General features: G+C 40.0%; 37 protein-coding genes, 2 pseudogenes and 1 other annotated feature. Of the genes and pseudogenes, 17 read left to right on the top strand and 22 right to left on the bottom strand.

Going from position 1 to position 43,655, the window contains the following annotated elements; all coding sequences use genetic code 11:
• Positions 1-624: 624 nt before the first annotated feature.
• Positions 625-2,025, top strand: a complete 1,401-nt coding sequence (locus EKM78_RS06525; RefSeq protein WP_125770576.1) for an APC family permease — start codon at positions 625-627, stop codon at positions 2,023-2,025.
• Positions 2,026-2,713: 688 nt separating this feature from the next.
• Here the strand turns inward: EKM78_RS06525 and icd are convergent.
• From icd to acnA, 3 genes are read right to left on the bottom strand one after another with little or no spacing between them, the layout of a single operon-like run.
• Positions 2,714-3,985 (bottom strand): NADP-dependent isocitrate dehydrogenase, encoded by a 1,272-nt coding sequence (icd, locus tag EKM78_RS06530; RefSeq protein WP_125770578.1) that lies wholly within the window; start codon positions 3,983-3,985, stop codon positions 2,714-2,716.
• Positions 3,985-5,094 carry a citrate/2-methylcitrate synthase gene (locus EKM78_RS06535; protein WP_125770580.1) on the bottom strand — a complete coding sequence of 370 codons (1,110 nt, stop codon included), beginning with the start codon at positions 5,092-5,094 and terminating at the stop codon, positions 3,985-3,987. Before EKM78_RS06535 ends, icd begins: the two co-directional genes overlap by 1 nt.
• Before the next feature lie 21 nt (positions 5,095-5,115).
• Positions 5,116-7,728 (bottom strand): aconitate hydratase AcnA, encoded by a 2,613-nt coding sequence (gene acnA / locus EKM78_RS06540; RefSeq protein WP_125770582.1) that lies wholly within the window; start codon positions 7,726-7,728, stop codon positions 5,116-5,118.
• A gap of 367 nt (positions 7,729-8,095) precedes the next feature.
• Here acnA and EKM78_RS06545 point away from each other — a divergent pair, with 367 nt between their 5' ends.
• Positions 8,096-8,905 carry an HAD family hydrolase gene (locus EKM78_RS06545; protein WP_164507226.1) on the top strand — a complete coding sequence of 270 codons (810 nt, stop codon included), beginning with the start codon at positions 8,096-8,098 and terminating at the stop codon, positions 8,903-8,905.
• A 153-nt stretch (positions 8,906-9,058) separates the two neighbouring features.
• Positions 9,059-9,823, top strand: a complete 765-nt coding sequence (locus EKM78_RS06550; RefSeq protein ID WP_125770586.1) for a hypothetical protein — start codon at positions 9,059-9,061, stop codon at positions 9,821-9,823.
• Between the two features lie 457 nt (positions 9,824-10,280).
• Here the strand turns inward: EKM78_RS06550 and EKM78_RS06555 are convergent, their stop codons facing one another.
• Both EKM78_RS06555 and EKM78_RS06560 read right to left on the bottom strand, forming a co-directional pair.
• A complete protein-coding gene (locus EKM78_RS06555) occupies positions 10,281-10,634 on the bottom strand; it encodes a YisL family protein (protein WP_245994833.1) in 354 nt (117 codons plus the stop codon).
• 87 nt (positions 10,635-10,721) lie between these two features.
• A pseudogene (locus EKM78_RS06560) lies at positions 10,722-11,582 on the bottom strand (GRP family sugar transporter).
• Between the two features lie 154 nt (positions 11,583-11,736).
• Here EKM78_RS06560 and EKM78_RS06565 point away from each other — a divergent pair.
• Together EKM78_RS06565 and EKM78_RS12595 are read left to right on the top strand one after the other, a co-directional pair.
• Complete coding sequence (locus EKM78_RS06565; RefSeq protein WP_125770591.1) at positions 11,737-12,087, top strand: DUF2200 domain-containing protein; 351 nt, start codon at positions 11,737-11,739, stop codon at positions 12,085-12,087.
• A gap of 17 nt (positions 12,088-12,104) precedes the next feature.
• Entirely contained in the window at positions 12,105-12,365 is a 261-nt protein-coding gene (locus EKM78_RS12595; protein WP_164507227.1) for a hypothetical protein, read from the top strand.
• A 182-nt stretch (positions 12,366-12,547) separates the two neighbouring features.
• Here EKM78_RS12595 and EKM78_RS06570 read toward each other — a convergent pair whose 3' ends face one another.
• Positions 12,548-13,132 carry a peptidylprolyl isomerase gene (locus EKM78_RS06570; RefSeq protein ID WP_125770593.1) on the bottom strand — a complete coding sequence of 195 codons (585 nt, stop codon included), beginning with the start codon at positions 13,130-13,132 and terminating at the stop codon, positions 12,548-12,550.
• A 398-nt stretch (positions 13,133-13,530) separates the two neighbouring features.
• Here EKM78_RS06570 and EKM78_RS06575 point away from each other — a divergent pair, with 398 nt between their 5' ends.
• Positions 13,531-14,658 (top strand): NAD(P)-dependent alcohol dehydrogenase, encoded by a 1,128-nt coding sequence (locus EKM78_RS06575; RefSeq protein ID WP_125770595.1) that lies wholly within the window; start codon positions 13,531-13,533, stop codon positions 14,656-14,658.
• Between the two features lie 172 nt (positions 14,659-14,830).
• On the opposite strand, the gene EKM78_RS06580 is transcribed toward EKM78_RS06575, so the two are convergent.
• A complete protein-coding gene (locus EKM78_RS06580) occupies positions 14,831-15,856 on the bottom strand; it encodes a YeiH family protein (protein ID WP_125770597.1) in 1,026 nt (341 codons plus the stop codon).
• Positions 15,857-15,960: 104 nt separating this feature from the next.
• Here EKM78_RS06580 and EKM78_RS06585 point away from each other — a divergent pair, with 104 nt between their 5' ends.
• Positions 15,961-16,767, top strand: a complete 807-nt coding sequence (locus EKM78_RS06585; RefSeq protein WP_245994844.1) for a LysR family transcriptional regulator — start codon at positions 15,961-15,963, stop codon at positions 16,765-16,767.
• A 45-nt stretch (positions 16,768-16,812) separates the two neighbouring features.
• On the opposite strand, the gene EKM78_RS06590 is transcribed toward EKM78_RS06585, so the two are convergent.
• From EKM78_RS06590 to EKM78_RS06605, 4 genes are all read right to left on the bottom strand, one after another.
• The gene (locus EKM78_RS06590; RefSeq protein ID WP_125770599.1) at positions 16,813-18,072 is read right to left on the bottom strand and encodes an MFS transporter; all 1,260 of its coding nucleotides are present in this window, start codon (positions 18,070-18,072) and stop codon (positions 16,813-16,815) included.
• Between the two features lie 118 nt (positions 18,073-18,190).
• Entirely contained in the window at positions 18,191-18,757 is a 567-nt protein-coding gene (locus EKM78_RS06595; protein ID WP_125770601.1) for a GNAT family N-acetyltransferase, read from the bottom strand.
• Positions 18,742-19,608, bottom strand: coding sequence for a helix-turn-helix transcriptional regulator (locus EKM78_RS06600; RefSeq protein WP_125770603.1), 867 nt, complete (start codon positions 19,606-19,608; stop codon positions 18,742-18,744). The genes EKM78_RS06595 and EKM78_RS06600 overlap by 16 nt, the downstream gene beginning before the upstream one ends.
• A gap of 147 nt (positions 19,609-19,755) precedes the next feature.
• Complete coding sequence (locus EKM78_RS06605; protein ID WP_125770605.1) at positions 19,756-20,130, bottom strand: hypothetical protein; 375 nt, start codon at positions 20,128-20,130, stop codon at positions 19,756-19,758.
• A 264-nt stretch (positions 20,131-20,394) separates the two neighbouring features.
• On the opposite strand from EKM78_RS06605, the gene EKM78_RS06610 reads away from it, so the two are divergent.
• Positions 20,395-21,987: an Nramp family divalent metal transporter gene (locus tag EKM78_RS06610; protein ID WP_125770607.1), complete on the top strand. Its 1,593-nt coding sequence runs from the start codon at positions 20,395-20,397 to the stop codon at positions 21,985-21,987.
• Between the two features lie 17 nt (positions 21,988-22,004).
• The gene (locus EKM78_RS06615; protein ID WP_125770609.1) at positions 22,005-22,439 is read left to right on the top strand and encodes a universal stress protein; all 435 of its coding nucleotides are present in this window, start codon (positions 22,005-22,007) and stop codon (positions 22,437-22,439) included.
• A gap of 52 nt (positions 22,440-22,491) precedes the next feature.
• Here the strand turns inward: EKM78_RS06615 and EKM78_RS06620 are convergent, their stop codons facing one another.
• From EKM78_RS06620 to EKM78_RS06640, 5 genes and pseudogenes are all read right to left on the bottom strand, one after another.
• Positions 22,492-23,034: a hypothetical protein gene (locus EKM78_RS06620; protein ID WP_125770611.1), complete on the bottom strand. Its 543-nt coding sequence runs from the start codon at positions 23,032-23,034 to the stop codon at positions 22,492-22,494.
• Between the two features lie 145 nt (positions 23,035-23,179).
• Positions 23,180-23,875, bottom strand: a complete 696-nt coding sequence (locus EKM78_RS06625) for a hypothetical protein (RefSeq protein ID WP_125770613.1) — start codon at positions 23,873-23,875, stop codon at positions 23,180-23,182.
• Positions 23,876-23,929: 54 nt separating this feature from the next.
• Positions 23,930-24,223, bottom strand: a pseudogene (locus EKM78_RS06630) (Ltp family lipoprotein); the annotation flags it as partial.
• Between the two features lie 147 nt (positions 24,224-24,370).
• Entirely contained in the window at positions 24,371-24,667 is a 297-nt protein-coding gene (locus EKM78_RS06635) for a hypothetical protein (RefSeq protein ID WP_164507228.1), read from the bottom strand.
• Positions 24,668-24,793: 126 nt separating this feature from the next.
• A complete protein-coding gene (locus EKM78_RS06640; protein WP_125770619.1) occupies positions 24,794-25,714 on the bottom strand; it encodes a TerB N-terminal domain-containing protein in 921 nt (306 codons plus the stop codon).
• Positions 25,715-25,976: 262 nt separating this feature from the next.
• Between EKM78_RS06640 and EKM78_RS06645 the strand changes: the two genes are divergently transcribed.
• The 3 genes from EKM78_RS06645 to EKM78_RS06655 all read left to right on the top strand — a co-directional run bounded on the left by EKM78_RS06645 (position 25,977) and on the right by EKM78_RS06655 (position 32,407).
• Positions 25,977-27,389: a C69 family dipeptidase gene (locus EKM78_RS06645; RefSeq protein ID WP_125770621.1), complete on the top strand. Its 1,413-nt coding sequence runs from the start codon at positions 25,977-25,979 to the stop codon at positions 27,387-27,389.
• A 669-nt stretch (positions 27,390-28,058) separates the two neighbouring features.
• Positions 28,059-29,240 (top strand): exonuclease SbcCD subunit D, encoded by a 1,182-nt coding sequence (locus tag EKM78_RS06650; protein ID WP_125770623.1) that lies wholly within the window; start codon positions 28,059-28,061, stop codon positions 29,238-29,240.
• Positions 29,241-29,242: 2 nt separating this feature from the next.
• On the top strand, positions 29,243-32,407 hold the full coding sequence (locus EKM78_RS06655) for an AAA family ATPase (protein WP_125770625.1): 3,165 nt from the start codon (positions 29,243-29,245) through the stop codon (positions 32,405-32,407).
• 61 nt (positions 32,408-32,468) lie between these two features.
• Here the strand turns inward: EKM78_RS06655 and EKM78_RS06660 are convergent, their stop codons facing one another.
• Positions 32,469-32,840 (bottom strand): hypothetical protein, encoded by a 372-nt coding sequence (locus EKM78_RS06660; RefSeq protein ID WP_125770627.1) that lies wholly within the window; start codon positions 32,838-32,840, stop codon positions 32,469-32,471.
• A gap of 118 nt (positions 32,841-32,958) precedes the next feature.
• Entirely contained in the window at positions 32,959-33,489 is a 531-nt protein-coding gene (locus tag EKM78_RS06665; protein WP_125770629.1) for an amino acid biosynthesis protein, read from the bottom strand.
• A gap of 454 nt (positions 33,490-33,943) precedes the next feature.
• On the opposite strand from EKM78_RS06665, the gene EKM78_RS06670 reads away from it, so the two are divergent.
• Positions 33,944-34,627 carry a YjjG family noncanonical pyrimidine nucleotidase gene (locus EKM78_RS06670; RefSeq protein ID WP_125770631.1) on the top strand — a complete coding sequence of 228 codons (684 nt, stop codon included), beginning with the start codon at positions 33,944-33,946 and terminating at the stop codon, positions 34,625-34,627.
• Positions 34,628-34,675: 48 nt separating this feature from the next.
• On the opposite strand, the gene EKM78_RS06675 is transcribed toward EKM78_RS06670, so the two are convergent.
• Positions 34,676-35,020 carry a hypothetical protein gene (locus EKM78_RS06675; RefSeq protein WP_125770633.1) on the bottom strand — a complete coding sequence of 115 codons (345 nt, stop codon included), beginning with the start codon at positions 35,018-35,020 and terminating at the stop codon, positions 34,676-34,678.
• A 470-nt stretch (positions 35,021-35,490) separates the two neighbouring features.
• On the opposite strand from EKM78_RS06675, the gene EKM78_RS12600 reads away from it, so the two are divergent.
• Positions 35,491-35,655, top strand: a complete 165-nt coding sequence (locus EKM78_RS12600; RefSeq protein ID WP_164507229.1) for a hypothetical protein — start codon at positions 35,491-35,493, stop codon at positions 35,653-35,655.
• Between the two features lie 56 nt (positions 35,656-35,711).
• On the opposite strand, the gene EKM78_RS06680 is transcribed toward EKM78_RS12600, so the two are convergent.
• The 3 genes from EKM78_RS06680 to EKM78_RS06690 form a co-directional block, all read right to left on the bottom strand.
• Positions 35,712-36,974, bottom strand: coding sequence for an NADPH-dependent oxidoreductase (locus EKM78_RS06680; protein ID WP_125770635.1), 1,263 nt, complete (start codon positions 36,972-36,974; stop codon positions 35,712-35,714).
• A gap of 12 nt (positions 36,975-36,986) precedes the next feature.
• Positions 36,987-37,598, bottom strand: coding sequence for an NADPH-dependent FMN reductase (locus EKM78_RS06685; RefSeq protein WP_125770637.1), 612 nt, complete (start codon positions 37,596-37,598; stop codon positions 36,987-36,989).
• Between the two features lie 105 nt (positions 37,599-37,703).
• Positions 37,704-38,636 carry an FAD:protein FMN transferase gene (locus EKM78_RS06690; RefSeq protein ID WP_211334342.1) on the bottom strand — a complete coding sequence of 311 codons (933 nt, stop codon included), beginning with the start codon at positions 38,634-38,636 and terminating at the stop codon, positions 37,704-37,706.
• Positions 38,637-38,793: 157 nt separating this feature from the next.
• Between EKM78_RS06690 and EKM78_RS06695 the strand changes: the two genes are divergently transcribed.
• The 3 genes from EKM78_RS06695 (at position 38,794) to asnA (ending at position 43,443) form a co-directional block, all read left to right on the top strand.
• The gene (locus EKM78_RS06695) at positions 38,794-40,641 is read left to right on the top strand and encodes an FAD-binding protein (protein WP_125770639.1); all 1,848 of its coding nucleotides are present in this window, start codon (positions 38,794-38,796) and stop codon (positions 40,639-40,641) included.
• A 179-nt stretch (positions 40,642-40,820) separates the two neighbouring features.
• Positions 40,821-41,408 (top strand): TetR/AcrR family transcriptional regulator, encoded by a 588-nt coding sequence (locus EKM78_RS06700; protein ID WP_125770641.1) that lies wholly within the window; start codon positions 40,821-40,823, stop codon positions 41,406-41,408.
• Between the two features lie 700 nt (positions 41,409-42,108).
• Positions 42,109-42,356 (top strand) — a binding site (T-box leader).
• A 79-nt stretch (positions 42,357-42,435) separates the two neighbouring features.
• Complete coding sequence (gene asnA / locus EKM78_RS06705) at positions 42,436-43,443, top strand: aspartate--ammonia ligase (RefSeq protein WP_125770643.1); 1,008 nt, start codon at positions 42,436-42,438, stop codon at positions 43,441-43,443.
• Positions 43,444-43,655: the final 212 nt, after the last annotated feature.

Consider the following 43,655-nt stretch of genomic DNA (forward strand, 5'->3'; position numbering starts at 1 on the left):
TTGTATACGGAAGGACTAATTTTATCAACTTTTTTAAAAAGTGTAGACTAGTCTTTTGGGAATCAACAGGCAACCTAAATCTTGATGAATTTCTTGATGGCTAACCAAAGTACAACAAGAACCATAAAATCGCCAAGAATAATTTCACAGCTGAACCCATATAGCGCCCCGCCCCTCCACCTAAGTTACTTATCAATCCCCCCCTGTTTTTTTAGTTTTACTGACTTTTTCTGGATAAATTGGCACTTTTTGTGCTTCCTATTTCCCACATGTCTATCTCAGTTGTTTTGTTGACTACTACACTTTCAATTTCAGTTATTTTGTTTCATTGATTCAATTCTTATTTCTGATTTTCTAATTATTGGTTACTTCTTGTTGTATTCTTTTTGGATTTCTTTTGCTTTCATTACAACGTTTACCGGATTATTTATTTTGCTTGATTTCTATTTTTTATTTTTTAATTTTTTGGCTTTTCTTTTTTATTTATTAGAATTTATCTTTTTTTATTAGAAATACTCTTTTTTTTGGATTTTCATTGGAGTATTATTTTACCAATTGATAATTTTTATTTATTTAATTTTTATATCTATTCCGTATTTATGTTGTAGAGAGGGAGCCTTTGTTTTGCGTGATATTTTTAAGAAGCAATCTGTTGCTAATTTTTTGGAAGTGGATTCTCGTCTTACTAAGAGTTTGACGGCTAAGGACTTATTGGCTCTTGGTATTGGGGCTATTATTGGTACTGGTATTTTTATTTTGCCTGGTCATGAGGCTGCTATGCATGCTGGTCCTGCGGTTGCTATTGCTTTTTTGATGTCGGGGATCGTTGCTGGTACTGTTGGGATGGCTTATGCTGAATTTTCTTCAGCCATGCCTGTTGCTGGTTCGGCTTATTCTTTTGGATCGGTCATTTATGGTGAAGGCATTGGCTGGATCCTTGGTTGGTCTTTGATCTTGGAGTATTTTTTATCCGTTTCCGCTCAATCTGTCGGTTTTGCCTCTTACTTTAACAACAATATTTTGGGTGCTTTTGGGATCCATTTGCCAAAATATTTATCGGCTGGTCCGATGGAAGGCGGCGGCATTAATCTTACGGCAGTTTTGATCGTGCTAGTGATTGCCTATGTTATTGCCCACGGAACTAGTTTGTCGAAGCGTGTTGAAAATGTTGCGGTTATTATTAAAGTCTCGATTATTGTTTTATTTATTATCGTAGGTGCTTTTTACATTAATACGAAAAATTATGTTCCCTTCTATCCTCAAGAATTCCACTCTTCACCATTCGGACTCGGCGGTCTTTCAACTTCTGCCGCAACTGTCTTCTTTGCATTTATCGGATTCGATGCATTAGCTTCTAATTCTGCTGAAACGATCAATCCGAAAAAAGATGTCGCCAAAGGTATTTTAGGCACCGTCTTTATCGCCATTATTTTGTACGTGGCCTTTTCACTAGTCTTGACCGGAGTCGTTAATTATAAAGACCTAAACGTCGATGACCCCGCTGCCTATGCATTAAAAGTCATTCACCCAAATTTCTGGAACAAGCTGATCACCTTAGGAGCTCTAGTAGGTATCTTCACCGCATTACTAACTTTATTCTTCGGTGGTTCCCGCCTAGTTTACGCTTTAGGTCGCGATGGCCTACTACCTAAAAAAATGGGCGAAGTCGACACTAAATACTCCGTTCCCAAAAATGCGATCTACATGGCAACAGTAGTCCAAGCCTTCTTCGCCGGACTAGTACCGCTAACAGAACTAACCTCATTGATCAACGCAGGAACCCTATTAGCCTTCATCTTCATCTCATTCGGCATCATCCCACTAAGAAAAAGAAAAGACATCCCAAATGACGGCTACAAAATGCCCCTCTACCCAGTATTACCAGTACTAGCAGGCCTAGCCAGTCTATACTTCCTATTAATGTTACCTAAACTATCAAAAATCACAGTAATAATCTGGCTAGTAATAGGTGCAATAGTTTATCTAGTTTACGGATTAAAACATTCTAAATTGCAAAATAGCTAAAAGCTCGAAATTGGAAATTCCTTGCTGGTCCTGGAAAACCAAAAAAAGCATCCCAATAAACATCAAGAAAATCAGAATAAAAAAAAGGGTCGAAAAATCAATACGATTTTTCGACCCTTTTAATATGTAAACAATAACATTCGACACAGTTTAATTCTTGCAAAAAAAATCGTTCCTTGAAGATTTGGTTTAAAATTTGAGGTTAGTACTTCAAGGTTTGAACTTCAAGGTTTGGATTTTAAGGTTTGGATTTTAAGGTTTTGCATTTGAACTTATTTTTTTGTTTTGGCCTTTGATCTTACCAAGAAAAATAAATTTTGAGATAGACATGTGAGAAATAGGACGAGCAAACAGTGCCAACTTGAACAAAATAAATCGGTAAATCTCAAAAAAAAGGGGAACTTGATTACCTCTCTTTAGACGGAGGGGCCCGGGGATACAGCCCTCAGCCGCCAAATTCCTCTTGGCGACGAAGGAGCTTAGAGGAAGACTCGTATTTGAGATCGTCGAAGTGGTTTCCTTCGAGGAGCTCAAATCGACGTCGGCATCGTTCCAGTGGCTGTATCCCCGGGCCCCGGAGTCGGCATTGAACGTACAACCAAAATACTACCTCCACACCAAACCAACCAAACAAACCAACAGACCTCCATCAAAGTAAAACGCCACTGTCCGCCATAGCTCTATTAAATCATGAAAAATCAATAGTTTTCACAATAAAATTGCCATACTCGCTAGTACTCAACAACTCCGAACCAGGCAGTTGCTTAGCAAAATCCAAAGTAACATGCTTCCCGCGAATAGCCACGCCAATAGCGTCCTGAATCAACTGAGCAACTTCATGCCAACCAATATAGTCAAACATCATAGCTCCAGATAAAATCAGTGAAGTTGGATTAAGCTTATTCTGCCCAGCGAACTGCGGTGCGGTCCCATGAGTAGCCTCAAAAATAGCCCGACCAGATTCATAATTAATATTGCCACCAGGCGATATCCCGATACCACCAACCTGAGCAGCAAGAGCATCGGAAATATAATCACCGTTCAAATTCATCGTTACCACAACATCGAAATTCTCTGGATGCAACAGCGATTGTTGAAAGAAATTATCCGTGATCACATCATTGATCACTAAACGACCAGCATACTCGGCAGCCGTCAATGCATCATCAGCTACTTCTTGACCTTTCTTGTCTTTGATCTCGTCATAAGTCTTCATCGTAAAGACCCGGTCGCCATATTTCTCGGCTTCTTCATAGCCCCACTTTTTAAAGCTGCCCTCAGTCTTTTTCATAATATTACCTTTATGGACTAAGGTTACATGGCCTAGATTGTGTTTGAAGGCATAATCGATCGCAGCATGAACGATCCTTTTAGAACCTTCTTCCGAAATCGGTTTGATAGCATAATTCGTCGTCTCTGGAAAACGGACTTTTTCGAGCTGTCCGTTGTCTTTTAATAGTTGCTGCAATTTATTTGCTTCTGCAGTGCCTGATTCGACATCGATCCCCGCATAAATATCTTCAGTATTTTCTCGAAAAACATCAATATCGACATTTTGTGGCTCCTTGACCGGCGAAGGTGAACCTTCGTAATATTTGACCGGTCTAAAGCAGGCGTACAGGTCAAGTTTTTGACGTAAAGTAACATTGATCGAACGATGTCCTTTGCCGATCGGCGTCGTCAGTGGTCCCTTTATGGCAACTAAATTAGCTTTAAGAGTGTCGAGCGTCTCTTGTGGTAACCACTCACCAGTTTGTTTAAAAGCTGTCTCACCGGCTAAAAGTGGTTGCCAGGATACTTTACGTTTGCCCTTACAGGCTTTTTTTACAGCTTCGTCAAACACGCTCTGTGCTGCTTCCCAGATCTCTGGGCCGATTCCATCCCCCGCAATAAAGGGAATGATCGGCTCTTTTGGGGTATTTAGTTGATGATCTTGCATCGTGATTTTTTCAGCTGTCACTAGTGTACCTCCTTAGCTGCAGTGTCCTTGAGATAGCTACGATCAGTTGGTCCCACATAAACTGAATTTGGACGGATCAGAGTCTTTTCACGTCGTTGCTCCATAACGTGAGCTAGCCAACCCGATGTTCGACAAGCGGCAAAGACTAATGTAAAAGTTTTCTTATCTAGTCCTAAGCAGTGATAGATCAAGGCTGTGAAGTAGTCAACGTTGGGATGGAGCCCAGTCGTTTCCAACATGTAGTCTTCTAAAGTCATCTGGATTTGATACAAGTACATATTATCAGTTTTTTCAGCTAAATTTTCAGCAATGCCCTTTAAAATGCAGGCTCTCGGGTCACCGTGTTTATAGATCCGGTGGCCGAAGCCCATGATCTTGCGACCACGTGCAACCTCATGTTTAACAAAATCGATTGGATCTTCTTTTTGTTCGACGATCTCCGCAAGCATTTCAAAGACACGTTCATTAGCGCCGCCATGCAGGGGTCCCTTTAAGGCACAGACAGCTGCCGTTAAGCAGGAATAATAATCGGAAAAAGTCGAAGCAACGACTCTGGCAGTGAAAGTCGAGGCATTGAATTCATGATCTGCGTGCAAGATCATTACCGTATTGAACATTTGCGATAATTCGGCATCGGGCTTTTTGCCGGTCATCATGTACAAAAAATTATCAGCAACGCCAAGGGTAGGATCGACCTCAAGGAACGGCTCATCATCACGGATCCTAATGATGGCAGCGATAGCCGTTAACATTTTTGCTAAGATCTTTGGTGGTTCATCGTGGTCGACATCATTCGTAGTACCTAACAACGATGTGGTCGTCCGTAAAATACTCATCGGGTGCTGCGGTTCCTTAGCGATGTACAGCAATAGTCTGATCGTTCCGGCTGGCAAGATCATCTTGCTGACCAAATCTTTTCTAAATGCATCTAATTCTGCTTTGCTAGGAAGTCGGTCGTTCCACAATAAAAAGACGACTTCTTCAAAAGTTGCGTGGGCTTTTGCCATCTCTTCAACAGAGTAACCCGCGTATGTTAATCGTTCATTTTTAGTCGAGCTGATATGCGTTTCATCAACTACGATCCCTGCTAATCCTTTAGGGTGATCCATATTAAAACCTCCTTACGTTGCTTATTTAGTTAGTTTATTGGCGATGACCATTGGTAAAATACCGTGGGCATCGTAATATTGTTGATCGATCGGTGCATCAAATCTGACTTTGACATCAAAAGTTGTCTTGTGATCATCGTCTTGAGCTATCACGTGAGCAATTTTCCCATCAAGTTCGATGCTGAATGTTTCATCACCAGTCAGACCTAATTTTTCTGCTGTATCGCCATTTTGATATTGCAACGGCAAGACACCCATCATGACTAAATTCGACCGATGGATCCGCTCGAAGCTTTCTGCAATAACGGCTTTAACTCCCAGCAATTGAACGCCTTTTGCCGCCCAGTCACGGGAAGAACCCATGCCGTAATCTTTTCCAGCTAAGATCACCGTATCGACTTGGTGTTTTTTATAGTCCATTGCGGCATCATAGATGGTCGTTTCTTGTCCTGTTAACCAAGACTTAGTGAAGCCTCCGCGCTTATCTGGCGTCAATTCATTTTGCAAACGAACGTTGCCTAAAGTCCCACGCATCATTACTTCATGGTTGCCCCGTCGTGAGCCATACGAATTGAAATCTTGTTGGCTGACGCCATGTGCTAGCAAATACTTGCCGGCTGGTGAAGTTTTGCCAATGAAACCGGCTGGAGAAATGTGATCAGTGGTGATCGAATCCCCCAATTTCGCCAACACACGCATATTTTGCAAATCACTCTGTGCTTTATTTTCAAACAAAGGTGGATCGGCAATGTAAGTCGATTTCTCGTCCCAGGGATAAGTGGTTGACTTCGAAGCTTGCAACTCGTTCCAAGTTTTATTTTGGTCAAAAATATTCGCATAGTTAGTCGAGAACAATTGTGGACTTAAGTATTTATGGATCACGGCACTGACCTCGTTAACATCAGGCCATAAATCTTTAAAGTAAACGGGTTTTCCATTTTGATCGGTACCGAGTGGATCTTGAGTGATATCGATATCGACTGTACCCGCCAAGGCATAAGCTACTACTAGTGGTGGCGAGGCTAAAAAGGTATCCTTAGTCAACGGATTGACCCGACCTTCAAAGTTACGGTTCCCACTTTCGATAGCGGCGATCGGATAGTCTTGTTCAGCTAATTTTGACTGCAAGTTTTCCTTTAATTTTCCTGAGTTACCGATACAAGTAGTGCAGCCGTATCCGACGATATTGAAGCCTAATTGATCTAGATATTTTTGTAAATCAGAGATCTCCAAGTACTTCGTTACTACGCGTGACCCGGGAGCAAACGATGTTTTGACATATTTCGGAACTTGCAAGCCTTTTTCGACAGCTTTTTTAGCTAACAAGCCTGCTGCAATCAAGACTTCAGGATTAGAAGTGTTAGTACAACTAGTAATAGCTGCGATCCCCAGATCTCCAGGACGTAAGTCAAAATCAGTTTTTTCAACATTTACAGGAAAATCTGGCAATTGATCGTATTTTCTAAAATGACTCGGCATATCTTTTAAATAGATCAGATCTTGTGGACGCTTTGGCCCGGCCAGACTGCTTTGAACAGTGCCGAGATCAAGAGTTTCGTCTTCAGAATAGTGCCGTACTTCATCTTCAGTTTCGTCATAGAAGAAATGATTACTTTTCGCGTACTGTTTAACGAATTCAATTTGTTCGCTACTGCGATCAGTCAATTTCATATAGGCTAGCGTCTGCTCATCGATCGGGAAAAATCCACAAGTTGCACCGTATTCAGGTGCCATATTGGCAATCGTAGACCGATTTGCGAGGGGCAAATTTTTCAAGCCGGGACCATAAAATTCTACGAATTTTCCGACCACGTTGTGCTTCCTCAATAAATTGGTGATCGTTAAAGCTAGATCAGTCGCCGTCGCTGTATCTGGCAATTTACCAGTCAATTTCACGCCGACAACTTTTGGCATTGGAAAATAGGATTCTTCACCCAACATACTAGCTTCAGCTTCGATACCACCAACGCCCCAACCGAGGACGCCTAACGAATTGATCATCGTCGTATGTGAATCAGTCCCAACTAAAGTATCGGGAAAGGCCACTGTTTGACCCTCAGTTTTCTGTTGGCGAATTACTTGCGATAAATATTCCAAGTTGACTTGGTGAATGATGCCGGTGTCAGGAGGAATGATCGTCAAGTTGTCAAAACTATTTTGGGCCCACTTTAAAAAAGTGTAGCGCTCGTGATTACGTTTAAATTCCTGCTTAACGTTAAAATCAAAGGCCTCATCATTAGCTGCCATGTCGACTTGAACGGAATGGTCGATGACTAAATGAACAGGAACGTCAGGATTGATAATCTCCGGATCGCCACCACGTTTTTTGACCTCATCACGCATGGCTGCCAGGTCAACGAGTGCGGGAACACCTGTGAAATCTTGTAAGATGACTCGTTCAGGTTTATAAGCTACATCCTCATCGTGCTTATTGTCCCAATCGATAAATGAATCTAAAAATTGTTTGATGAGTGATTTTTTATCGCTGTGACGCAAAGTCAATTCCAATAACACACGGATCGAATAAGGCATTTGAGATACTTGCTGCTGATGGCTAGCCAAATACCCGGCAATATCGTAGTAAGAATAAGCTTTTCCATTAGCATGGAACGTCTTCAAAAAATTATCTTCCATATTTGCACCCCATTCACATTAAATTAAATATTTTCTAATTAGTCTAACACCGTTTTAATAAACATGATAGGGCAAATTCAAAATATAGACTAAATAAACTAAGAAAATAGCCCGCTAATTAAGCGTTATGTCAATATTAAAAAGAATTTTTAGTTAGGTTTAAGAAATATCATTTACCGTTAATCGACAAATGTCACCAAATGTGGCGTAACTCCCTGTATAAGTAACATAATCTTTAACCAACAGCCACTTGTCTGGCAACTTGAAAATGTCAGAAAACTTGATGATTATTTTCCTAATAATAACTTTTGAAATATTTGATGATTTAGCTTATCTTTTACTTATATACATAATTAGGGGGAACAACATGATCAAACATATTTTTTCCGACATGGACGGAACAATCTTAAACGATGCTGGTGACGTCAGCGACATTACTGCCCAAGCTATTAAAAAGGCCAACATTCCGGTGACTTTAGTTTCCGCACGTGCTCCCATCGAGATGGTCGATGCAATGGATAAATTGGGCATCAATACGCCGCAAATCAGCTTCAACGGTGGTTTGATCTTCAATAAAGATAATGATCATTTGAAAATATTGCATCAAGATACGATCAATAATAATGAAGGAAAAGATATCGTTGAGATCATCCTTGATAAATTCCCAGAGGTCAGTCTCAGTTGGTATACTTTGCACAGTTGGTATTCTCAACGCATCGACTCAGGCATCTTATTGGAGAAAAAATACACTAGCTTATTACCGAAAATCACGACAGCCAAAGATTTTTATAGCGAAATAGGACATGAACTATTTAAGATCATGATCATCACCTTTGAGCCCAACACGATGAAAGCCTTAAAAGAATATTTATTGGCACAAAACTTTTCCGGCGTTGCCATTCAACAGTCAAGCGATACTTATTTAGAGATCACTAGCAAAAAAGCCATCAAATCTAAAGGTGTGCAATACGTGATGGATGAAGAACAATTAGCACCTGCAGAATTAATGGCTTTTGGCGACGGTTTAAATGACTTGCCCATGATGAAAATGGTCGACTACCCTGTGGCAATGAAAAACTCATTACCAGAAGTTTTAGAAATTGCCAAATTTATAACTAAAAGTAATGAAGAAAATGGCATTGCGTATGCTTTACAAAAATATTTACCAACCATCTAAGCTCATGAAAAATATTTCAGAGCAATGGATTTTTTTGAAAAAATTGTTTCTGAATATATTGACTAAATAATTGATGTTAACTCATTTTGGCGTTGCTATACTGTTACCACCTAAACTGGGAACAGTTTTAGGGCAAAACCAAAGGAGTAAAACATGAAATTCAAGGGAATATTTTTATCAGCGTGCGTTTTAGGGAGCCTGGTCGGATCAGCTTTGTCGATCGATCAAGCAAACGCCGCTAGCACTATGGACCAAGAAGTCAATTATGACGACTTGTACATCAAACAAGACGTGACCATCCATACTAATCTCGGCCCACAAATCGTTCGTGACCAAGAAGGACCCGTTCGACAGATCTTAACGATCAAAGTACCAGAAAAAAACGGCTACACACCGGATCGAAAAACCGTCAACGCGTTAGTCACCCAGTCAGGGATAATCTGTGCCGAATTTGTGACCTACAAAAGAAACGCTGAATCGACCTTAACCAATCCGGAGCTCTCATCAGAAGGTTTCAAGGGCTTCGTCGCTACTAAAAACAGCAACGTAAACTTATACGCTTTCAATCCAGAGAGCAATCAGCCCAAGCTAGGAAACAGAATGTTAGCCCCCTTCACCGATTGGAAATCCGACGGCTTAAAGGAATACCAAAACGAATCCTATTACCGCGTCTCCACCAACGAATGGGTAAAAGCATCAGACACATACCGCTACGAAAACAAAAGTGGCGTCCTAACCGGCAGAAGAATTCAAACCCCAGTCTACACCAGCAACGACATAGCAATACCAAACACCACCCTACCAGGTGGAAGTGACTGGGTCTATGACAGAATAGCCTTCTTAAACAACCAAGACGGAGCCTACTATAGAATATCGACTAACCAATTCGTCAACGAATACCACGTCACTCTAAAGTAGAGAGCGGAAGGCGACGGTCAGCTGCTGAGGATTTAGGGACTGTCAGCACAAAAGGTGCGGCGAAGTCGTGCCTGCTGACAGTTGCTAAACCGGAGGCCGCTGTCGCCTGGAGCTCGTTTCAAAATAGAGAGCGGAGGTAGATGGGCAGCTGCTGAGGATTTAGGGACTGTCAGCACAAAAGGTGCGGCGAAGTCGTGCCTGCTGACAGTTGCTAAACCGGAGGCCGCTATCTCCCGGAGCTCGTTTCCACTATAAAGCGGGCAACGTTTGGTAACAATAATAGAGAAATTTGGTATCCAACAATAAACGTTTGGATACAAAAATAGGTCCATTTAGTATCACCAACCAACGTTAATCTTCAAAAACACCTCACACAAAAAAACCAAGATCCTACTCAAAACCAAAAAAAAAGCGTCCAGTTCGAAAAATCGAACCAGACGCTGTTTTTAATTAAATTCTATCGAGCAACAAATGGGAACCAACCAGCAAGGCCGAATCCAACAATAGCTACTACGAACAAAAAGATAACTACTGACCAAACAGCCCGTGTAGTCAATCTCCCCGTATTTTTACGAGCAAAGGCAATTTCGATAAAGGCAATTAGCAAGAATGCCAAAATCACCTTAACGATCAAAAGCGAAGGCTCAGTTTCCCAAGCACGACTGAAGAGCATGACTCCAGTAACAATGATCACAATATAACCCAAACGCGTGATCATTTCATATACTTTATTATGGGAATTAGTAAAAAGTGCCAGCAAAACAGTGATCGTCATCACGATCCAAGTAATCAAGTGTGTCCATACTGCCATAATAACCCCTCCTAGATACTTATAATGATAACATTTATTACAAAAAAATTAATTCATGATCAAGTATTTTAGGAGAACAGCTTTTTTCTACAAGAATGCCGTAGCAACACTACCAACAACTATCAACAACAATCCTGACAAAGTAAACTTCAATTCGCGCGACGTCTTAGTTTCATGCAAAATAAACAGACCACCCAAAGTTGAAACGACCACATTCATCTGAGTAATAACAAACGAAGTAGCAACCCCGGCATCCTTAGCTGCAAAAATATAAGCTAACTAAGAAATACCAAAGACCAGTCCAATAACACCATTCTTCCAACCCTTAGATTGAACAAAACCCTTGCCCCGCGTAGTAAACAAGTTATACAAAATAGCACCAGCAAAAATACCAAGCATTTCCGGAAACAGCAAATGTGTCCCAGAAACCGAAGCCAAAGCCTTAGGCAAAGCACTATAGGCCCAGTAACCAATCGTAGTTGGCAACAAAATCGCCAAACCTTGCCCAATAGCAGAAGACCCAGAACCAGTAGCCTTCTTATCTGTGACCGAAGTCAAAGCAACACCTAAAATAACCAAAGCAATCGCCACAGCACCGATCGACAAAGCCAAAGCCCCAGACCATTCGCCAAAAGCGATAATACCGATCAAAGAAGTACCGACCACTTGCAAACCAGTAGAAATAGGCATCGTCTTAGTAACGCCGATCTTAGTAAAAGCCACATACTGCCCAGCTTGAGCCATAGCCCACAAAACACCAGCGAAAAAAGCCCAAGCAAAGTCACTACCAGAAGCCGTTCCATAAATCATCCACAAAACAACCCCAACAATAGCGGCCCCAAAGCCAGTACCAAAAATCTGATTAGCCGGACTACCACCGATCTTAGAAGCCAACAGAGGTTGAACACCATAACCAACAGCCGGGATCAACGCCAACAAAATACCCAAAGCAATCACCTTATTCCTATATATTTAACGAGTAAAGTTTACAGCTATCTCCATGACATTCAAAGATAACAGCATTGATTTTTTCTAAAATAAACAATAACCAAAAAACCTCAGCAAAATTTGTTATACTCAAAGAAAAATTGGAGGGTCAATCATGGTCAACGAAAAACTATTTCAAATGAGCATTGGCAAAATCTACCCCATGTACATCCAAAAAATCGAAAGAAAAAATCACACCAAATCAGAATTAGACCAAGTAATAACCTGGTTAACTGGATATAACGCTCAACAACTAGAAGAACAAATAGACAATGAAAAAACCTTACAGCAGTTCTTCAACGAAGCACCACAAATGAATCAAAATGCCAGCAAAATCACCGGCGTAATCTGTGGCGTTAAAGTTCAAGAAATTGAAGATCCTCTAATGCAAAAAATCCGTTATATGGACAAATTAGTAGACGAAGTAGCCAAAGGCAAAAAAATGGAAAACATCTTAAGAAAATAACAAAATCCCCCATCTTTTTGGACAATAAAACATCCAAAAAAAGAAGGAGGATTTTTTATAAGAAGAAAAAAAGAAACATTGAAGTAAAAATAATCCTGACAAAAGGCAAGAGTGCGAAAAATCGAGCACGCGAGTCAGAAACAAAAGAATCAAAGTTAAAACAAAGAAACCATAAAAAAAGCGAGTGTGCAAGCGAAGCAAGCACACAAGCCAGAATTAAAAAAACGAAAAAACAAAGAAAACATCAAATATCAAAAGAGTTCAGGAAACAAAAATGAGCGGAGCAAAGTCCCGCGAACCGAGAAAAGAATAAGTAATCTAGATAGAGTTTATATCCTAACAAGAAAAGGAAGCACCTACTCCCACCAGAATAGATAAAGCCTGAGATAGACATGTGAGAAATAGGACGAGCAAAACGTGCCCAAAGAAAAACGCCTCTGTCAGCAAAACTCTATTCTATTTATTTAAAAACCGAAACACTCTCAATAATAACATCATCAACCGGCTTATCGCCACCATCACGTTTAACCCGGCTAATCTCTTGAACAACATCCATCCCAGAAACAACCTGTCCAAACACAGAATGACGATGGTCAAGCCAAGGAGTACCACCATTCTTATAAGCAGCAATAACCTCTTCAGGATAACCAGCCGAAGCCATATCCTTAATCATACGCTTAGGCATATTCTCATTCGAAACAATAAAAAACTGACTGCCATTAGTATTAGGACCAGCATTAGCCATAGACAAAGCACCAGTCAAATTAAACAACTCATCAGAAAATTCATCCTCAAATGAACCGCCGTAAATACTCTCGCCACCAGCACCAGTACCAGTAGGATCACCACCCTGAATCATAAAATCAGGAATGACCCGATGGAAAATAACACCATCGTAATAACCTTTCTCTGCCAAACCAACAAAGTTCTTAACAGTCTTAGGAGCCAGATCATCAAACAGTTGAATACTAATATCGCCATGGTTAGTCTTCAAAGTAACCTTACTACCAGTAGCATTTTCTAAATCTAATTGTGGATAAGCCATAAAATTTCCCTCACTTAATAAAAAATCTTACTAAAATCATACTAAAAAAAACCCACAATATCTAATAATGCGTCCCAAAACAACTAGACCAATCCAAAAAAATAAAAAAAATTCAAAAATTTTTTCAATAAAAGACTAATCTCACATAATCCCAGCAAATAAAGTCCAGCACACAGCAAAAACAAAAAATAAATGCCTTCGCCCATGCTTACAGACCATTTTCAAAATCACAAAGTTTAATTAAGATTTCACAATATCAGAAATATCAGTTAGATAACTTACAATTGCAACCGATTACACAATTGGTCTACTTGTGAAACTAACTAGACATTTTGTGAAACCACCTCTATACTCAAGATGTAAGCGCTGTCAAAAACTTGAATGGAGATGAATTTGTTATGTCGAACCAAATTAAAGCAGCAGTTCTAAACAAATTAAATGGTGATTTTGAACTAGAAACTTTGAATTTAGCATCAACTTTGTCACCCCATGAAGTTAAAGTCCACATCGTGGCAAGCGGTATTTGCCATACTGACGAAGCTGTCAGAAACGGTCAAGGTGGCGACTATCCATACCCTGGCGTAGTTGGTCACGAAGGTGCCGGGATCGTTGAAGAGATCGGATCAGCTGTGCGTTCTTGTAAGCAAGGCGATCACGTTATCCTTTGTTACGACTATGACGGATATTGTAAAAACTGTCTTGACGGTCGTCCTGCAGCTTGTTTCAACTGGAACAAACTCAATATGGAAGGATTCAATGCCGAAGGAAAAACTCCTTTTTCTCGCGACGACGGCACTGAGGTCCACAACTTCTTCAATCAATCGTCCTTTGCTACTGAAACAATCGTCGATGACCGAAACGTCACTGTCGTTGGCGACGATATCGATCTTAGAAAAGTCGGCCCACTCGGTTGTGGTTTCGTTACCGGTTCAGGAACTGTCTTCAATGCTCTACAACCCAAAGTCGGTAGTGCCATCGTAATTTTTGGTACAGGTGCCGTTGGTTTAGGAGCTTTAATGGCCGCTAAGATCACCGGCTGCAACACTTTGATTTGTGTCGACGTCGTTGATCATCGTCTCGAAACTGCGAAAAAAATCGGGGCAACACATATTATTAATAGTAAAGAAGAAGATCCAGTTAAAAAAATCAAAGAAATCACTAATGGTGGCGTGGACTACGCGATTGATACTACTGGTATCTCACCCGTTATGACGCAAGCATTCGAATCATTAACGTCCGGTGGAAAGTTCGCTCCAGTAGCAGTTACCCGTCACGAATTCAAGATTGAGCATCCCTTTGCCGACTTGACCTCCTATCAAAAATCCGTTATCGGAGTATTGATGGGTGATGCCGTACCACAAAAATCCATTCCACAGTTGATCGAATTTTGGCAAGCAAGCAAATTCCCATCCGATACTTTGGAGAAATTTTATACCTTCGACCAGATCAATGAAGCAAACGCCGATTCCAATAGTGGAAAGGTCATCAAACCAGTCTTGGTCATCGATGAAGACTACCGTCCTTAATATTTTAAAGAGAGCGGAGAGGCACAGTCAGCTGCTGAGGATTTAGGGACTGGCAGCACAAAGGTGCGGCAAAGCCGTGCCTGCCGACAGTTGCTAAACCGGAGGCCGCTGTGCCTCGGAGCTCGTTTCCATACAAAAAGAGAGTAGGAAAAATTCCTGCTCTCTTATTTGTTTAAAAGAATGTTTTGCTGACTACGATCATAAAGGCTAACAGTACTACTGAAGCACTCAATGAAGCTAAAACAGCATTTTTTCCACTGCTAACAAAAGCTTTAAAATTAACGGTCATTCCTAGAGCAGCCATCGCCATCCCTAAGACTAAGTATGCTAGTTTAACTAATAAGTCTAATACACCTTGTGACATTGGTACGAAAGTACCGATAATACTAGCTAAAATAAATCCAGCCATAAACCAAGGGATCGGCAATTTTTGCTTTGTCCCGTCAGTGTTCGATTTTTTCTCGGAGTGTTGATACCAGATCCCGATAACTAATGCTGCTGGAGCTAACAATAAAACTCGCGACAATTTAGTGATGATCGCCGTATCCAAGCTGACCGCTCCGCCAGCACCACCAGTTGCGATGGCATGGGCGATCTCGTGCAATGACCCTCCGGCCATAACGCCGAACTGCGATGGCGTCATATGTAAAAGTGGTTTGATGGAGATCTCGATCAAAGTAAACAAAGTCCCCAAAATAGCGACAATAGCGACTGCCAAAACTTCGTCATTTCTTTTCTTTTTCTCTTGATCTTCAGAAACCTTTATTTGAGGAGAAATACCCATGACAGCTGCAGCACCACAAATTCCCGTTCCACTGGCGGTCAAAATTGCCAATTGCTTATTAACACCCATTTTTCGAGCAATATTGTAAGTTAAAAATATTACGCCGGAAACTACGACAATGGCGACCAAAATTGTTTTTACGCCTGCATGTGCTAAATCGATCAAATTCAATTTGAAACCTAATAAAATAATTCCTAATCGTAAAAATTTATTCGAGATAAAACCGATACCAACTTCGGCTTTATCGATCGCTGGACGATACAATTGAAACAACATCCCCAAGATCAATGAGATCACTAATGCTCCAATGATTGATAAATAAGGTAATCCACCTAATAAAGTCCCAATGATCGAACAGATCAACATCATTATCAAGGCATAGTAAAAGCCTCGTTCAAAAAGTTTAACGTACATAATATTCCTCCCTTGCGTAATTTACATATTAATATAAACTATTCATAAGTAAAAATTAGTATTTATTAATTTATCATAAGTATTACTTATAGGAGGATCCAAACATGCTCGATAAAAGATTTCAGACCTTGATCGTCTTATCAAAAAATCTGTCCTACACTAAAACGGCAAATGAGTTATTCATTACGCAACCAGCCGTTTATCAACAAATAAACTCATTGGAAAACGACTTGAATATGCAATTAGTCATCACCAACAAACGGCAAATCGTTTTGACCGATGCTGGAAGAGCTCTGGCACGTTATGCTCAGCAAGTTCAAATCGAAAGCGACAAATTGATCACCCATCTGCAAAACAACCACCAAGATCTCAACCTAAAACTCGGCTGTACCTTGTCATTAAGTTCGACTTTATTGCCATCCTTTATCTCAAGTCTAGCCCATCGTTCTCAGCTGACCGCTTCAGAGATCGGCAACACAACTCATATTTTAAAGAATATTCGTGATGGCAAAGTTGACTTCGGCTTGATCGAAGGTAACTTTAATAAAGAAGAATTCGATTCGATCGAAATAAAAAAAGAAGATTTTATTTGCGTAACTAATCCGGAAACTAAAGTCAGTGCCAAAAATGTTGCCGACTTGTTCACGCAAAATCTCTACGTACGAGAACCCGGCTCCGGAAGTCGAGAGATCTTGGAAAATTGGCTTTCGACCCAAAACTATCAATTAAACGACTTTCAACAAGTTATGGAAATTGCCAGTCCCACGGTGATAGTTCAATTATTGCAGCAGACCAATGGCGTAAGCTTTATCTATGAATCGCTAGTGACAGATGCCATTTCTCAAGGCAAATTAAAAAAACTAGCTCTCCAGGATTTCATCATTAGTCATCCTATCAATCTAGTTTTTTGAAAAACAGTTATTTTACTAATATTTATCAACAATTAGTTCACGACTTTAATCGTCAGCATTCAAACTAGCTTGCAGTTGTTGATCGTATTTGCGCATCGTAGGCACAAACAGGATCAATACGCCACACAGCAATGTCCCGACCCCACCGATGACAAATAGCATATTAACACCAATGCTATCGGCCAGAGGCCCGGCAAAGATCAGACCCAATGGTGCTGAGATACTCATCAACGAATTGAGGATCCCTAAAACTTTGCCTAAGATCTCTGAAGGGAAACTTTGCTGGATGATCGCCATTAACAGTGTATTGAAAAATGGTGTCGCCAAACCAGCGACTGCGTTTAAGATCAAGAAGCCGATAAAGCCTTTTTGATTGCCGGGCAAGTAGCCACTGATCCCAAAAGAGAGCCCCATGAAGAAGATCGACCACAAGATCGGCATGATCCGGTCCTTCCAATTCCCGAAAAATCCGATCACAGCCCCACCTGCTAGCATTCCAACGGAATAGACTACTTCCACGATTCCGGCTTGGGTCACGCTTCCGTGAAAATATGACATCGTCATCAATGGGTACATCGAAGCCGCCGGCATAAAAATCAAGGTGAACAGTGTGCCAACTAAAGTCAGATGCCACATCCCCTTGTTTTCTCTTAACTTTACTAAACCAAACTTCATATCTTTGAAGATTTTGATTTTTTCATCGATCACTGGATTCTCAGGGATCTTAACAAATAAGATGATCGATACACCTACTACAGCACCAAGCACATCTAGCAAGATCAGCACTGAAATTGGCACGATAGCATATAAAAAGGCACCTAAGGCTGGAGCGATTATCATATTAGCTGATTGGACCATGCCTAATTGCCCATTGATCTTGGTCAGTTCATCTTTGGGTACCATTGTTGGTAAAATCGACTGAATAGTCGGCATTTGGAAAGTTTGCGCGATTGACCTTATCAATAATGAAATAAAGATCAGCCACAATGGGAAATTGTGAGTCACGATCCCGACGATCGCTAAAATAATGGCAATGACAGCAGCGACGATATCGGGTACGATCAGTAAAGCTTTTTTATTAGTGCGGTCAACGAACGGTCCAACGATCGGACTCAGCAAGACCATCGGCAGCATCCCTAGTAAGGTAGCAAGACTTAGCACGGTCGCTGATCCTGTCTCCTTAGTCAAATACCAAATAATGGCATATTGGACGACCATACTAGTTACGCCGGAAAAGAATTGTCCAAATAAGAATAAATAAATATTTGGGCGCCACTTTGTGATAACGGTAGTATTTGTTGGCATACATATCCCCCCTTTTTACTCTGAGCAAACTTGAATTTTCCCATTTTTCAAGCAATAAGTCAAGCAGCAAAAAAAGCTTTGATGACGGCAATGAAACCGTGACCAAAGCTTGATCATTTTAAATGAATTTTGTTTTAAAGATCAGCTTAAATATCCCAGCGTAAAAAGCGATCAAATCTTGATATTCTTGTTTAGAAAAATCGCCGCCGTGAGAAAGCAAGACATAGTCAACACTTTGTTCACGAACGATTTTACCTGACAAAACAAACCCATTGCTTTCGTAAAATTCGATCCGTTTGCGACGTTCGTTTGAATTAATAGCTTCGTCATCAGGACGTTCAGCTCCTAAACAAAGTCTCTGACCTGAATACATCTTAAACAAGTCCTGTAAGATTTGACTACCATATCCTTTGCCACGCATAGTTGGATCAACTGCCAAATAGAACAAATAAGTTAGGCTCCCCTTGGAGATCAGATAGGACATACCAACAAATTTATCATCATCATAAAATGCAATAAACTCCACGAACTGTTTGCGAGCTTGTAGCAATAACCAAAAGAACGGTACCCGCTCTGCTTTGGGAAAAGCTTCAAAATAAAGTCGTTTGGCATCGGCATAACTAGCCGATTTATATGAAATAACTTGTTTAGTTAAAATAAAAACACCTCCTATCGACCTTTTAATGCCATTTGTAGCTGTGGTGGATCAGTGACTGTCACCTTATCTCCAAACTGCGTTAACCAAGCTTTGGCATATTCGAAACTGTAAAGATCCTTTTCTAAAACTACTACTTTATCTTTCGTTATTAAAAGTTTGTCCCGGTGAAATATTTGCTTAATTCGTTTCTTCAAGGATAGATCAAACTCCATCGTCACGAAATAATAGTCACGAAAAGACCGTGGATCGTCGACGCCTTCAAAAATCGAAAATGGTCGACGGATAAATTTCTCCTTAGTTGGCGAAATAAACATCGTCGGTTGAAATTTGAACACTCGAAAATCTTCGCGTAAACGGTAATATGCCCACAAATACCATGCCCCATCTTGGTATAAGATCTCCATCGGTTCAACGTCACGATTAGTCTGATCATATTTAACGTCAGTATAATCGAGATTGATCACTTTGCGATCGCGCATGGGGATATAAACATCTGTCAACATGGTGACTACGTCAAAATACATGATGTTACTAATAGCTCCGTCAGGTATCCTATTTGCGGCATAATCTATCATATCGATAAGATCCTCAACAGCTTTTCTAGTCTTAGGCGTATTCTTATCCGTCAAAAAGGTGTGCAAGCTCAACAATTGATTCAAAGTGAGGAACCGCTTATACATGACTAAGGGCATTTGTAATTGATAAGTGGGATCACTTTGAAAATCAATCGAGATCTTAAAACCAGCTTCTTGAAGCTGTTCAATACTAGTCTCGATGCGATCAGGAGTCTCCGAAAAGAAGTCGCATAAATAATGGTTGGTGACTTCTTTTTCATTGACCAAGATAAATAATATGGCAAAAATGTCCTTTATTGGCATAACGCCCTCCTAATTATCGGTTACATAATTATATTATAGACAACAATTAGTTATTTTTGGTAAAAAAGCGATACTTCACAAAAATTGGAAGTATCGCTTTTTTACATGTATTCAACTGTATTGATCAAGCATTTAAGTCATGCGTCCTTAAAACATTTCCACCTTGTCAGCATATTTCTCGTCGTTGCCGAATTGCAATAAGACTTTCTCGCATAAAACTTGGTTTTCAAACGTGACTTCTTCGTAATTAGTGTTTGAAATATAAAAAGCTACCATGTGAGCAAAGTAGACAAATTGCAGCATATCGCTATGCTCAGTATTGATCTTCATGATCTTGTGGACAAAAGTACTCATCGCTTTATCGCCAAAAGTTATATACCCAGGTGTCTTGATAAATTGGGTCCCGACTCCTTTGTGCTCGTTGGCCCACTTTTTGTTATTTTTTGTTAGGGCAGCATAAATTTTCGTATCGTTATCGATCTGTGGCGCCTCTGTTAAGTCCATAGCTACTATTGCTTTCAAAAGATTTACCTCATTTCTTCAAAAAAAAGATGTAATATTTATGAATCTTTGGGGAAGGATTTATATTGTAAATATTAATATTTAGTTATTCTAAGCTAAATAACGTCAAATGTACACTATTTAGAATCCTTTTAACTCAATCTTTAAAACGATTACAAGATATTCATGAGGTATTTGTAAAATTTAGCCGTGCCTAATATTAGTATTCACATATGCTAAGCCGTGAGTTAGAATATGTTAGTTAGGAAAGGGGAATTAATTTTTATGTCAGATAACAAGAATTCCAATGGCGGGAAGAAACTAATTCAATACGCTAATGGCCCATCATTGGAAGAAATCAATGGTACCGTTAAAGTACCTAAGGGGAAGGGCTTTTGGAAGACACTTCTCGCATACTCTGGCCCAGGTGCATTAGTTGCTGTTGGTTACATGGATCCAGGTAACTGGTCAACATCTATCACTGGTGGTCAAAACTTCCAGTACCTATTAATGTCAATCATCCTACTTTCAAGTTTGGTTGCGATGCTATTGCAATACATGGCTGCCAAACTAGGAATCGTGACTCAAATGGATCTTGCACAAGCAATCCGTGCAAGAACTAGTAAGTCCTTGGGGATCATTCTCTGGATACTTACCGAGTTAGCCATTATGGCAACTGATATTGCCGAAGTTATTGGTGCTGCTATTGCGTTGTACTTACTATTCAACATCCCTCTAGTAGTTGCCGTATTTATTACCGTATTCGACGTTCTATTACTGTTATTATTAACTAAGATCGGTTTCAGAAAGATCGAAGCGATCGTTGTTGCTTTGATCCTCGTTATTATTTTCGTTTTCGCATACGAAGTAGCACTTTCAAATCCTGATTGGGGTGCTGTAATTAAAGGACTAGTACCAACAGCTGATACTTTTGACGAAACTCGTCACGTTGCTGGTATGTCTCCACTAAGTGGTGCCTTAGGTATCATCGGTGCAACAGTTATGCCTCATAACCTTTACTTGCACTCAGCTATTTCACAAACTAGAGCTATCGACCACAACGACGAAGAAGACGTTGCTACAGCTGTTCGTTTCTCAGCTTGGGATTCAAATATCCAATTAACAGCCGCTTTCTTCGTTAACGCCCTACTATTGATCATGGGTGTTGCCGTATTTAAGAACGGTGCCGTTTCAGATCCATCATTCTTCGGTTTATACGATGCTCTTAAAGATACATCAACTTTAAGTAATCCTGTTTTGATCAGTGTTGCTAAATCAGGTGCTTTGGCTACATTGTTTGCCGTTGCCTTATTAGCATCTGGTCAAAACTCAACTATCACTGGTACTTTAACTGGTCAAGTTATCATGGAAGGCTTCGTCCACATGAGAATGCCATTATGGCTACGTCGTTTAGTTACACGTTTGATCTCAGTTATTCCAGTATTGATCTGTGTAATGATGACTAGTGGAAAATCTGCTGTCGATGAACACACTGCTTTAAATAACCTAATGAACAACTCACAAGTATTCTTGGCCTTTGCCCTACCATTCTCAATGTTGCCATTATTGTTAATGACTGACAGTAAAGTAGAAATGGGTAATCGTTTCAAGAATAACATCGTCGTTAAGATCCTTGGTTGGTTCTCTGTTGTTGCTTTGACCTTCCTTAACATGAAGGGTCTACCAGATTCAATCGAAGCATTCTTCGGTGATCACGCAACAGCAATGCAAATTCATATTGCTGACTCAATTGCTTACGTATTGATTTTCCTAGTTCTAGCATTGCTAGTTTGGACAATCGTTGAGCTTTACCGTGGTAACAAACGCTACGCTCACAAGCTTGAAATGGAAGCAGAGGCAGAAGCCGAAACAGAATAAAACTGAGGGAGAAGAAAATGAGTGATAATGTATTCAAACGAATTTTAGTGGGTGTCGACGATTCAGAAGATTCATTACTCGCACTCAAATATGCGATCCACACTTCCAAAGAAGACCATTCCGAACTGATCATCGCTTCAGTTCTTGAAAGTGATGACATGAATGTATTCCAAGCCTTAAATAAAGACTACATTCACGGCGAAAGAAAAGAACTTGAAGATCACATCCTCAAGTATAAGAAATTAGCTTTAGATGCTGGCGTAGAAAGCGTCACAGCCGTTGTAGACGAAGGAGAGCCCGGTGAAACGATCATCAAGAAATTGATCCCAACCTTCTCCCCTGACCTACTAGTGATCGGTTCAGAAGCCAAAAAAGGCCTCAAACGTCGTTTTGGTTCTCAAGCCGCTTACATGGCCAAACATGCTGATATCTCAGTTATGATCTTCAGATAAAATTTAATATTAAAAAAAGCTAGCCATTTCATTTTGGCTAGCTTTTTTAATGCTACAGATGTGTGAAAAAGGAAGCTACGATCGTAGCAATAATTAAACTTGATAAGATCCCCAGATATACTTTCTCTTGTTTAAGCCCATGATCGATCCGATCATTCAGTGCTTTGCCCATTTCTTCTATTTTAGTCTCAAATTTATTATACATATTGTTGAGGCGTTGGTTCATCGCATTAAATTGATTATCCATGGAATTAAAGCGATTATCGAATTTTCTATCCATATTGTTGAAACGTTCATTCATGGAATCACTTAGCTTATCGAATTTTCTATCTATATTGTTGAAACGTTTATCAATAGAATTAAAGCGGTTGTCATTAGATGCTTGAAAATTATCAATTCTTTTCACCACCTCATCTCGAGATTTATCGATTCTGGTATTGAGATAATCTATCTGCGCTTTGTGTTCATCATAATGGCGATCCACCTTGGATTCTAGATCATGAAACTCCTTTTCAGTTACGAAATTATCATCCATTTTTCCTCTTCCTCCACTGGAATCAAAAGAAACTAATCGTTTATTGCTTTCATCTGACATGAATTCCTCCTAATGGTAGCATGATTATAAAGTAAATTACGCAAATAAATCCATTCTGGTTATTCCATTTTTAGCAAAAATAAGCAAAAAAATAACCAACAACTATATGCTGTCAGTTATGATCAAACTCGTTCAGAAACAGGTGCTATATTTCGGATCCTGCTTGCTTGATAAAATATGAAATCGTTCGTGCTTTATCATTTTTAACTTGTTGTTGAGTATAGTGCTCACTCAAAACCGAATAGCCATACATTGATGCTAACAGCATAAAGTTAATATCTGTGAATCCCCGACTATTGCCTTTAATAGTATCTCGCAAATCATTGGCTGACGTCTTAATTGAAGAACGGTTTGAGATCGAATCCTCGCTTTTTAAAATATCTTGAACTATCCCATCTAACTCATCAAGTGCAATTTGACGCTGTGCATAGCTATCGTTATGCTTCAGCGTTTTTTTGATATGTTGGAATTTTTGGGCGGTTTTGTTCAAGTGCTGTTTCTGAAAAATATTTACGATCAAATCACCTTTGGCAGAATAATTTGTATCGCATATGGTCCGGTAGGAACCGAATAGCAAGATTGCTGACAGAAGTACTGTAATTGATCCAATATCAACCTTGCGATTGTTTTTATGAGTAATATGGTCAACAATGCTGACTCCTAGAAAAATCACTCCTATCACGGTTAAAATCAAGATAAGAGCTACGGTTAACTTAAACAACGTTTCAGCGTTCAAAATAAACATCAATAAAATGATCACTAGTGATGGTATCAAAGCTAGACTGGTCAATCCCCACGACCAATTTTGTTCTTGATGATAACGTCGCATTCTCGTTTGCAATATTTTTTCTCCCCCTATTAAAAAATCGGCATTCGTTTGAATACCGATCTTTACTTAGTCATTTAAATGTTCGATTGCGTAGTTAGCCTCGTCCTGTGTGAATTTCTCACCATATTCAGAAGTCAATTGATCCCGGATACCTTCCGGCGACATGTCCATAGTTTTTTGATACGACTTAGCCTTTGCTAAAGCATTCGCATTATAATCGGCTTTCAAATTGTCTACGGCATATTGGGCAGCCTCCGCAGAGAACTTCTCTCCATACTCGGAGGTCAATTGATCATAAATACCTATCTTGGACATATGCATCGTATCTGAATAGCTCTTCGCTTTTCTCAAAGCAGATTTGTACTCAGCAGGAACGCTACTGGAATCCGCTGATTTGGCAGAATCTTGAGTAGCCTCTTCAGCAACTTTTATTTTGATCAGTTTCGACTTAGTCTCATCTCCACGAATTACCTTGATCCGATAATTACCGGCTGATGAGAAAGTGAGTTACTCAGAACCAGTGTCAGCAGTAGCGCTAACTACCTGTCGATCACTGGAATTATCCGTCACCACATACTTATTGCCCTTATTGGTCTCAAAACTGATCTTGGCTTCAGATTTATCTGCACTCAAAGAAGCAGACGTCTTATTCACATCCAAATAAAGTGCGTCACTGTTTCCACCAGAAATGGCTTTTCCAAAAATGATAAGCACCAAAACAATTAATACCCAAAACCACCATTTCTTGTAGATCGGCTTCTTGCGCCGAACTCTTCGCTGGTTTCTAGACATCCTCGTCTCCATAATGATTACACCCCTAGTAAAAAAAATATTTATACTAGAATTTTACATTATATATGACGTTTATACAGTTAAAGTTAGGATTAAGTTTTACGATATTAATTTAGTTATTGATGATCATTGTTGAAATTATTTGTAATGCCCGATCAATTCGATCCGAACATCTTCACTCGTCTGTTCCAGCATCTTGATCAAAGGTTTCTTAACATCTTTATGATTCAATAAATTTGGAACTTTGATGCGACGGCCATCTTTTGGTAAAGAGAAATTCGACAAAGTTATCATGACGTTATCTTGGCCGGCGTGTTCAACATTGTTGATCGAAAAGTGGCTTTGTTGATACTTGGCATCTAACTTATCGTTCAATATCTTCTCGAAAAGGCGTGGCTTACCTGTAACGTAACGCTGATTATCCATCCCTAATTTCTCTGAGATCAACATGATATCACGCGCATGCAAATGGCCATGAGTATAAAGCTTGACCAGTATTTGTAGCTCTTCTGGAATCTCATCATTACGCAGGCAGTTCAGAAATTCAACTCGCTTATATTTATAAGCCGCCCAAACTAGCGCCTCAGCCGACTGACGCAAAAATTCTTCATCATCGACAAATCCGTGTAACTTACACAACAAATCGACCGCTGGTTCGACTTTACTCCCCATATAGATGCGTCTTTCTAAAGCATATAGCAAAATAAATGCATATCCTACGTCATCTTTTCGTTCAACATCTTCCAGCCATTCAAAAAAGGCGAACTTCTGCCCAGGTGTAAAGTCCTTAAAACAAGGATAGTTCCCCACCTTGTCGATCTGCTCACGATAAACTTGATCGTGCGTGAAGATCTCTGAAGGCTCTGCGATCGAGCTATCTTCGAATTCTTCAGTGTTCTTGCGTCTGCCATCCCCAAACCAAAGCAGATCAAGGATCGATGAAGAAATATTAAAACTGTGCGATCCCGCGTGCAGCTTTTCGATCCGATGCTCCTCTTGCTTATCAGATAATTCGTGCGACAATAAATCTCTTCCAAATATTGTTGCTAAAAAGCTCATCCCTAAATTCTCCCCATAATTACGATTGGTAAACGATTAACTCGCTTGTCTACAAGTAAAATTTATCATACTAAAACTCTCATTTGTTAACGAATAAATTTTATTAAGAATAAATAAATCTTTTTCTTGATCGATATTTTTTAAATAAATGTCCTGAACTGCCTTTTTTAAAAATAAGTTATTTTAAATCATATATGTTCGATTTATAAGTCCTACTAAAAACGTTATAATTGATAGGAATATGCAAAAGGAGGACTCTGTAATGACAAAAAGAATCAAGGGTTCATGTACCACGGTCTTAGTCGGTAAAAAGGCTTCGATCGATGGTTCGACCATCATCTCAAGAAATGACGACGGGCACGAAGCTCTCGACCCTGAGCGTTTTGTGGTCGTAAACCCTGATGATCAACCAAAGCACTACCAATCTGTGATCAGTAAAGTTAAGGTCGATCTGCCAGACAATCCCCTGCGCTACACTTCGATCCCAAATTCGATCCTAACTAACGGAACTTGGGCCGCAGCCGGAATCAACAGTGAAAACGTTGCTATGTCAGCTACTGAAACTATTACTACTAATTCACGGATCCTCGGATTAGATCCATTAGAAGATAGCGGTATCGGTGAAGAGGACATGGTCACATTAGTATTGCCATACATCCACAGTGCTAAAGAGGGTGTGCTTCGTCTTGGCGAATTGCTAGAAAAATACGGGACTTACGAAACGAACGGAATCGCTTTTTCAGATAAGGACAATGTTTGGTGGATCGAGTCCATCGGTGGCCATCACTGGGCAGCCGTTCGGATCCCTGATGATGCCTACGTCGTGGCTCCTAATAGAATGAACATCGACACATTCGACTTCGATTCAGATGACACTTTAAGTTCGAAAGATCTTCAAGATTTTATCGAAGAAAACGACCTTAATCCTGATGAGAACGGCTATAACTTACGTCATATTTTCGGTAGCTCAACTATCAAAGATACGGTTTATAACAATCCTAGAGCCTGGTTCGGACAAAAATACTTCACTCCGGACGCAGAACAAGATCCTCAAGACCAAGACTTGCCATTCATTTGTCACGCTAACCGCAAGATCTCGATCGAAGACGTAAAATTCGTCTTGAGTTCACATTACGAAAATACTAAATATGACGTCTACGGCGATGGTTCCGAATCCGATAAGACAAAATTCCGTCCGATTGGTATCAACCGAAACCACGACGTTCACATTTTACAGATCAGAAACAACGTCCCCGATGAAATCGCTGGTATCCACTGGTTAGCCTTTGGTGCCAACACTTTCAACACCGTTGTTCCATTTTACTCAAACGTTACCGATACACCAGCTTGTTACAAAGATGCTGACGGCGAATTCAACCTCAACAATATGTACTGGCTCAGTTGTACCACAGCCCTTCTAGGCGATACTAATTACGACCTTTACGTTGATTTTAGAAACACCTTTGAACTCGAAGCTATGGGTTCATACAGAAAAATCCAGCACGACACAGACGCTGATATTAAGAAGCAAAGTAGTGCTGACATTCAAAAATATCTTGAAAAAGCTAACGACAAATTAGCCAACGATTCTTTGAAGCGTCAAACAAAACTACTTGGTGACATGGTTATTTTTGGTTCTGAACATATGAAGCTAAGATATAACCTAAACGACTAAAAAAAGCGCCTAGTGATAGGCGTTTTTTTCTTGTCAAAATCAGTAAATAAAAATAGTCCAGATTAATTTATTTATATTTATAATGCTTGTTAGAATACAGAAAAAGGAGGCATCCACCATGGAAAAAACTAAGAATAAATTGATTATCGAAGAAGCAGATCTCAATGACCATGGTACTTGGGATTGGTCATCAGACAAAGAGTTAGTCCAAACTAAATAATCGATAATACAAATTTAATATTTTTAGCCACAAAAAATCCGCCCACCCTATGGACGATTTTTTTGTCTTCTTGTAGAATAATTGATTAGAAAGAAACACAATGTAAAACGAAGGAGACATTTGATGCAAGATAACTCAAGCAATTTCGAATATGCCGAATTCGATGAAGCTACTGGCTGGAACTGGTCAGACTCAGACGAAGATACTTTGTATAACAACTTTGCAAATGGACTATATGACTAAGCAGCATCCTTTTTGGATGGTGTTTTTTTATTATCAACGAAAACTTTTTGCATGCAAGAAAGTCTTAAAAGACAGTCACATCAAGCAACACAACTATCAAAAAATTAATAACAGTTATCACTTTACGAACATACGTTCTGATTGATAACATATAATCAACGTTTAACATTAATTAACAGATACTGCTACAAATCAGGGGGACCAAAATGAAATTATTACACACAGCCGACTGGCATATCGGGCGTACTTTAAACGGCTATTCTTTATTGGATGAACAAGAAAACGCCTTTGAACAAATACTTGATATCGCCAAAGAAGAACACGTCGACGGAATCGTCATCGCCGGGGACATTTATGATCGAGCTATTCCTAGCACTAGTGCTGTCACGGCATTGGACCGGATGCTCAAGTCGATCAACTTAGACAATCACATCCCTATTTATGCCATTTCCGGAAATCACGACGGGGCTAAACGTCTGAATTTTGGCAATGAATGGATGGAGGAAAGCAACTTTTATTTGAACACCCTATTAGAGGAATCTTTCAAGCCGATCGAGACTGAAGATGCCCAAATATTTATGTTGCCCTTTTTTGATCCCATGGATGCTCGAGTTTACTATCAGAAGCAAGGAATGGATGAAGACCAAGTCAAGAGCATCCGCGGTATTGGCGAGGCGATGGGTCTTGTGATCAGCGACATGATCAAATCCTTTGACCCGAACAAAAAGCATCTCTTGATCACCCACTTCACAGTCGCACCATCAAGTGAAGAAGAGGTTGAACTAACTAGTGAGACTACTTCCAAAGTCGGAGGTTTAGCAACCTTAACGATCAATACATTCAAAGATTTCGACTACGTCATGTTAGGACACATCCATACCCGATTCGCTTCCCCGAGCGAAAACATCCGTTATCCAGGAAGCCCTGTAAAATTCAATGTCAAAGAAGCTAAGATCAGAACTCACGGTAAAGGCGTCGATATCGTGCAAATATCCGATAGTCAGATAACCCACACCTTCAAAGAGATTTCACCGAAAACTGATCTGCAAGTCATAGAAGAACCCTGGGACACTTTGACTGATCCTAAATTTTACAAAGCTCAACCGATCGACAAAGATTGGTTTGCTATCACAGTAAAGGATTTTGACCGTAGCAAGCACATCAACGTTCGTGCAAAGCTTCAAGAGATCTATGGCACCGTCGTAGAGTTAGACTACGAAAACCTCAAGCGTGAACAAGCGCAGAATACTAAACAAGCAAACTTGAGCGAATTGAGCCCTGACACGATCGTCGACCAATTCTTTAAGACGATAACCGGTAAAGACTTATCAGATGAGCAAAAACAATTAGTCGATAGTATTTTTGTCGATCTAGGAAAAGAGGACTAATCTTGAAGCCAATTTACTTAGAAATGAAATATTTTGGACCACACGAAAGTTCCACGATCGATTTTCGAGAATTAGACGACGCTCCGATCTTTTTGATCGGTGGAGATACCGGAGCTGGTAAATCGACTATTTTTGATGCCATGACCTTTGCTCTCTTCGGCCAAACTACTGGCGATCGAAAACCGACGGAATTACGTAGCCAGTTCGCTCCAAACGATCAAAAGACCGAAGTGACCTTTTACTTTGAACAAGGCAATCAACTGTATCGGATCATCAGAACGCCAGAACAAATGCTAGCCAAAAAGCGTGGGAACGGTTTAACTAGCAACAAATCTTCTGCTAAATTAGCTATCGTCGATCACGTCGGTGGCTCCGAGATCTCAAGCATTGCCGCAAAGCCCGCCGACGTTGGGACAGAGATCGACTCGATCTTGAATTTGACCGCTGAACAATTCAAGAAGATCATCCTCCTGCCACAAAATGATTTTTCAGAATTTTTAAAATCGAAGACCAACGAAAAAGAACCTATCTTGAAGAAAATCTTTGACACTCAACTGTTCACTGACTTCACTAACCAGTTAACGAACAGTTACGTGAAAGCTAAGAAACAAGGAGAAGGCTTTGAGACCAAATTACAAATGCAACTAGATTCCAATGTTTGGACTCCGGAAGAAAGGGAACAGCTTGCACCTGAAGCCAATCAACAAAAAATGGTCTTATTAAGTGACTTCGTCGAAAAACGCAAGAACAATTTAAACGCGCTAACTAAAGAACGAACTAAAGTGTACGACTCCGTTGACAAAGCCAACAAATCATTGCAGGAGGCCAAGGACTTAGAAAAGAAGTTCACTGATTTAGCAAAATATCAAAATGAATTTCAAGCCAATGTCACTAATAAAACTGACAGTATTAAACAAGCTCAAGACCATTTATTACAATTACAATGGGCCAAGCCTCTACAAGAACCGATCCGGGATCTTAATGCAAAGCAGATCGAACTGACTAGCAGCAAAAAAGTCCAAGTTGAACTTGAATCTGCTGTAAAATCAGCTCAGCAATTACACGACAAGGTAAAAACTAGTTCGGAAAAACTAACTTCCCAAAAGACCGACTTTGACAACAAAGACAAACGAATCCAAGAACTATCTGTGATCATCCCTAAGATCACTAACGTTGAACAAATACAGAAAAAGATCTCTGCCTTAACTCCTCAACTGAAGACTATTCAAACTGAATTTGCCGATAAGCAAAAAGCCGTCGATATTTTGACGACAAATATTGCTAACGACAAACAAAAACAAGTTTCAACAACTGAGCTGCAAAATAAGCGCAATCAATTAACAGCTGAAAAAGAGACTTTTTTCAACACCTTAACGCCCTTGAAGAGTGAAAAGAACAGTGCCACTGCCAATTTGAAGCAATCCAAAAATGAACTAGACTTAGCTAAAAAGAAATTAGCTAGTGACGAAGCCGAGCTGAAAGAAGCCAGGGAAACTTACGATCAGCAGATCCATCGCCGAAGCGACTTAATGATCGCACAACTCCAACAAGATCTAGAAGACGGCAAACCTTGCGTGGTTTGTGGTTCCACCGATCACTCGCACATGGAGGTAAAGGTAAAAGCTGACGAAGCGGAACTTAAAAAAGCCATGGATCAGGTCGATCAAGCTCAAAATAATTTTGCTTCGATCCAAAACAGCGTTTCTGCTGACGAGAAAAATATTAAAAAAATCCAAGCGGACGTTACAGACAAAACTAAGCTGGAGCAATCCATCAAGGACCAATGTCTAGAATCTTTCCAGAAACTAACTGATCGATCAGCCTTAGATTTCACGGGCTGTAAACAACTCGATGACTTCAACCAAATTTTCGATGAGCAGATCAAGCAAATGGACGTGCAATTAAAGCAAGCTTCCGACTTGGATGCCAAAATCAAAGCTCAACAAGAAAAACTGGAGAAAGCTCAAGAGGAAGCCACAAGCTTCAACCTCCAATTAAGTTCGAAACAATCTGAACTCAAAAGTCACAAAAGCGACTTGAAGGAGAGATCCAAAGATCTTGACTTGGCAAAGCCAAGTTCTGAATTAAGTTCCGAAAAAAACAACTTGGAATCAGCCCTTAAGCAATATCAAACTGATTTAAAGGATGTTGATGAAAAGCTACATCAAAGTAACTTGTCGCTGTCAAACAATCAAACTAAATTAGATGACACTACTCAGCGGATCAAACAACAAAGCCAAACTATTTCTGACCTTGAAGAAACTATCCAGACAAAGCTTTCGGCAAAGGATGCCAAAACTTCTGACGAAAATGTCCTAAATAACTGGATCACCGAGATCAATCAAGATCAGATCTCGACGATCCAAGTATCGATCTCCAACTATCAAAATGAAAAGAAACGTTTAGAAAAAGAAATCAAACAATTACAGACTGAATTAGTCGACGCCAAGCACCCTGACCTTGAAGCTTTGCAAACAGATCTAGCTAATAAAAACCAACAAAAAGATGCCATTATCGAAAAAGTCAGCTATGCCAATAAAGATCTCGAAGATGCTAAATCAAACCTTACTTCGATCAAAACCATTATGAAAGAACAAGGCACATTCGCTCAGAAATTCAGTGAGATCACTAGTTTATACAATATCGTCACTGGAAAAGACGGCAACGACAATAAGTTGAAGCTTGAAACGTATGTTGTGCAAAATTATTTGCAGCGGGTCTTGAATTACGCTAATGACCACTTCATCAATCTCTTGTCCAACAATCGATATAGCTTCGAGCTATCCACACAAGGAAGCGACAATCGGACCGATCATGGGCTAGATATCAACGTCTTCGATAATGAAACGGGAGATGTTCGTTCATCAAACACCTTGTCTGGTGGGGAAACGTTCATTGCTGCTCTCTCAATTGCCTTATCGTTGAGTGAAGTCGTGCAATCTTCATCAAACGGTGTCCAGATCGATGCCCTCTTCGTTGATGAAGGCTTCGGTTCACTGGATCATGAAACATTAGACAAAGCCATGACTGCACTAGAAACCATCGGTGAAAACCGCATGGTCGGAGTTATCAGTCACATTGATTCGATGAAAAATACCATTGGTCAACAAATTTATATCAAGAAATTAGGCGACGGTCGTAGTACTGTCAAAATGATCAGCAAGTAAGAAAAAGCCACCTAAATGTCTGACAAAAAATGCAGACACTTAAGTGGCTTTTTAATTTCGTTTACAATCCGATTTGAATTTCATAGTCCCAACGGGTACTTTGCAAGATCGCTCTGATCTTATCGAGCGTATCTTGATCGCCAAAACCCGTCTCCATCAATGTTCCATCTTCCAATTCGACCGGACTGATGAAACTATCTTCAGCAGTTTTGAAGATAACATGATTGTGCTTCAGATTTTGAAACAGCTGCAAATCATTTTTCTCAATATACTTCAGTGATAATACGAGGACATCCGACCAGGAGCTGACCGAAAAATCATGCTCATCAATAATAAATTTAGTTGGACGGAGTCCATCAGGTACGAGATGTCCATTCTTCAATCTTAAAACTTTGTCATCAGTCAATTCTTGCATGTACATCATTCCCATCATTATGTATTCACCCACATAGTAAGACAGGTTTGATGAGTTATTCAAGCTATATATTTATTAAATTCATTGAAATAATCATATTTTGTAATATCTCGTTAAACCGCGATTGCTAGTTCAATTATGCAATTTGATAAAGACACCAGACCATTGAGGGGGTCAATTTTTTCACGATTTTTTCATTATCGTTCAAAGTAATATTCTTTTCATTTGTCAAGACATACTCAGCATCATTAGCTAAATAGCGTTGATACGCATCATATTTACTGGGTGCGGTTAAAACTTCAATATCCTTCCCAATCGTTTGCTCGAGTAATTGCTTCGTTGCAGCATGAGTATAGCCGATCCCATTATTGACATCAGTTCTTTGGACAACGACGAGCGGATCCAAATGGGTCATGAAACAATTTTCCAATTCCATTTGATCCAATTTCTCATAATGAATATCGCCCCAGCTTTCTTGGAGTTTGGGTGATTTGAAAGCAGCTGGGATCAACAAATAATCTCGCGAATATGCATTTAAGTTAGTCAAAATATTTTCAAAACTAGGGTGACCGACAATTTTAGCCCTTCCTAGTAATTCTTCTTTGTTATATTGAGTTGCGGCGGCATAACTGTCGGTTGCGCTAGGTCCTAATGTGTGAATTCTCATAATATTTGCCTCTTTGATTAGAATTAAGGAAAAATAAAAAGCCAACTAGAATTAGAGATCTAGCTGGCTTATTTGACGTATTCTATCAAAAGGCTTGCCAACTAGACTTCACGTGTCTAGCTGGCCAAGACAAAACTGACTTCGCTAACCTTAGACACGAACGTGCGGGACGTCCGTATCCAAGATCAATACGGACGCTACCTAAAGTTTGCAAAGCCGAAAAAGGCTTGAGTTTTAGCTGGCGTGTAATTATAAGTCATATGTCTTTTCCTTTCGTTAATGATTGGTTATATTAAAACACCTTTAATATTATTAGTCAACTTCGAATTAATGAATAATTAGTTCATCATTGTATCAAATAATATGCGTTAATCATTCTATTCCAATTCATTAGCAACATTACTTTTATTAAATTTTGCTATACTAATATGTATATCACTGTGAGGTAGAAGCTATGAAATATCCAATTATCTTATTCGATTTAGATAGCACGATCCTAGATACTAATAAAAATGCGGAAAATGCTCTGCACAAAATGGACATTGCTAAGTCCTTTCCGTTTGACGCTGAAAAAATTGCTTATTGGCATAAAATGAACAATCATTTGTGGCTGCTTTTTGAACAAGGGAAAATTTCTCGTGATCATCTACTTAACGAACGTTTTCAAAAATTCTTTGAGCACTTCAAGATCGATGTCGATACTAGTTCGTTCCAAGATGAATATATTCACCTTTTTGCCAAAGAGCATGATCTTTTGCCAAATGCTCGCAAGACTTTAGCTGATTTAAGTCGTGATCGTAAATTGTATGTCATTTCCAACGGTACGAAGTTCAAACAACATGCTCAGATCAAGGGCGCTGATATTGGTCAATATTTTGATGATATCTTCTTGTATGAAGATCTCGGTTACAAGAAGCCTGATCCAATGTTCTTCAAGAAGATGGATGAAAAATTAGGCAATGTTCCTAATGACGAAATGCTAGTGGTCGGCGATTCCTTGACTGCTGACATCGCTGGTGCGAATGCAGCTGATCTCGACAGTGTCTGGTACAATCCACAAAACGTTCAAAACACTACTGATAATAAACCTACATACGAAGTCAATGACTTGATCAAAATTGAACCGCTTTTAAAATAATTTTTCCAAAAAAACAGCCCACTGAAATTCAGTGAGCTGTTTTCATTCTTAATAAACGACGCTACCATCAACGTGAACATACAATGTATGACCAGCTTTGATCATGCCATTTTGGCTGTCTTTCAAAGCGACGAATGTCCAGTAGCTGTTACCATTTTTAGTTGGTGTGTAAGCTGTTGACTCCCAACCATCTTCGCCATATTTGTTATCCAAATATGTTCTGGCTTGAGTTACGTTTTTCAAATTTGTCTTAGTATTTTTATTAGATGTTGATACTGTAGTTGTAGCGTAAGCTTCTTCTGAAGCTCCATTGTTTGAGCTACTTACAGAAAACGCTACTAAAAATAATCCTAAAACTACCAATACTCCAGCAGTTAACTTCTTCAATTGCATCACAGATCCCCCGTACTTTTCAGAAAATATAAGTATAATGATAAACCGCATTTTTCATAAAGTAAAGAAACTAATTTCTGAAAACGTTTTTCAAAAAAGAGAGTGGAGAGAGGCGGTTAGCTGCTGAGGATTAACGGACTATCAGCACAAGGGTGCTGCGTAGCAGTGCTCGCTGATAGTTTGTTAACCGGAGGCCGCTGCCTCTCGGAACTCGTTTCAAAAAAAGAGAGTGGAGAGAGATGGTCAGCTGCTGAGGATTTAGAGACTATCAGCACAAGAGTGCTGCAAAGCAGTGCTCGCTGATAGTTTCTAAACCGGAGGCCGCTATCCCTCGGAACTCGTTTCCGCTATAAAAACTAAGTACGTTTGGTATCCTCCATGAAATCGTTTGTAAGCAAATCATTACCAATCAATTTTCAAAAATACTACAATTTAACCATCAAAAATCCCAAGAAATGAAGTGACTCCAAATGGAACCAACTGAAAACTTAACTTACGATCAACGTCGCGAGATTGCGCGATCATTCGTGAGAACTCGTGCTACTTTAGACGATATCGACGAATTAGAAGATATTATCGAGATCAGAAAGAAATCTCTCGTCGACTTTACTTGTGGCGACGGTAATTTAGAATAGGCAAAATAAAAATGCATTGAGAAAATTTTTCTCAGTGCATTTTTTCGTAATTTTTTTTAGCTTTCTGAAGCACCTGAGTTGGCATCTACGTCAACTGTTTCTGTTTCTTCGGCACTTTCTGATGCGCCAGCACTTGCATCTGTATCTGCTGATGCTGCTGCACCTGCTTGGGAAGCTCCGGCGTTAGCATCTACTTGGTTATTAGGATCGTCGACTAGCATCTTACCTGTCATCTTGAGATATGAGCTAACGATTGGCCATAGGTCTAATACCCATTCGTTGACACCACGGTAGCTGCCGTCTTCGTCATGCATTGCTTTGTAATAGTGCATTACGTGTTTTGTAGCATTGTTGCCTGGTACTGGCATTGCTACTAAGTCCTTTTGTCCAGTACGCAATTGATGGATAACTCTCTTTACGTTAGGAATAGCGCGTGGAGGGTGAACGTCGGTCATCTTGTCACCAACTTGGTCTGGTGTTCTTGATGCCAGCATCTTCTTGCCTTCCATCGTCTTGTTGTAATAGATGAATTGGTTGTTGTCGTCAACGTATGTCAATTCGATCGGCATTGTCTTCAAGAACCAGTTCAATTGATCGACTGTTAGCAGTCCACGGTCTAATTTGACATAGGCTTTGCCGTCAACAGCGTTAGTTTTGACTGCGGCTTGTTCGACCCAGTCTTTGGCATTTTTATCAACGTTTGTAACACTTGTGTCGACTGGATGGTTAGCTTCCAAGTCTTCGTTCTTCCATGCATCGTCGTCTTCTTGGTCAACGTGATTGATCAATTTGACGAACTTGAGGAATTTGTTAAGTGTTGAGTGGATGAAGTTGATCGTACCTTCATCTTTCAAATTGCCATCTGCATCAAAAGCTTCTTTAACGTTTCCTAATAAGACTTCGTTACCTGGCAAAGAAATTGCTCCGACACCTGGTGATTCTAGGATCTGTCTTAAGTGCAATTGTGCTCGAGATGAACCTTGGGTGTAGTAACTTGCACCAACGATCCAAACTGGCTTGCCATCTAGTGGATGGATGCTGTATGAAAGCCATTCGATCAAGCTCTTCAATGCTGCAGGAACTGTGTGGTTGTGTTCTGGTGTGGCTAAAATAACACCGTCAGCTCCTTCGATCTTACGAGCGATGTATTGTAATGCATCGCCTTGCGAAATGTCGTTGTCTTGATTGAACATTGGAATATCATTGATGTCCAAGATCTCAACGTCGACTTGGTCGCTAAAATGTGCTGCAATAAATTTTAAAAGCATGCGGTTATATGATTGTTCTGCGATCGAACCTGCAATACCTACTAATTTCATACGTATATCCTCCTATTTGTTGTCTTCCCAGTTAAAGTTTCTAGCTTCTTCCATATTAGCTGCAGTTGCGCCGCCTAATTGTTCTGAAATGGCAACGAACTTTAAGAAGTCCTCGAAAAGACCCTCTAATTGTTTGATCGTATCGTCATCCTTCAAGTTGCCATCATCGTCAAAGGCTTCCAATGAGTGACCTAGTAAAAATTCGGAACTAGGCATGATCCGAGCCTTGATCTCAGGTGAATCTAAGATCTGACGTAATTGTGATTGAGCACGCGATGAACCGAGCGAACCATATGATGCCCCTGTGATCATCACTGGCTTGTCGACAAATGGATGCTGTCCATATGAGAGCCATGCTAAAGCACTTGAAAGTGCGGCTGGGATCGAGTGATCGTATTCAGGCGTTCCGATGATCACGCCGTCAGCTGCTTCAATATCGTTAGCTAACTCGATTGCGTATTCAGGAACCGTCTTCTCAGGACTCTTTTTAAAAATAGGCAAGTCCTTGATCTCAGCTAATTGAATATCAGCTTCACTTTTAAAATGCTTCTGCATGTATTTTAGTAAGTTACGATTTGTTGAATTTTTTGAGTTGGAACCAACTATGGCGATAAACTTTTTCATTAAGCTATCCATCCTTTCAATTCTTCAGTAAATATTCCTATATTATATATTTTAAATACATTCTTGTGATAAATCAATCAAAGTTTTTAAAACGGTTACACAATTTCATTGAATAAGTGTGAATTTATCTTTCAATCCACTGGTAGTCTTCACTTCGTGGTCACGGGTAATAAAAATCGCTTCGATGCCTTTTTCTAGCTCGATCAGCGCCATCCCTTTTTTAATGCCTTGATAAAATCCGATCGTCGACCAGATCTCGCCGTCGATTGATCGGTCGCTCACAATAGTGACACTTGCTAAATTATTCGCAATCGGATAACCCGTCAGCGAATCGAACATGTGGTGATACTCTTGTCCATCGACAACGAGCTTGCGTTCATAAATACCCGACGTCCCGATCGATTTGGCAGCCGTGTGCAAGATACCTAGTGGGACATTTCTTTTTTTAATAGGATCTTGAATGCCGATCTTCCATAAACGGTCAGGTCGCAAACTCGAACCTACCAACAAAATATTCCCCCCAAGATCGACGATGCCTGATTCAATGCCCGAACGTTCCCAAAATTCTTTGACTTGATCAGCGATCCAGCCTTTAGCGATACCGCCAAGGTCGATCTCCATACCTTTTTCTTTCAAAAAAACTGAATGGTCTTCGTCATTTAGCTCGATCTTCAACGGATCGACCACTTGCAAACGTTGTGCAATATCAGCATCCCGTGGTTTATTGGCACCTTTGAAACCGATCTTCCACAATTTGACTAACGGACCGATCGCCACATTGAACCCATAATGTTTTTGACTGACATTGACAGCTGTCTTGATCAGATCGTAAGTATCATCAGGAACTGACACGGCTTTTACGCCAGCGTTGTGATTGATCGACATGACTTCTGACTCTTTTCGATTGACCGTCAGTTTATCCTCATAACGTTGGATCAAGTGAAAAGCTGCGTCTAAGTCAGCGACGGTATTCGGCTCGGCCACCGACAAATTGACCACCGTTCCTAAGGCGTAGTATTTCTTGTTTATCATTCCCATTGGCAAGTCTTCCTAAATTAGTTTTATATTCACTGCTAATTTAACATATTAACATTTCATTGGTTAGCTTAATTAAGACATTTTTCACAAAATATGCAAATATAAATATAGATTGAGTTATATTAATCTAAGAGGAAATTTGTTAGGAGTGAAAAATATGTTTAAAAGTGTAAATTCCAACTGGGATGCAACTTATGATGTTGTCGTCCTAGGTTTTGGTGGTGCTGGTGCTACAGCTGCTATGTTTGCGGCTGACAACGGCGCTAAGGTGTTGATAGTTGATTCAGCTCCTGAAGGCCACGAAGGTGGTAACACTAGATATGCTGGTCAAGTTATCTCGACCGGCTCTGACCTTGATGACCTCCGCGATTACTACGATGACTTAGCTAAACCATTATCATATGACAAAGAATTAATGGAAACTTATGTTAAAGGCCTTTACGATATGCCTAATTTTTTGAAAAAGTATTTGGGAGTTGAACCATTCATTATGGCTGACCATCCTGATTCCGGTGTTTCAAAAGCTTTAGCATTCATGAGACACGAATATCCTGAACTTCGTGGTCAAAAAACTCACGATCTCGTGACTGTTCATGAAGGCGTGGCCGATTCAGCTTTGTGGAAGAATTTGCGTCAACAAGTACTCGACCGTTCTGATATGATCGATGTCTTGTACGAAACTCCCGCTGAGCACATTTACCAAGATCCTTACATCAAATCCGTTATTGGTGTCGAGATCAAGCGCGACGGTAAATCGGTCAAGGTCAAAGCTAACAATGGTGTCGTTATGGCGACTGGTGGCTTTGAAAACAATCAAGAGATGGTCGAAAACTATCTCGGCGAGACTAGTTTGAATCCGATCGGCTCGCTTTACAATAAGGGTGCTGGTGTCAAAATGGCCCAAGATGTCGGCGCTAAGCTTTACAACATGGCTAATTATGAATCTTATGGTATTTTCCATGGACTTACGCCAAAACCTGAGGCTGGCCAACGTTCACAATTTTTGCCTTTCGACTGGCCCGCTTTCCACCAAGGTAGCTTAATGGTCGTGGGCGACGACGGTACTCGCTACTTTGATGAAAATGAGATGCACCGTCACGGCCACATCCAAAATCACGGTCAATGGCGGGTGCCAAATGCCCAGATCCATCCTTACGTCATTTTTGACGAGAAGAAATACCAAGAACTCAAAAATGATAAAGTGGCTCCTTATCCTGAATTCTTGAACTTCGTTGAAAAAGCCGACGACATCAAAGGGCTAGCTAAACTTATGGGCGTTAAGCCAAAGACATTGAAGAACACTATCAAAGATTTCAATCGTTTCGCAAAAAAACAATACGATGCAGCCTTCCATCGTGATGGCGATACTTTGACTGCATTTGACAGCGACGGTCCATTTTATGCCATCGCCATGGTCCAAGGTCTCTTGAATACTCAAGGCGGTCCCGTTCACAATGCGAAAACTGAAGTATTAGATCCCGATAACAACCTTATCCCTCACCTTTACGCAGCTGGCGAGCTTGGCAGTTTGATGGGTCGCAAGTATAACGGCGGCAGCAACTTAGCTGAAAATTTGATCTTTGGTAAAATTGCCGGTGAAAATGCGGCGACACCAAAAGCTCAAGTCCAAGAACCAACTATCGATGCAAATCTTGGTACAAATGAAGGTACATCGAATAATACTAATACCTTAGGTTCAGATGCTGTGGAAGAAAAATTTGAGACAGCTGACAATCAATACATCGGCAGATCAACTGCCGGAATGGGTAATGAAGTCGTCGTCCGCGTTACTGTGGGCAATAACGGAAATATCCAAGATGTGGAAGTGCTCAAGGAAAGCGAATCTGAAGATTACGGTCAAAAAGCGATCAAAGAATTGCCGAAAGAGATCGTTGCTAAAAATAGTGTCGACGTCGATTCCATTTCCGGCGCCTCCGCATCAAGTCGTGCCGTTAAAGAAGCAGTCACTGATGCTCTAAAGCAAGCAGAGATCAATGTAAATTAAATATAAAAAGTCGAACTTTTCGAGTTCGGCTTTTTTAATGCACTGATTAACCATTGATCACATTTAGCCAGTTACCAGTCAAATATGACATGAAAAAACTTGCATTATCATTTTTTACAACGATATTTTTATATTTTTATATGTTAAAATTAATACGAAAAAGAAAAGGGGTCTTGCCGATGGTTATTGATAAAAGGATCATCAAAACTAATAATGCCATTTTGGATGCATTCATTGACTTAGCCCAAACTACGCCCCTTGAGAAGATCACGGTGACAGCGCTGGCTAAAAAAGCTCATATTAGTCGAAAAACTTTTTATGATCGCTATTCCAATCTTGACGAATTGATCAATACGCTGCAAAACTACATGGCAAAACGTTTTGAACATTTATTCATACTCCCGGTCAAAAATGACCATGAATTGAAGCCCGATGCCGTGATGGAATTCCTTCAGTTTGCAGAAGATAACAAAGAACTCTTGTCGATCTTGAAACACGCTGCAGGAGAGTTTCTCCAAGCCGCTATTGATCAAGAAGGTCGATCGATGGCTAACTTTTTGGAAAAAGATCTAAATTTCTCCAGGGATTCAGCCACTACCCTAGCCCCTTGGCTGATCACGTCCTACATCCAGGGATCAGGCTATTTGATCGACAAATGGTTATTCACTGACAACGACTTGACCAAAGAAGACATCTGCCATTTGTTAATGCTGCTGTACAGCGATTCAATCTTCATGCTCCAAAAAAAGAGCGCGGAGGTTAATTGATCAGCTACTGAGGATTTAGGGACTAGCAGCTTTAGAGTGCTGCGAAGCAGTGCTCGCTGATAGTTGCTAAACCGGAGGTCGCTATTATCCGCAGCGCGTTTCCGCAAAAAAAGAGCGCGGAGGTTAATTGATCAGCTACTGAGGATTTAGAAACTAGCAGCTTTAGAGTGCTGCGAAGCAGTGCTCACTGATAGTTGCTAAACCGGAGGTCGCTAATATCCGTAGCGCGTTTCCGCAAAAAAAGAGCGCGGAGGTTAATTGATCAGCTGATTTTCTCCACAAAAAAAGAGATAACGACCAAACCCAGTACGACGTTATCTCTTTTTATAAATGTATATAGAAGGAATTGAACCTTCATCTATCCCAATTAAAGCTACTAGTAAAACACGCCATAATTGGGTGGGACATGGATCCCAGAAAATCCATGGCATTACTGTTTTATCCATAGTAACAACTACGAGTAGTATACTACATATAGTATTGTTATGTAACAATTTTTCTTTATTTTTTATAATTATGTTTATTATGTATCGTTAGATATTAATTTGACAAAATTTTTTAATAATATTCTGGTCCACAAACACCCTGCTGTTCTTGATGTTGGACAAGTTTTTGATGTGAGGATTATTAGCAAAAAAAGAATTTTTTTAATTTAATGCTTTACAACTGCAAAAAAAATGCTAGTATAAGTTACATTAAGACAAAGACGTGAAGAAAGAGGAGTAAGATACTTCGATCTGACAGTGAATCGGGAATGGTGAGAACCCGACCAGATGAGATTTATCTGAAAAACACTTTCTAGTTTCTAGCTGAAATGATTTTCAAATTAAGCTTAGACGTGAGACCGATACGTTATCATTCGGTGGAGTATGTTAGTACTCTTATTAAGGTGGCTTACTTTACTGTAAGCAAACTGGGTGGTACCGCGAAAAGTCTTTCGTCCCTTTTATTAGGGATGGAAGGCTTTTTTTATTACCCTCTGTTCTAAAACGTCAATGTTCAAAAATTTTAAAGGAGAGTTATCATTATGCATATTATTAAGCCAAAGGATTACCAACCAAAATTAACTACGAAACAAACTCAAGCAGCTATTCGTTTCATCCGTGAAACATTCCAAGACGAATTTGGTAAAGAATTGAACTTGTCACGTATTTCTGCTCCCATGTTTCTGGAAAAGGATACTGGATTAAATGATAACCTTAACGGTGTTGAAAAACCTGTTTCCTTTGAAATGAAAGACATGCCCGGTAAAACTATCGAGATCGTTCACTCACTAGCTAAGTGGAAACGCTGGGCTTTGAAACATTACGACTTTAAATTGGGCGAAGGCCTTTATACGAATATGAACGCTATTAGAAAAGACGAAGATCTCGACAACTTCCACTCCATCTATGTTGACCAATGGGACTGGGAAAAAGTTATCACTAAAGAAGATCGTACGAAAGAAACTTTGGAATCAACTGTTAAACAAATTTTTAAAGTTATCAAGCACATGGAACACGAAGTTTGGTACAAGTTCCCCGAAGCCGTTCACCATTTACCTGATGAAATTCACTTCGTTACTTCACAAGAGCTTGAAGACAGATGGCCTGACAAGACACCTAGAGAACGTGAAAATGCTATTACGAAAGAACTTGGTTGTGTCTTCATCGAACAAATCGGTGGTGCTTTGAAGAGTGGTCAACCACACGACCTTCGTGCCCCTGACTATGATGACTGGAAATTAAACGGCGATATTATGTTCTGGTACGAACCTTTGGACCAAGCTATCGAGATTTCATCTATGGGTGTTCGTGTTGATGCTAAGTCGATGATGGAACAGCTTAAGGTCCGTGGCGAGGAAGCTCGCCTTGAGTTGCCATACCATAAGATGATTATGAGTGAAGAGCTACCATTTACTATTGGTGGTGGTATTGGTCAGTCACGTTTGTGTATGTTGCTTCTTGGGAAGGCTCATGTTGGTGAGGTGCAAGCTAGTGTTTGGCCTGATGAGTATATTAAGGAATGTGCTAAGTATAATATTCATATTTTGTAATATTTTGATGAATGAAGCTGCCTTTTTTGGTGGCTTTTTTATTTTGGATTTGTTTGGGATGGTGGTAATAGTTTGGTTGTACGTTCAATGCCGGTTCCGGGGCGGGGCGCTATATGGGATTGGAACGTAGCCGACTGCTACAATTTTTTTAACCGGACAGATGAAAAACAATAATCAGTCCGGGAGACGATAACAATGAGTAGGAAAAATAA

This window comes from Companilactobacillus furfuricola, assembly GCF_003946325.1.
Classification (GTDB): domain Bacteria; phylum Bacillota; class Bacilli; order Lactobacillales; family Lactobacillaceae; genus Companilactobacillus; species Companilactobacillus furfuricola.

Excerpts from the sequence above, each read along its gene's own strand:
- EKM78_RS06535 (WP_125770580.1), bottom strand. The coding sequence starts at position 5,094 with ATGGATCACCCTAAAGGATTAGCAGGGATCGTAGTTGATGAAACGCAT.
- acnA (WP_125770582.1), bottom strand. The coding sequence starts at position 7,728 with ATGGAAGATAATTTTTTGAAGACGTTCCATGCTAATGGAAAAGCTTAT.
- EKM78_RS06545 (WP_164507226.1), top strand. The coding sequence starts at position 8,096 with ATGATCAAACATATTTTTTCCGACATGGACGGAACAATCTTAAACGAT.
- EKM78_RS06550 (WP_125770586.1), top strand. The coding sequence starts at position 9,059 with ATGAAATTCAAGGGAATATTTTTATCAGCGTGCGTTTTAGGGAGCCTG.
- EKM78_RS06555 (WP_245994833.1), bottom strand. The coding sequence starts at position 10,634 with ATGGCAGTATGGACACACTTGATTACTTGGATCGTGATGACGATCACT.
- EKM78_RS06565 (WP_125770591.1), top strand. The coding sequence starts at position 11,737 with ATGGTCAACGAAAAACTATTTCAAATGAGCATTGGCAAAATCTACCCC.
- EKM78_RS06570 (WP_125770593.1), bottom strand. The coding sequence starts at position 13,132 with ATGGCTTATCCACAATTAGATTTAGAAAATGCTACTGGTAGTAAGGTT.
- EKM78_RS06575 (WP_125770595.1), top strand. The coding sequence starts at position 13,531 with ATGTCGAACCAAATTAAAGCAGCAGTTCTAAACAAATTAAATGGTGAT.
- EKM78_RS06580 (WP_125770597.1), bottom strand. The coding sequence starts at position 15,856 with ATGTACGTTAAACTTTTTGAACGAGGCTTTTACTATGCCTTGATAATG.
- EKM78_RS06585 (WP_245994844.1), top strand. The coding sequence starts at position 15,961 with ATGCTCGATAAAAGATTTCAGACCTTGATCGTCTTATCAAAAAATCTG.
- EKM78_RS06590 (WP_125770599.1), bottom strand. The coding sequence starts at position 18,072 with ATGCCAACAAATACTACCGTTATCACAAAGTGGCGCCCAAATATTTAT.
- EKM78_RS06600 (WP_125770603.1), bottom strand. The coding sequence starts at position 19,608 with ATGCCAATAAAGGACATTTTTGCCATATTATTTATCTTGGTCAATGAA.
- EKM78_RS06610 (WP_125770607.1), top strand. The coding sequence starts at position 20,395 with ATGTCAGATAACAAGAATTCCAATGGCGGGAAGAAACTAATTCAATAC.
- EKM78_RS06615 (WP_125770609.1), top strand. The coding sequence starts at position 22,005 with ATGAGTGATAATGTATTCAAACGAATTTTAGTGGGTGTCGACGATTCA.
- EKM78_RS06620 (WP_125770611.1), bottom strand. The coding sequence starts at position 23,034 with ATGTCAGATGAAAGCAATAAACGATTAGTTTCTTTTGATTCCAGTGGA.
- EKM78_RS06635 (WP_164507228.1), bottom strand. The coding sequence starts at position 24,667 with ATGGAGACGAGGATGTCTAGAAACCAGCGAAGAGTTCGGCGCAAGAAG.
- EKM78_RS06640 (WP_125770619.1), bottom strand. The coding sequence starts at position 25,714 with ATGAGCTTTTTAGCAACAATATTTGGAAGAGATTTATTGTCGCACGAA.
- EKM78_RS06645 (WP_125770621.1), top strand. The coding sequence starts at position 25,977 with ATGACAAAAAGAATCAAGGGTTCATGTACCACGGTCTTAGTCGGTAAA.
- EKM78_RS06650 (WP_125770623.1), top strand. The coding sequence starts at position 28,059 with ATGAAATTATTACACACAGCCGACTGGCATATCGGGCGTACTTTAAAC.
- EKM78_RS06660 (WP_125770627.1), bottom strand. The coding sequence starts at position 32,840 with ATGATGGGAATGATGTACATGCAAGAATTGACTGATGACAAAGTTTTA.
- EKM78_RS06665 (WP_125770629.1), bottom strand. The coding sequence starts at position 33,489 with ATGAGAATTCACACATTAGGACCTAGCGCAACCGACAGTTATGCCGCC.
- EKM78_RS06670 (WP_125770631.1), top strand. The coding sequence starts at position 33,944 with ATGAAATATCCAATTATCTTATTCGATTTAGATAGCACGATCCTAGAT.
- EKM78_RS06675 (WP_125770633.1), bottom strand. The coding sequence starts at position 35,020 with ATGCAATTGAAGAAGTTAACTGCTGGAGTATTGGTAGTTTTAGGATTA.
- EKM78_RS12600 (WP_164507229.1), top strand. The coding sequence starts at position 35,491 with ATGGAACCAACTGAAAACTTAACTTACGATCAACGTCGCGAGATTGCG.
- EKM78_RS06680 (WP_125770635.1), bottom strand. The coding sequence starts at position 36,974 with ATGAAATTAGTAGGTATTGCAGGTTCGATCGCAGAACAATCATATAAC.
- EKM78_RS06685 (WP_125770637.1), bottom strand. The coding sequence starts at position 37,598 with ATGAAAAAGTTTATCGCCATAGTTGGTTCCAACTCAAAAAATTCAACA.
- EKM78_RS06690 (WP_211334342.1), bottom strand. The coding sequence starts at position 38,636 with ATGGGAATGATAAACAAGAAATACTACGCCTTAGGAACGGTGGTCAAT.
- EKM78_RS06695 (WP_125770639.1), top strand. The coding sequence starts at position 38,794 with ATGTTTAAAAGTGTAAATTCCAACTGGGATGCAACTTATGATGTTGTC.
- EKM78_RS06700 (WP_125770641.1), top strand. The coding sequence starts at position 40,821 with ATGGTTATTGATAAAAGGATCATCAAAACTAATAATGCCATTTTGGAT.
- asnA (WP_125770643.1), top strand. The coding sequence starts at position 42,436 with ATGCATATTATTAAGCCAAAGGATTACCAACCAAAATTAACTACGAAA.